The 48,506-nt window shown below is 66.7% G+C and carries 49 protein-coding genes and 1 tRNA gene; 30 read left to right on the forward strand and 20 right to left on the reverse strand.

The features are described 5' to 3' along the window. Positions 1-146 precede the first annotated feature (146 nt). Positions 147-1,751: a hypothetical protein gene (locus tag O0K41_RS11390; protein ID WP_088436954.1), complete on the forward strand. Its 1,605-nt coding sequence runs from the start codon at positions 147-149 to the stop codon at positions 1,749-1,751. 79 nt (positions 1,752-1,830) lie between these two features. Here O0K41_RS11390 and O0K41_RS11395 read toward each other — a convergent pair whose 3' ends face one another. Next, complete coding sequence (locus O0K41_RS11395) at positions 1,831-2,541, reverse strand: glutathione S-transferase (RefSeq protein WP_049451221.1); 711 nt, start codon at positions 2,539-2,541, stop codon at positions 1,831-1,833. Between the two features lie 170 nt (positions 2,542-2,711). On the opposite strand from O0K41_RS11395, the gene O0K41_RS11400 reads away from it, so the two are divergent. Continuing rightward, on the forward strand, positions 2,712-3,533 hold the full coding sequence (locus tag O0K41_RS11400; RefSeq protein WP_164223289.1) for a DUF3014 domain-containing protein: 822 nt from the start codon (positions 2,712-2,714) through the stop codon (positions 3,531-3,533). A 181-nt stretch (positions 3,534-3,714) separates the two neighbouring features. Next, complete coding sequence (gene clpB / locus O0K41_RS11405; RefSeq protein WP_012481080.1) at positions 3,715-6,300, forward strand: ATP-dependent chaperone ClpB; 2,586 nt, start codon at positions 3,715-3,717, stop codon at positions 6,298-6,300. 72 nt (positions 6,301-6,372) lie between these two features. Here the strand turns inward: clpB and O0K41_RS11410 are convergent, their stop codons facing one another. The 3 genes from O0K41_RS11410 to O0K41_RS11420 form a co-directional block, all read right to left on the reverse strand. Further along, on the reverse strand, positions 6,373-7,173 hold the full coding sequence (locus O0K41_RS11410; RefSeq protein WP_005410774.1) for a MipA/OmpV family protein: 801 nt from the start codon (positions 7,171-7,173) through the stop codon (positions 6,373-6,375). A 140-nt stretch (positions 7,174-7,313) separates the two neighbouring features. Beyond that, positions 7,314-8,603 (reverse strand): ATP-binding protein, encoded by a 1,290-nt coding sequence (locus O0K41_RS11415; RefSeq protein ID WP_049451217.1) that lies wholly within the window; start codon positions 8,601-8,603, stop codon positions 7,314-7,316. Next, the gene (locus O0K41_RS11420) at positions 8,600-9,337 is read right to left on the reverse strand and encodes a response regulator transcription factor (protein ID WP_005414287.1); all 738 of its coding nucleotides are present in this window, start codon (positions 9,335-9,337) and stop codon (positions 8,600-8,602) included. Before O0K41_RS11420 ends, O0K41_RS11415 begins: the two co-directional genes overlap by 4 nt. 182 nt (positions 9,338-9,519) lie before the next feature. On the opposite strand from O0K41_RS11420, the gene O0K41_RS11425 reads away from it, so the two are divergent. Then, positions 9,520-10,809: an aminotransferase class V-fold PLP-dependent enzyme gene (locus O0K41_RS11425; protein WP_308304507.1), complete on the forward strand. Its 1,290-nt coding sequence runs from the start codon at positions 9,520-9,522 to the stop codon at positions 10,807-10,809. A 526-nt stretch (positions 10,810-11,335) separates the two neighbouring features. Here O0K41_RS11425 and ybaL read toward each other — a convergent pair. Next, positions 11,336-13,033 carry a YbaL family putative K(+) efflux transporter gene (ybaL, locus tag O0K41_RS11430; RefSeq protein WP_149501297.1) on the reverse strand — a complete coding sequence of 566 codons (1,698 nt, stop codon included), beginning with the start codon at positions 13,031-13,033 and terminating at the stop codon, positions 11,336-11,338. A 382-nt stretch (positions 13,034-13,415) separates the two neighbouring features. On the opposite strand from ybaL, the gene O0K41_RS11435 reads away from it, so the two are divergent. The 3 genes from O0K41_RS11435 (at position 13,416) to O0K41_RS11445 (ending at position 15,480) form a co-directional block, all read left to right on the forward strand. Beyond that, positions 13,416-13,994 carry a hypothetical protein gene (locus O0K41_RS11435; RefSeq protein WP_237398625.1) on the forward strand — a complete coding sequence of 193 codons (579 nt, stop codon included), beginning with the start codon at positions 13,416-13,418 and terminating at the stop codon, positions 13,992-13,994. Then, entirely contained in the window at positions 13,975-14,472 is a 498-nt protein-coding gene (locus O0K41_RS11440) for a hypothetical protein (protein ID WP_164223115.1), read from the forward strand. Before O0K41_RS11435 ends, O0K41_RS11440 begins: the two co-directional genes overlap by 20 nt. A 156-nt stretch (positions 14,473-14,628) precedes the next feature. Continuing rightward, positions 14,629-15,480, forward strand: coding sequence for a hypothetical protein (locus O0K41_RS11445; RefSeq protein ID WP_239503596.1), 852 nt, complete (start codon positions 14,629-14,631; stop codon positions 15,478-15,480). Positions 15,481-15,576: 96 nt separating this feature from the next. On the opposite strand, the gene O0K41_RS11450 is transcribed toward O0K41_RS11445, so the two are convergent. After that, positions 15,577-17,964 carry a TonB-dependent receptor gene (locus O0K41_RS11450; protein WP_005410769.1) on the reverse strand — a complete coding sequence of 796 codons (2,388 nt, stop codon included), beginning with the start codon at positions 17,962-17,964 and terminating at the stop codon, positions 15,577-15,579. 335 nt (positions 17,965-18,299) lie between these two features. On the opposite strand from O0K41_RS11450, the gene O0K41_RS11455 reads away from it, so the two are divergent. Beyond that, positions 18,300-20,165, forward strand: coding sequence for an ABC-F family ATP-binding cassette domain-containing protein (locus tag O0K41_RS11455; protein ID WP_005414284.1), 1,866 nt, complete (start codon positions 18,300-18,302; stop codon positions 20,163-20,165). 78 nt (positions 20,166-20,243) lie between these two features. Here O0K41_RS11455 and ampR read toward each other — a convergent pair whose 3' ends face one another. Further along, complete coding sequence (ampR, locus tag O0K41_RS11460) at positions 20,244-21,110, reverse strand: LysR family transcriptional regulator AmpR (protein WP_005410767.1); 867 nt, start codon at positions 21,108-21,110, stop codon at positions 20,244-20,246. Between the two features lie 175 nt (positions 21,111-21,285). Here ampR and blaL2 point away from each other — a divergent pair, with 175 nt between their 5' ends. The 3 genes from blaL2 to O0K41_RS11475 all read left to right on the forward strand — a co-directional run bounded on the left by blaL2 (position 21,286) and on the right by O0K41_RS11475 (position 24,192). Further along, the gene (gene blaL2 / locus O0K41_RS11465; RefSeq protein ID WP_005414283.1) at positions 21,286-22,197 is read left to right on the forward strand and encodes a L2 family extended-spectrum class A beta-lactamase; all 912 of its coding nucleotides are present in this window, start codon (positions 21,286-21,288) and stop codon (positions 22,195-22,197) included. A gap of 85 nt (positions 22,198-22,282) precedes the next feature. Beyond that, on the forward strand, positions 22,283-23,497 hold the full coding sequence (locus tag O0K41_RS11470; RefSeq protein WP_005410765.1) for a cation:proton antiporter: 1,215 nt from the start codon (positions 22,283-22,285) through the stop codon (positions 23,495-23,497). A gap of 53 nt (positions 23,498-23,550) precedes the next feature. Beyond that, the gene (locus O0K41_RS11475) at positions 23,551-24,192 is read left to right on the forward strand and encodes a hypothetical protein (RefSeq protein WP_049459363.1); all 642 of its coding nucleotides are present in this window, start codon (positions 23,551-23,553) and stop codon (positions 24,190-24,192) included. A 49-nt stretch (positions 24,193-24,241) separates the two neighbouring features. Here O0K41_RS11475 and O0K41_RS11480 read toward each other — a convergent pair whose 3' ends face one another. Further along, on the reverse strand, positions 24,242-24,979 hold the full coding sequence (locus O0K41_RS11480) for a DUF3011 domain-containing protein (RefSeq protein ID WP_164223121.1): 738 nt from the start codon (positions 24,977-24,979) through the stop codon (positions 24,242-24,244). A 158-nt stretch (positions 24,980-25,137) separates the two neighbouring features. Here O0K41_RS11480 and aspS point away from each other — a divergent pair, with 158 nt between their 5' ends. The 18 genes from aspS (at position 25,138) to queC (ending at position 41,324) form a co-directional block, all read left to right on the forward strand. Beyond that, the gene (aspS, locus tag O0K41_RS11485) at positions 25,138-26,889 is read left to right on the forward strand and encodes an aspartate--tRNA ligase (protein WP_164223123.1); all 1,752 of its coding nucleotides are present in this window, start codon (positions 25,138-25,140) and stop codon (positions 26,887-26,889) included. 16 nt (positions 26,890-26,905) lie between these two features. Continuing rightward, complete coding sequence (locus tag O0K41_RS11490) at positions 26,906-27,223, forward strand: hypothetical protein (protein ID WP_005410761.1); 318 nt, start codon at positions 26,906-26,908, stop codon at positions 27,221-27,223. Between the two features lie 31 nt (positions 27,224-27,254). Beyond that, positions 27,255-27,776: a GNAT family N-acetyltransferase gene (locus O0K41_RS11495; protein ID WP_005410760.1), complete on the forward strand. Its 522-nt coding sequence runs from the start codon at positions 27,255-27,257 to the stop codon at positions 27,774-27,776. A 75-nt stretch (positions 27,777-27,851) separates the two neighbouring features. Further along, complete coding sequence (locus tag O0K41_RS11500) at positions 27,852-28,484, forward strand: alpha/beta fold hydrolase (protein WP_049450102.1); 633 nt, start codon at positions 27,852-27,854, stop codon at positions 28,482-28,484. 186 nt (positions 28,485-28,670) lie between these two features. Further along, complete coding sequence (locus O0K41_RS11505; protein ID WP_164223126.1) at positions 28,671-29,402, forward strand: YebC/PmpR family DNA-binding transcriptional regulator; 732 nt, start codon at positions 28,671-28,673, stop codon at positions 29,400-29,402. Positions 29,403-29,507: 105 nt separating this feature from the next. Continuing rightward, on the forward strand, positions 29,508-30,029 hold the full coding sequence (ruvC, locus tag O0K41_RS11510; RefSeq protein WP_005410757.1) for a crossover junction endodeoxyribonuclease RuvC: 522 nt from the start codon (positions 29,508-29,510) through the stop codon (positions 30,027-30,029). A 13-nt stretch (positions 30,030-30,042) separates the two neighbouring features. Beyond that, positions 30,043-30,636: a Holliday junction branch migration protein RuvA gene (gene ruvA, locus O0K41_RS11515; RefSeq protein ID WP_005410756.1), complete on the forward strand. Its 594-nt coding sequence runs from the start codon at positions 30,043-30,045 to the stop codon at positions 30,634-30,636. A 49-nt stretch (positions 30,637-30,685) separates the two neighbouring features. Next, positions 30,686-32,605: a potassium transporter Kup gene (locus O0K41_RS11520; RefSeq protein ID WP_005410755.1), complete on the forward strand. Its 1,920-nt coding sequence runs from the start codon at positions 30,686-30,688 to the stop codon at positions 32,603-32,605. 376 nt (positions 32,606-32,981) lie between these two features. Beyond that, the gene (ruvB, locus tag O0K41_RS11525; protein ID WP_005410754.1) at positions 32,982-34,022 is read left to right on the forward strand and encodes a Holliday junction branch migration DNA helicase RuvB; all 1,041 of its coding nucleotides are present in this window, start codon (positions 32,982-32,984) and stop codon (positions 34,020-34,022) included. Then, positions 34,012-34,443 (forward strand): tol-pal system-associated acyl-CoA thioesterase, encoded by a 432-nt coding sequence (ybgC, locus tag O0K41_RS11530; RefSeq protein WP_005410753.1) that lies wholly within the window; start codon positions 34,012-34,014, stop codon positions 34,441-34,443. The genes ruvB and ybgC overlap by 11 nt, the downstream gene beginning before the upstream one ends. Before the next feature lie 10 nt (positions 34,444-34,453). Then, entirely contained in the window at positions 34,454-35,233 is a 780-nt protein-coding gene (gene tolQ, locus O0K41_RS11535; RefSeq protein WP_005410752.1) for a protein TolQ, read from the forward strand. A gap of 24 nt (positions 35,234-35,257) precedes the next feature. Further along, entirely contained in the window at positions 35,258-35,686 is a 429-nt protein-coding gene (gene tolR / locus O0K41_RS11540; protein ID WP_005410751.1) for a protein TolR, read from the forward strand. Continuing rightward, positions 35,676-36,731, forward strand: a complete 1,056-nt coding sequence (tolA, locus tag O0K41_RS11545) for a cell envelope integrity protein TolA (protein WP_049449192.1) — start codon at positions 35,676-35,678, stop codon at positions 36,729-36,731. Before tolR ends, tolA begins: the two co-directional genes overlap by 11 nt. 283 nt (positions 36,732-37,014) lie before the next feature. After that, positions 37,015-38,334, forward strand: a complete 1,320-nt coding sequence (gene tolB / locus O0K41_RS11550) for a Tol-Pal system beta propeller repeat protein TolB (protein WP_049449191.1) — start codon at positions 37,015-37,017, stop codon at positions 38,332-38,334. 64 nt (positions 38,335-38,398) lie between these two features. Further along, positions 38,399-38,917 (forward strand): peptidoglycan-associated lipoprotein Pal, encoded by a 519-nt coding sequence (pal, locus tag O0K41_RS11555; RefSeq protein WP_005410748.1) that lies wholly within the window; start codon positions 38,399-38,401, stop codon positions 38,915-38,917. A 3-nt stretch (positions 38,918-38,920) separates the two neighbouring features. Next, on the forward strand, positions 38,921-39,739 hold the full coding sequence (ybgF, locus tag O0K41_RS11560; protein WP_005414274.1) for a tol-pal system protein YbgF: 819 nt from the start codon (positions 38,921-38,923) through the stop codon (positions 39,737-39,739). Positions 39,740-39,878: 139 nt separating this feature from the next. After that, entirely contained in the window at positions 39,879-40,580 is a 702-nt protein-coding gene (gene queE, locus O0K41_RS11565; RefSeq protein ID WP_049449190.1) for a 7-carboxy-7-deazaguanine synthase QueE, read from the forward strand. A 78-nt stretch (positions 40,581-40,658) separates the two neighbouring features. Beyond that, positions 40,659-41,324 carry a 7-cyano-7-deazaguanine synthase QueC gene (gene queC / locus O0K41_RS11570; protein ID WP_005410745.1) on the forward strand — a complete coding sequence of 222 codons (666 nt, stop codon included), beginning with the start codon at positions 40,659-40,661 and terminating at the stop codon, positions 41,322-41,324. A gap of 183 nt (positions 41,325-41,507) precedes the next feature. Here the strand turns inward: queC and O0K41_RS11575 are convergent, their stop codons facing one another. Next, positions 41,508-42,464, reverse strand: a complete 957-nt coding sequence (locus O0K41_RS11575; protein ID WP_164222514.1) for a DUF2268 domain-containing putative Zn-dependent protease — start codon at positions 42,462-42,464, stop codon at positions 41,508-41,510. A gap of 178 nt (positions 42,465-42,642) precedes the next feature. Here O0K41_RS11575 and O0K41_RS11580 point away from each other — a divergent pair. Further along, a tRNA-Lys gene (locus O0K41_RS11580) sits at positions 42,643-42,718 on the forward strand. Positions 42,719-42,791: 73 nt separating this feature from the next. Here the strand turns inward: O0K41_RS11580 and O0K41_RS11585 are convergent. The 11 genes from O0K41_RS11585 to O0K41_RS11635 all read right to left on the reverse strand — a co-directional run bounded on the left by O0K41_RS11585 (position 42,792) and on the right by O0K41_RS11635 (position 48,437). Further along, positions 42,792-43,844 carry a tyrosine-type recombinase/integrase gene (locus tag O0K41_RS11585; protein WP_164222522.1) on the reverse strand — a complete coding sequence of 351 codons (1,053 nt, stop codon included), beginning with the start codon at positions 43,842-43,844 and terminating at the stop codon, positions 42,792-42,794. 219 nt (positions 43,845-44,063) lie between these two features. After that, positions 44,064-44,354 (reverse strand): hypothetical protein, encoded by a 291-nt coding sequence (locus O0K41_RS11590; RefSeq protein ID WP_164222512.1) that lies wholly within the window; start codon positions 44,352-44,354, stop codon positions 44,064-44,066. Continuing rightward, positions 44,351-44,932 (reverse strand): hypothetical protein, encoded by a 582-nt coding sequence (locus tag O0K41_RS11595; RefSeq protein ID WP_164222510.1) that lies wholly within the window; start codon positions 44,930-44,932, stop codon positions 44,351-44,353. Before O0K41_RS11595 ends, O0K41_RS11590 begins: the two co-directional genes overlap by 4 nt. 11 nt (positions 44,933-44,943) lie before the next feature. Then, on the reverse strand, positions 44,944-45,156 hold the full coding sequence (locus O0K41_RS11600; protein ID WP_100437563.1) for a hypothetical protein: 213 nt from the start codon (positions 45,154-45,156) through the stop codon (positions 44,944-44,946). Then, positions 45,153-45,437: a hypothetical protein gene (locus O0K41_RS11605; protein WP_100438680.1), complete on the reverse strand. Its 285-nt coding sequence runs from the start codon at positions 45,435-45,437 to the stop codon at positions 45,153-45,155. The genes O0K41_RS11600 and O0K41_RS11605 overlap by 4 nt, the downstream gene beginning before the upstream one ends. Next, positions 45,427-46,089 (reverse strand): hypothetical protein, encoded by a 663-nt coding sequence (locus O0K41_RS11610; RefSeq protein ID WP_204310900.1) that lies wholly within the window; start codon positions 46,087-46,089, stop codon positions 45,427-45,429. The genes O0K41_RS11605 and O0K41_RS11610 overlap by 11 nt, the downstream gene beginning before the upstream one ends. Positions 46,090-46,118: 29 nt before the next feature. After that, positions 46,119-46,481 carry a hypothetical protein gene (locus O0K41_RS11615; protein ID WP_164222509.1) on the reverse strand — a complete coding sequence of 121 codons (363 nt, stop codon included), beginning with the start codon at positions 46,479-46,481 and terminating at the stop codon, positions 46,119-46,121. Then, on the reverse strand, positions 46,474-47,517 hold the full coding sequence (locus O0K41_RS11620; RefSeq protein WP_164222440.1) for a hypothetical protein: 1,044 nt from the start codon (positions 47,515-47,517) through the stop codon (positions 46,474-46,476). The genes O0K41_RS11615 and O0K41_RS11620 overlap by 8 nt, the downstream gene beginning before the upstream one ends. Further along, positions 47,514-47,726, reverse strand: coding sequence for a hypothetical protein (locus O0K41_RS11625; RefSeq protein ID WP_164222507.1), 213 nt, complete (start codon positions 47,724-47,726; stop codon positions 47,514-47,516). Before O0K41_RS11625 ends, O0K41_RS11620 begins: the two co-directional genes overlap by 4 nt. Positions 47,727-47,729: 3 nt before the next feature. Beyond that, on the reverse strand, positions 47,730-48,113 hold the full coding sequence (locus O0K41_RS11630) for a hypothetical protein (RefSeq protein WP_164222505.1): 384 nt from the start codon (positions 48,111-48,113) through the stop codon (positions 47,730-47,732). An 81-nt stretch (positions 48,114-48,194) separates the two neighbouring features. Next, on the reverse strand, positions 48,195-48,437 hold the full coding sequence (locus O0K41_RS11635) for a hypothetical protein (protein ID WP_164222503.1): 243 nt from the start codon (positions 48,435-48,437) through the stop codon (positions 48,195-48,197). Positions 48,438-48,506: the final 69 nt, after the last annotated feature.

A 48,506-nucleotide genomic window follows, 5' to 3' on the forward strand; every position in this document is an offset into this window, starting at 1 on the left:
GCCCACCCCCTGAGGTCCGCCGTCCGCGACCAACCCAGCCACGAGGGGCTCCGCCGTTGGCTGGAACCCATCATTCCACGACGGAATTGGCGCGCTGGCCCCGCTGGGCCTACCATCGGCGGTCCCCACCCCCCACCGCCCCTTCCATGTCCGCTCCCGCTTCCGCCGCACCGCGTCGCTGGTTCGTCGCCGGCGACTTCAACGGCTTCTTCGGCCTGGTCGTCGATAACCTCTCCATCCTCGGCTTCATCGCCATGGCCCTGGTCGGGATCTTCCAGTTCCCCGCCGACGTGGTGTTCGGCCGCATGTTCCCCGGCACCGCCTTCGGCGTGCTGGTCGGCAACCTGCTGTACACCCTGATGGCGCGCCGGCTGGCCGCGCGTACCGGCCGCGACGATGTCACCGCCATGCCGCTCGGCCTGGATGCACCGACCAGCATCGGCATGGCGCTGCTGGTGCTCGGCCCGGCCTTCATCGCGTTCAAGCAGCAGGGCATGGACCCGCACGCTGCGGGCATCGCCACCTGGCAGCTGGGCATGGCCGCGCTGGTCATCATGGGCGTGCTCAAGTTCGTGTTGTCGTTCTTCGGCGAAGCGGTCACCCGCGCGCTGCCGCGTGCCGCGCTGCTGGGTTCCATTGCCGGCATCGCGCTGGTGCTGATGGGCCTGCTGCCGCTGCTGGAAACGCTGCGCTCGCCGCTGGTCGGCTTCACCACGCTCGGTTTGCTGCTGTACGTGCTGATCGCCAAGGGAAAGCTGCCGGTGCGTGGCCCGGGCGTGCTGCTGGCCTTCGTGTTCGGCACCGTGCTGTACTACGGCCTCGGCCTGGCCGGGCTGGGCGCACCCGGCTTCCATGTACCGGAGTGGGTGCCGCCGCAGGTGGTGCTGCCGCTGCCGACACTGGGCTTCCTCGACGGCCTGCCCACCGCGATGACCTACCTGCCGCTGCTGCTGCCGTTCGGCCTGCTGATGGTGGTCGGTGGCATCAACGTCTCTGAAAGCGCGCGCGCAGCCGGCGACGACTACCGCACCCGCGACATCCTGCTGGTGGAAGCGGTGGCCACGCTGGTGGCCGGCGTCTGTGGCGGCGTGGCGCAGACCACGCCCTACATCGGCCAGCCGGCCTACAAGCACATGGGTGCGCGCAGCGGCTACACGCTACTGACCGGCCTGTTCGTCGGCATCGGCGGCATGCTCGGCATCATCTCCGGGCTGGTGCAGTGGCTGCCGCTGGCGGTGCTGGCACCGATCATCGTGTACGTGGCCATCGACATCACCACCCAGGCCTTCCAGGCCACGCCGCGTCACCACACCGGTGCGATGGTGTTCGGTTTCCTGCCGTCGGTGGCGTACCTGCTGGCGATCAAGGCACCCGGCTGGATCGCGCCGGACCAGCTGCCGCAGCTGCTGACCAAGCTCGACGGCCATGGCCTGCCCGAGCTGGCGGTGATCTTCACCCTCGGCAACGGCTTCATCATCACCTCGATGCTGTGGATTTCGGCGGTGGCGGCGATGGTCGATGGCCGCCTGCGCCGTGCCTGCGGCTTCCTGCTGGTGGCTGCGGTGCTGACCCTGTTCGGCCTGATCCACTCGGTGGATCCGCGTGGTGGCATCTACCTGCCGTGGGAGCTGGACGGCCTGGCGCGCATCATCAGCTGGCAGTTCGCTGGTGCCTACGTGGCACTGGCGTTGCTGCTGGGGTTGCTTTCGCTGCAGAAGCAGCCGGTGCAGCCGCTGGGTGAAAACAACTGACCCAACGGTAGTGCCGGCCGCTGGCCGGCATCCTCATGGGCTTCGGTCGGATCGTGCAGCTGCCGGCCAGCGGCCGGCACTACCGCTCTCCATCCAGTTCCGGGTAGTGGCGGAAGATGCCGTTGGTGTTGAACGGCAACCGCCGCTCCGAAGCCAGATAGGCGGCGATGTTCGGCCGCTTTGCCACCCGCTCCTGCAGCGCACGCAGCAGGGGCAGGGTGGGGCCGAGCGCCTGCATGCGGCGCGGGAACATGTAGTCCAGCCCGCTCAGCAGCTGGAACAGCGACAGATCTACATAGGAATGCTCGCGCAGTGCGTGGCGGCCACCATTGGCGGCCAGCACCTGCTCGAAGTAGCCGAGGAACTTCGGCAGCCGTTCGCCACGCAGGGAGGCGGCCCGTGCCTTGGCTTCGGTCTTCTGCTGCTCGTAGTACTTCGATGCAGCAATTGGATGGTGGGTGTCGTGCACCTCGGCTACCAGATCAGCGATGGTCAGCTGCAACTGCAGCGCCTGCACCCGCCGCGAGGCCGCATGCGGCACCAGGTCCAGCGTCGGGCCGAGGAAATCCAGGATCGCGGCGACCTGTGCAATGACCTGGCGGCCCGCCTTCAGGAATGGCGGCGCGAAGGGCTGCGCACCTTCACTGCTGCCATCGAGAAACGGCTGCATCACCGCATCGCCGTGCACCCGCGCCATGTCGATGTAGTCGGCACCGGCATCCTCCAGCGCCAGCCGCACGAACTCGCCACGGCCCTGGATGCCGGTCCAGTAATACAGCGCGTACTGCATGGCAGTGCCTCCACAGAACAAGGCTCACAGCCTCGCGCGCTGCATGCAAAGCAAGTGTGAGCACGGCCTTGCTGCAGGCCTCAACCCGAACGGCAGCGGAACAGGCGGGGAACCGGCTGCAATCGGTGGGGTCACACCTTCACCATGCGTGTGAAACGAGGTGCTGCATCATGCAGAGTGGAAAGGCGGTATGGCCCTGGGTGTTGGGCGTGGTGGTAATCGGTGGCGCGGGAGGTTGGCTGTTCCGCGATCAGCTGAAGCGCCTGGCAGACGGTGTTTCGGTGCCGGTGCAATCAACCCCCGCCAGTACCAGCGCGCCGCCACAACCGCAGGCGGCCGCGGAACCCGCGCCAGCACCGCCCGCGATCAAGCATCCGCTGGATACCGAGGCCGCCGCCGATCCGGCGCTGCCCAAGCTGGCTGACAGCGATACGGCCGCCTGGGGTGCATTGAGCCAGTTGTTCCAGGGCGAGGGGCCATTGACCCTGCTGCTGCGTGATCACCTGATCCAGCGCCTGGTTACCCAGCTCGACAACGTGGACAAGCCCAGCGTGCCGCCGACTGCGCTGGCCGCGCGGCCGCTGCCGGGCAACCTGCAGGTCGAGCCGGGCGAGGGTGGCGAACGCATCGCCGCCAGCAACGCGGCGCGCTATGCGCCCTACGTGCAGGCCTTCACCGCGCTGGACCCGGCGGCAACGGCTACCGCCTACAAGCGCTTCTATCCGCTGATCCAGCAGGCCTATGTGGACCTGGGCCGGCCCGACGGGTACTTCAACGACCGCCTGGTCGCGGTGATCGACCACCTGCTGGACACCCCGGAACTGGCGCAGCCCCCGGCGGTGCAGCGCGATGAACGCGGCCGCTACCGCTTTGTCGATCCCACCCTGCAGTCGCGCTCGATCGGGCAGAAGGCGCTGCTGCGGATGGATGCCGCCCAGGCGCGGGCGGTCAAGCAGCAGCTGCGGGCGATCCGCAGCGCGATCACCCGCTGAGCCCGTTCACCGCGTAGAACTGATCGGGATCAACGCGCCGACCACACCGGTTCCGGCATGCTGGCCGAAGCCTGACTGGCCTCGGGGTGCAGTCGCAGCCACCCTTGAAACCGGGTGGGGCAACCGCATCTTTCCAGCATCGCCGGCGCGGGCCGGCCCTGATGACCGATGAGGATTCGCAATGCGGATGGACAAGCTCACCTCGCGTTTCCAGCAGGCGCTGGCAGACGCACAGTCGCTGGCCGTGGGCCGCGACAACAGCATCATCGAACCGGTTCACCTGTTCAGCGCGCTGCTGGACCAGCAGGGCGGCAGCACGCGTCCGCTGCTGGCCCAGGCCGGGGTGAACGTGCCGGTGCTGCGCGAGCGCCTGACCGAGGCGCTGGATGCGCTGCCGAAGGTGTCCGGCCAGGCTGGCAACGTCTCGATGGGCAACGACCTGGGGCGCCTGCTGAACCAGACCGACAAGCTGGCCCAGCAGCACGGGGATGCCTTCATTGCCAGCGAGTGGTTCGTGCTGGCGGCGCTGGACGACGGCGGCACGCTGGGCATGGCGCTGCGCGCCGCCGGTGCCGACAAGACCCGCCTGCAGGCGGCGATCGACAAGCTGCGCGGCGGCGAGAACGTGCAGTCGGAGAATGCCGAGGAACAGCGCCAGGCGCTGGAGAAATACACCATCGACCTGACCGCGCGTGCCGAGAGCGGCAAGCTCGACCCGGTGATCGGCCGTGACGAGGAAATCCGCCGCACCATCCAGGTGCTGCAGCGCCGGACCAAGAACAACCCGGTGCTGATCGGCGAACCCGGCGTGGGCAAGACCGCGATCGTGGAAGGGCTGGCCCAGCGCATCATCAACGACGAAGTGCCCGAAGGCCTGCGCGGCAAGCGCGTGCTGTCGCTGGACATGGGCGCGCTGATTGCCGGGGCCAAGTTCCGCGGCGAATTCGAGGAGCGCCTGAAGGGCGTGCTCAACGACCTGGCCAAGAACGAAGGCCAGATCATCCTGTTCATCGACGAACTGCACACCATGGTCGGCGCCGGCAAGGCCGATGGCGCGATGGATGCCGGCAACATGCTGAAGCCAGCGCTGGCACGCGGCGAGCTGCACTGCATCGGCGCCACCACGCTGGACGAATACCGCAAGTACATCGAGAAGGATGCTGCGCTGGAGCGTCGCTTCCAGAAGGTGTTCGTGGGCGAGCCGTCGGTGGAGGACACCATCGCGATCCTGCGCGGCCTGAAGGAAAAGTACGCCGTGCACCACGGCGTGGAGATCACCGATCCGGCCATCGTCGCGGCTGCGACGTTGTCCAACCGCTACATCACCGACCGCCAGCTGCCGGACAAGGCCATCGACCTGATGGACGAAGCCGCCTCGCGACTGCGCATGGAGATCGACTCCAAGCCGGAAGAGCTGGACCGCCTTGAGCGCCGGGTGATCCAGCTGAAGATCCAGCGCGAGATGCTGAAGAAGGAGAAGGACGAAGCCTCGCGGCAGCGCCTGGCCGACCTGGAGAACGACATCGACGGGCTGGAGCGCGAGTTCTCCGACCTCAATGAAATCTGGAAGTCGGAGAAGGCCGCGCTGCAGGGCGCGACCAAGATCAAGGAACAGGTCGAGCAGGCCAAGCTGGAGCTGGAGGCCGCGCAGCGCCGCCAGGATTTCGCCAAGATGAGCGAGATCCAGTACGGGCTGCTGCCGCAGCTGGAAAAGCAGCTGGCCGCGGCCCAGGAGGCCGAGCACAAGGACTTCAAGCTGGTGCAGGACCGCGTGACCGACGAGGAGATTGCCGAAGTCGTATCGCGCTGGACCGGCATCCCGGTCAACAAGATGCTCGAAGGCGAGCGCGACAAGCTGTTGCGCATGGAAGAGGTGCTGCACAACCGCGTGGTCGGCCAGGAAGAAGCGATCAAGGTCGTCTCCGATGCCGTGCGCCGTTCGCGTGCGGGCCTGTCCGATCCGAATCGCCCGGCCGGCTCGTTCCTGTTCCTCGGCCCGACCGGCGTCGGCAAGACCGAGCTGTGCAAGTCGCTGGCCGAATTCCTGTTCGACAGTGCCGACGCGATGATCCGCATCGACATGAGCGAATTCATGGAGAAGCACAGCGTCGCCCGCCTGATCGGCGCGCCTCCGGGCTACGTCGGCTACGAGGAAGGTGGCTACCTGACCGAGGCCGTGCGTCGCCGTCCGTACTCGCTGATACTGCTGGACGAAGTGGAGAAGGCGCATCCGGATGTGTTCAACATCCTGCTGCAGGTGCTGGACGATGGCCGCCTGACCGATGGACAGGGCCGTACCGTGGACTTCCGCAACACCGTCATCGTGATGACCTCGAACCTGGGCTCGCACCAGATCCAGGACATGAGCGCCGACGACAGTCCGGAGGCCTACACGCAGATGAAGGCGGCGGTGATGGGCGTGGTACAGGCGCACTTCCGTCCGGAGTTCATCAACCGCCTGGACGACATCGTGGTGTTCCACCCGCTGGACAAGCAGCAGATCAAGCAGATCGCGCGCATCCAGATGCGTGGGCTTGAGAAGCGGCTGGCCGAGCGCGGGTTGAAGCTGGCGGTCTCCGATGCGGCGTTCGACCTGCTCGGCAACGTCGGCTTCGATCCGGTCTATGGCGCGCGCCCGTTGAAGCGTGCAATCCAGTCGCAGCTGGAGAATCCGCTGGCACAGCAGATCCTGTCGGGTGCTTTCGTCAACGGCGATACCATCGAAGTCGGAAACGACGGCGGCCGCCTGGTATTCGCCAAAGCGTGATTCACACGGGGCGCTGCCTGGCCGCAGCGCCCCGTTTCCTGCGAAGTGGGCCGGGCCATGCCCGGCGCTCACTCAGAAGCGGTGCGTATAGCCGCTCATCAAGCCGAACTGGTTCGCCTTCTGCACGATCGGGCTGTCGGCGGCATCACCGAGCAGGCGCGTGCCTTCGGCCGAGATGTACCAGTTGCCGTTGCGGCCCACGCGGTGGCTCCACTTCAGGCCGACACCGGCACTGACCAGGCCGGCCTTTGGCTTGTGCTCGGCAAAGCCGGTGCGCGCCGCCTGTTCCGGGCTGACGCCGTACCAGGTCTGCATGTAGCCGCGGTTGCCGTAGTCGGTGGACACGCTGCCGCTGACCACGCCGCCGGCCAGGTCGAACAGCGGCATGCTCAGGTTCAGATGGATCTGCTGGGTGGCCAGGCCGTTCTCTGCCTTGTCCTCGTCCTTGCGGGTGAACTGCCAGGAGCCGCTCAGCACGGCTTCGCCCAGCGTATAACCAGCCGAGACGCCGACCAGGGGACGGGCATCGATATCACCCATGCCGCGCAGGAAGTCGGAACCGCCGAGCAGCGAGTCCTTTTCCTTGCGGATGCCGCTGGCGCCGACATACGCGCGCACGCGGGTGTGCTCGCCGATGGAGGTGCCCCAGCCAATGCCACTGGTGCCCAGAAACCATCCACCCGGCGAGGTGACATCAAAGGACAACGACGGCGTCGCACGATACTCCTCGCTGCCGCTGTAGCGCGGCGCCACGCCACCGCCGGCAGCGACCTCGAAGGTCCAGTGGTCATCCTTGGCGTGGGCGATCGGTGCGGCGAACAGCGGCAACAGGGCCAAGCAGAGCAGGGCGGGGGAACGGCGAAGCTGGGACATGGAAACTCTCGACAATGGGAGGAAGGCAGCACGCGCATCCGGCGAGTGCTGCAGGGTCGCTAGCGTGGCGATACGCCGGCGACCGATCCGTCCGCAGTTGTGCGGGAGTTGTAATCAACTGTAATCGCGCCCAGGGGCGTTCAGCTGGCAGCCAGCGGCCAGTGCATTTCCATGCGCGCGCCGCCCAACGTGGCGCGGCTGATGCGAAGCTCGCCGCCGTGGCGGACGGCAATGCGGCTGACGATGGCCAGGCCCAGGCCGAAGCCCCCCGTATCGCGGCTGCGGCTGTCATCCAGGCGGGTGAACGGGCGCATCACCTTCTCGCGATCGGCTTCGGCAATGCCGGGACCGTCGTCATCCACACGCAGGCAGGCGCGGCCGCTGACACCGACCAGCGAGACTTCCACCTGCGAACGCGCATGGCGCAGCGCATTGCCCACCAGATTGCTGAGTGCCAGCTGCAGCAGGCGCGGCTCGGCATCCACCCGTGGCAACGCGCTGGGCTGCACGCGCAGTATCACGCCGGCACGTTCGGCATCGCGGCGCGCATCGGCCAGGCAGGCCTGCAGCCAGTCGTTGGCTTCGATGCGCTGCATCGGCTCGCCCTCGCTGGGATGCTCCAGCCGTTCGTAAGCCAGCAGTTCGCTGACCAGCCGGTTGAGTTCGGCCAGATCGCCGTGCAGGCCCCGCGCCAGCCGTTCGCGGCGTTCGCGGTCATCGCTGTCCTGCATCAGGTCCAGGCCGAAGGCCACGCGCGCGATCGGCGTGCGCAGCTCGTGCGAGATCGCATGGGTCAGGTCGCGTTGGCGCTGCACCAGTTCGGCCACGCGTGCCGCCATGCGGTTGGAGTGGTCGACGATGACCCGGATCTGCGAGCGTGGCGAGACCTGGGCACGTGCCTGCAGATCGCCCGAACCGATGCGGTCGGCATGCCGGCGCAGCGCTTCCAGGTCGCGCCAGAGCAGGCGCACCCACGCGTACAGGCTGGCGCCCACCAGCAGCAGGATGCTGAGGTAGGCGGCGATGGTCATGTACGTCGTCATCTGCACCGCGCCAGGCAGGCGCAGGTGCAGCCAGCGGCCATCGCTGCCCTCGATGGGCAGCAGGACCTGCTGGTATTGATCGCGCACGATGAAACCATCGGCCTTCACGGCCACCTGTTCCTGCGCGTCGAGTGCGGGAGGTTTGTCGAGCAGGGTCAGGGCGATGCCGTAGTGTGGTTGCCACTGCTGCAGGCGCTCACGCTGCTGGTCGGCATCCAGGCCGGCCAGGCCACTGCGCAGGGCGTACACCTGACCACGCACCTGCTGGACGAAGATGCGATCCTGCACGGGCGTGTAGATGCCGTCCAGGATGTGGTTGAGGAAGAACACCGACACCAGGAAGCAGGCACCCGTGATAAACCACAACCACAGGAACAGCCGCTTCATGCCGTCCAGGCCGACGGATTGAACTGGTAGCCACGGCCCCACACGGTCTTGATCCGCCGCGGTTCGCGCGCATCATCGCCGAGCTTGCGGCGCAGCTTGCCGATGCTGACATCGACACTGCGGTCCAGGCCGTCAAAGCCGATGCCGCGCACCGCCTGCAGGATCTGGTCGCGCGACAGGATCTGCCCCGGCTGGCTGGCCAGCAGCCACAGGATCTCGAATTCCGTGGTGCCCAGCTCGACCGGCTGACCGTGCAGGTGCACTTCGCGCTGCATGCGGTCGATCAGCAGTTCGCCATGCATCAGACGGCTGGGTGTGCCGGTGTTGCTGCTGCCATGGCGGCGGCGCAGCAGGGCGCGCAGGCGGGCGAGCAGCAGGCGCGGCTCGATCGGTTTGTGCACATAGTCATCGGCGCCCGATTCCAGGCCCAGCACCTGCTCGATGTCGTCTTCGCAGGCGGTCAGCATCAGGATCGGCACGTCGGAGAAGCTGCGGATCTGCCGGCACACGTCGATGCCGCCGAGGCCGGGCAGCATCAGGTCCAGTACCACCAGCTCGGGCGCATGCTGGCGGCAGGCCGCGCCGGCAAGGTCACCGCGCGCCACATGCTGCACGGCGAAACCATGTTCGTGGAGATAGTCGCTGACCAGTTCGGCCAGGCGACGGTCGTCCTCCACCAACAAGACCTGGGTCGGGGTACCGTTGGCGGTGGGTGTCCAGGGGGATGGCTGCATGCGCGTGGGGCCTCCGTGCCCGGGCAGGAGCGCCCGGCGGCGAAGCCTATCAACGCCCCGTGACCGCTGCCTGAATCGCGGCCAACCTGATAACCCCCGGTATGGACGTCATCGCCAGCAGCTTTCAGCGGCGGGCGACGGCTGGCCTATGGTGGCGGTTTCCCCGGATGGAGCCTGGCGCAATGAGCGACCCGCAGTGGCAACTGGAAACCCTGGCCGTGCACGGCGGCTACCGTCCCGACCCGACTACCCGCGCGGTGGCGGTGCCGATCTACCAGACGGTGGCGTATGCCTTCGATGACACCCAGCACGGTGCCGACCTGTTCGACCTGAAGGTACCGGGCAATATCTATACGCGCATCATGAACCCCACCACCGACGTGCTGGAGCAGCGCCTGACCGCGCTGGAAGGCGGCATCGGCGCGCTGGCGCTGGCCTCGGGGCAGGCCGCGATCACCTATGCCATCCAGACCATTGCAGAGGCCGGCGACAACATCGTTGCCTCCAGCGCGCTGTACGGCGGCAGCCTCAACCTGCTGGCGCACACCCTGCCGCAATACGGCATCCAGGCGCGCTTCGCCGACCCGGCCGATCCTTCTGCGTTCGCCGCGCTGATCGACGAGCGCACCAAGGCGGTGTTCGTCGAATCGATCGGCAACCCGCGCGGCAACGTCACCGACATCGCTGCGATTGCGGAGGTCGCGCATGCCGCTGGCGTGCCGCTGATCGTCGACAACACTGTGGCCACGCCGTTCCTGCTGCGCCCATTCGAGCACGGCGCCGACATCGTGGTGCATTCGCTGACCAAGTATCTGGGCGGCCACGGCACCAGCCTCGGCGGCGCGATCATCGATTCCGGCCGCTTCGACTGGACCGCACAGCCCCAACGCTTCGCGCGGCTCAACCAGCCCGACCCCAGCTACCACGGCGTGGTCTATACCGAAGCCCTGGGGCCAGCGGCCTACATCGGCCGCGCGCGGGTGGTGCCGCTGCGCAATACCGGCGCGGCGCTGTCGCCGTTCAATGCGTTCCTGATCCTGCAGGGCATCGAGACCCTGGCCCTGCGCATGGAACGCATCAACGCCAACGCACTGGCCGTCGCGCAGTTCCTGAAGTCGCACGCTAAGGTGGCGTGGGTGCGCTATGCCGGGCTGGCCGACGATCCCGAGCACGCCGCCGCGCAGCGCTATCTGGGTGGGCACGGCTCGGGCGTGCTGACCTTCGGCCTGCCGGGCGGGCGTGAGGCAGGCGCACGTTTCCTTGACGCGCTGAAATTGTTCACCCGCCTGGTCAACCTGGGCGATGCGAAGTCACTGGCCACCCATCCCGCCTCGACCACCCACCGCCAGTTGGATGCGGCGGAGCTGGCCAAGGCCGGCGTCAGTGAGGACACCGTGCGGCTGTCGATCGGCATTGAACATATCGGCGACCTGCGTGCCGACCTGGAACAGGCCCTGGCCGGCGCCAGATAGCCACACGCTTAGTCGTCATCGCCACAGGCGATCACCACCGGTGCCGCGATGCGCTACGGTGGAACTGCCTCTCCAAGGCGTGGCAACGTGGCGATCCAGATCCCCGGTCGATGCGGGTCGACCGGGGATTTTTTTGTTTCCGAGGTCAGATCCGTTTTCCTGTGGAAAATGGATCTGACCCCATGCACCGCCGTGTCGACCAAGGTCGACACCTACCAGAGCAGAACGCCGTTCCGGCAGATCGCAGGGATCTGTCGAAGGCGGGGTGGGTCCGGTGGCGGGAGTGTCCGCGGCATGGGCCCGAGGCATGCCTCGGGCGGGTTGGGCAGGACGCCCAACCCTGGTCTTGCCGTTTGTGCAAGGACTGCACACACGAGCAAGCCGCGGCCAAGCCCCCATGGAAGGGTTTACGGCGTCTCCCGCCACCGGACCCACCCCGCCATCCCACGGAATGCCTGCTTTTGCCGTTGCAGTTGAAGTTGCTCCAGCAGGTGCAGGGCTGCAAGCCCTGCCGCACGCACACCCCTCACACCACCGGAATACTGTGCTGGCCCAACCCGCGATACGGCGGCGTGGCCATCACCATCTCCGCCAGCGAATACGCCAGCTCACGTTCGGCCATCACTGTGCCATCCGCACCGTGTTCCAGCAGATGCTTCACCTCGGCGTCGCTGTGCGCACGCGCCAGCAGGGTCAGGTCCGGGTTGATCGCCCGCAGCTTGGCCAGCGCCTCACCGGCTTCCAGCGGCTGCGGAATCGCCAGCACCGCGATCTTCGCGCGTTCCGGATGGGCCTCGGCCAGCACCCGGTCGGCAGCGGCACTGCCGCGGATCGCCGCCAGGCCCTTGGCGTGCGCCTGCTCGACGTGTTCCTTGTTGTCATCGATCACCAGCACCGGCACGCCACGGTCGCGCAGCACCTGCGCCAGTTCGCTGCCGACCCGGCCATAGCCGATCACGATGGCGTGGTCATGCAGGTCGCGCGACGGGCCGATCGCTTCGGCCGGCTCGGGTACCTGCGGAGACTGCTCCTGCTTGGCCTGCCAACGGTCGAGCAGGCCGAACACCAGCGGGTTGAGCATGATCGACACCAGTGCCCCGGCCAGCACCAGCGACTGGCCTTCCTTCGGCAGGATCTGCAGCGCCACGCCGAGGCCAGCGATGATGAAGGCGAACTCGCCGATCTGCGCCAGGCTGGCCGAGATGGTCAGCGCGGTGCTGGTCGGGTGGCCGAACGCACGCACGATGAAGAACGCGGCGGCCGACTTGCCGAACATGATGATCAGCACCGTGGCCAGCACCTGCCACGGGTGCTGCACGATGATGTTGGGGTCGAACAGCATGCCGACCGACACAAAGAACAACACCGCGAACGCATCGCGCAGCGGCAGCGAATCATGCGCGGCCTTGTGGCTCAGTTCTGATTCGTTGAGCAGCATGCCGGCGAAGAACGCGCCCAGCGCGAACGAGACGCCGAACAGCATCGCCGAGCCGAACGCCACGCCCAGCGCGATCGCCAGCACGGACAGGGTGAACAGCTCACGCGAACCGGTACCGGCGATGCGTTCCAGGATCCACGGGATGACCCGGCGCCCGACCACCAGCATCACCGCCACGAACAGGCCCAGCTGCACGAAGGTCCAGCCGATGTCGGCCAGCACGCTGCCCAGCGAGTGCGATTCCTTGGCCGCGTCGGGGCCGAACACGCCGGCCATCACCGGCATCATCACCAGTGCCAGCACGCAGGCCAGGTCTTCGACGATCAGCCAGCCGACCGCGATCTTGCCGCGCATCGTCTCCAGCAGGCGGCGTTCTTCCATCGCCCGCAGCAGCACCACGGTGCTGGCGGTGGCCAGCGAGAAACCGAAGATGACGCCATGGATGGCCGGCCAGCCCATCAGCGAGGCCACGCCCCAGCCGAGCAGGGTCGCCACTGCGATCTGCCCGATGGCACCGGGAATGGCGATCGCCTTGACCGCCATCAGGTCCTTCAGCGAGAAGTGCAGGCCGACACCGAACATCAGCAGCATCACGCCCAGTTCGGCCAGCTGGTTGGCCAGCGCCTGGTCGGCGACGAAGCCGGGGGTGAACGGACCTACGCAGATGCCAGCAACCAGGTAACCGACCAGGGGAGACAAGCGGAGCTTGTTGGCCAGCGCGCCGAAGATGAAGGCGAGCCCCAGGCCAACGGCAACGATGTTGATCAGGTCGGTGTCATGGTGCATCGGCACTCGCAGGAAATCGGGGGAATGCCCCGATTTTCACCGATGCGGCCAGATACGGCAAACCCGGCCAGCGTATCGGATCGTTGCGTGGGCGGAGCCATCAGTGGCCGGCGTCCGGCCTAGCGTGTGCGGCGCGATCGAGGGTGGCGCTGTCGGGATCGGACCTGTTTTGGGGTGACCCGTTCCTCTGGACCGTGAACCGGAGCCAGGCCGACGCCACCCGAGAAAGGCACGGGAAGGGGGATGGGTTCGATGGGCAGGACGCCTGAGGTCTGGCCGAAGTTCTCCCGAGCCCCGCACGCGTCACCATGTGCTCATTGCCCCTTCTGCTTGCCAACCAGGCGGGGCCTGCTCTCTTCAGACTGCACGGGTGGATGACCGCATGAAGCTTCCCGACATTGACGTAGTGATTCAGGCGGTAGGCCAGGACACGAGTTCTGCTTCCATTTCCCGGTTGCTCCTTGAACTGGAAATCGGCGAGGTCGACTTCCGTCGCTATCCGTTCAACTTGGCCGGAAGGCGAATATGGACCGACAGCGAGGGTTCGCTGCAGTTGGAATTCAAGGACATCGGCCTGCTGAAGGACATTCCATATCACGATCTGGACGATGGCCCATGGGTGCTGACCGACGCGATCTTCTGGGGAGTCAGGAAAAACAAGCGGGCCTACGCTGGATCTTTACCCCACGGACTGAGCTTTTCCATGCTGCGTCCACATATCAGGGACCGACTTGGCGCTTTGGGTGCAGGGAACGCTGTCGAGATGGGCTTTTCTGGAGAAGTGGATATCTGGTGGGTCAGCGGTCTGGAGCTTGCGGTGGATTTTTCTGGTCCCGGAGATTCGATTCGCTGCATATCCGTTGGCATTCCGGTGGACCGTCCTGATCGCCGGGCGTACGCGCGGCGTGTGTGCTTCTCGCCCGTATGGACAAGGGACCTTGATGAATCATCCAGCCATTGAAGAGTTCATCGCTGCGATCGGCAGCGATTCAGAATCGCAGGAGCTCGAAACCATATTTTCGAGGATAGGAATCCAGCTTCAGAATCTGGATGATTTCCGCATGGGTGTCAGTGGTCACCGGATCTGGGCAGATGACGCTGCTGGACTGCAGCTTGAATTCAAGGATGCCGGTCTGGTCTCAGAGACCGCCTATCACGACATCGATGATGGCCCCTGGATGCTCACCGACGTCATCTTCTGGGGCTGGCGAAATGACACCGGCACCCAGTATGAAGGGCCGGTGCCTTTCGGCCTGAACTTCCTGATGTCCAGGGACCAGATCAGGTCGGACGTATCTGCCGAACTGGGGCCGCCAATGGTGTTTGGTCTGTCTGGTAATGTCGACGCATGGATGCTCGGAAAGCTGGAGCTGGCTGTCGACTACGACGGTGAAAGGGGAGTCCGTTGCGTCAGCCTGGGGCTTCCATCAGAGGAATGAATGGACCTACAGGCGATAACGGCCCTGTTTGGCAGAAGCGCCACTGACCCAGCCGTCTCAACGATGCTGCAATCGCTTGGCGTCAGGCGAAGGCCAGAGCTGGCCCGTCCTGCAAAATGCCCTTACGAGGCGATTCTGCGTGTGAGCGCGCGGGGCATGCTGTTCTCTTTCAGCGAGCGCAACTACTGGAACGGGCGATCCGTTGCTTCGCACGGCAAGAGCGGTGAGCTGATCTTCACCAACGTTGCGGTGACAGCCGGCATTCCGGATGTCATGCGCAGGTACGAAGGCGATCTGCCGTTTGGCCTGCAATGGGAGGACGACAGGACGACCGCTCGCGAAAGGCTAGCCACGGCGGGCTTTGGGGATAGCTTGCACGCCGGCAGGCGTGACGCGTGGTGGTTGCCTGACTACCGCATTCGTCTGACGTATCAGGCTGGATGCATCAAGCAGGCAGGAGCGTGTGGGATCTTTGATATCGGCTTGGGAATTCCCATGCGTCCGTTGGCTTGCGCACCGGCAACGCGCGAGTACCCTTCAGCGGAGCAGGTGCTCGCTGTCCTCGGCAGATCGACCGAGGACGCTGATTTCCAGGCCGTGTTCCGGGAGTTTGGTCTTGCGAGTCTGATGGCGGAGTCGAGCAGGGAGGTCGTCGATAGATCCGGCGAGCATGGCTTCATCCTGTACTTCGACAGCAAACGGGGCACGCCCGGTGGCCATCCGGTATGCACGGGTATCAGTTTCGTCCGCGATCGATTGGGAAACTCAAGAGCCTGGGCTGGGTCGCTGCCATTCGGTCTTCAGTTCGATGATCCGCCGTCCATTCTCGAAGAGCGCATTGGCCAAAGAGCCGGTCGTTGGCACGATGAACAGACATTTGGCAGCGCGAGCTGGATGCTTCCTGGTCTTCAAGTGAACGTGAATTTTGACAGTCTGGATAACTGTCTCGAGTCTGTCCGTGTGATCGCAGAAGGTCATCGCACGTCCAAGTGCCAGCCGCACGGCTGATCTTGCTCGCAGCACATAGCAAAACACCCGCCGGATCATTCCGGCGGGTGTGAGAGATGCGTCGATGGTATGCCGGCCAGCGGCCGGCTCTACCCCTTACCAGGTGTACTTGATCCGCCCGTACACATACGCGCCGTTGAAGCCGAACGGCGAGTAGTTGCTGTACGGCAGCATGCCGAAGGTCGAGTTCTGCAGGTCTTCGGTGCGGTCCGGGTACTTGTCCAGCAGGTTGTCGGCGCCCACGGTCAGGGTCCAGTTGCTGCTCGGCTTGTAGCTGGCCGAGGCATCCACCACCCAGGCGTCGCCGTAGGTCTGGTCACGCAGCGCGGTGGCCGAGTTGCGCACGGTGAATTTGCCGTAGCGGGTGGCGGCCAGGCCCAGTTCCCAGTGGTCCGAGCGCCAGGTGCCGCTCAGGATCGCCTTGTCGCGCGGGTAGCTGTCCTCGATGCGGCCAATTTCATCGCGACCGATCAGCGACTGGGTCAGGCCCAGCGTGCCGAACACCGCCGGGGTGCCGCCAACGCGGCGCACTTCGGTGTCGTTATAGCTGTACGCAGCGGTCAGCTCCAGGCTGCTGGCGTTGAACGGCACCGTGTAGCTGGACACGAAGTCGACGCCACGGGTGCGCGTATCCAGGCCGTTGGTGAAGTAGGAGAACGCGGTCACCTGCGGCAGGCCCAGTGTGCCCAGCAGCGCGCTGGTGGCCGCGTTGGTGGTGATGCTGGACGACAATGCGATGCGGTCATCAATGTCGATCTGGTAGGCGTCGACGGTGATATACAGGCGGTCGACCGGCTGCAGCACCAGGCCCAGGCTGTAGGAGGTGGAAGTTTCGGCCTTCAGCGGCGAGGCGCCCAGCGCCTGCGCGGCCGGGCTGGTGGTCGGGAAGGTGCCACGCTCGACGAATACGCCATTGAGGAACTGGCTGGTGACCGCCTGGTAGCCCTGCTGCGCCAGCGACGGTGCACGGAAGCCACTGGAGGCGGTGGCCCGCAGCGCGACCTTGTCGGTGAATGCATAGCGCGCCGAAAGCTTGCCGGAGAAGCGGTCGCCGAAGTCCGAGTAGTCCTCGTAGCGGCCGGTGATGCCGGCCGAGAACTTCTCGGTCAGGTCCGCTTCCAGGCCAGCATAGACCGCGTAGTTGTGGCGGTCCGCATGCACTTCATTGGTCGGGGTGAAGCCCGCGAAGCCCTGCGCGCCGCTGCCGGTGTACGAGTTCAGCTCGCCCGGGTTCTGGTCCCACTTTTCCTTGCGGTACTCACCACCGAAGGACAGCGTGACCGGGTAGGCCAGGCCCCAGTCCAGCGACTTGGTCAGGTCGGCATTGAAGATGTCCTGCTGGTATTTCAGCGTGCCGTCGTAGAACGAGCGCGGGCTGGTTGCGCCGAGGCTGTAGTTGATGCTGTTGCGGGTGTGGAAGTCGAGGGTGTTCTCACCGTGGTTCAGGCTCAGGTCCCAGGTCCAGCCGTTGTCGGTGTTGCCCTTGACCCCGGCCACCAGCGAGCGGTCCTTCGAATACTGGTTGATCTCCGGCACGAAGCCGTCGGGGTAGGTCTGCGCCAGCAGCGCGCTCTGCCCGCTGTGGTTGCGCGAACGGTAGAACGCGAACGAGGTGATGTCGCGGTTGCTGAGCAGCGCGCTGGCGTAGCCGGTCACGTGGTCGCTGAAGTCGAAGCTGGCGTTGGCCGACGCGGCGGTGGCATCCACGCGCGGGTCGCCGACGATGAAGGTCTTCTGGCCGATGCTGGGGAAGTTGCCGGTGTTCGGCGTGGCGCCGCGGTACGGGCCGGCGCGGTTGCTCTCGTCCTGCTGGCTGATCTGGCCAGCCACGTGCACGCGACCACGGCCGTTGCCGAACTCGATGCCGGTATCGCCGGAGAGCTGGTACTTGTTGCCGTCACCGGCCGAGTACTGGCCGTAGTCCACGGCCAGGCTGCCGCCACGGCCGCTGCCCTTGAGCACGATGTTGATGACGCCTGCAATGGCGTCCGAGCCGTACTGTGCCGACGCACCGTCGCGCAGCACTTCCACGCGCTCGATGGCGGCGATCGGGATCGCATTGATGTCCACCGCCGACGAGCCACGGCCGATGCTGCCGTTGACGTTGATCATCGCCGAGGTGTGGCGGCGCTTGCCGTTGACCAGCACCAGCACCTGGTCCGGCGACAGGCCGCGCAGCTGCGCCGGGCGCACGCCACTGGTGCCGTCGGTCAAGGCCGGGCGCGGGAAGTTCAGCGAGGGCAGGGCGCGCGACAGTGCGGTGGCCAGTTCACTGGTGCCGGTGGACTGCAGCACTTCAGGGGTGATGATGTCGATCGGCGACTGCGATTCGGCGACGGTGCGGTCGGCCACGCGGGTGCCGGTGACGATCACCGTGTCCAGGGTGTTGGCGGCGGTGCCGGCCTGCTGGGCAGCGGCAACGAACGGAGAGCCACCGAGTGCGACAGCGACGGCGGCGGCGATCAGGCTGGTCTTGCGGGTCATCGGGATGGGGCTCCGGTTGGCGGGGGTGGCACCGGAATCGACATCACGGGGGTGAGGCGGACGGCGGTTGTTGCGGTGCGCAAGGCAGGAATTAACGGGATATTCAGTGCCTGTCAAATGGTTGCAACAGGAAAAAACGTTGCAGCAGCAACCATTTAGCGGCAGAGGGCAGCGGCGGGAGGTGGGGCCCGGGGGCTGCGCGGGGCCGACGAGGGAGAGAGTTGGCCTGCCGCCGCGCATCCCGGGGCGCGTCAAGTATTCGTTAACGCTAGAATTACGTCGCAGGAACAGTGCTCACCAGCACATTCCATCCGGTTATATGGACCCCTCCCCCGATGATCTCCCTTCGTAATTTCGCCTTGCGCCGCGGCGAGCGGCTGCTGTTGTCCAATGTCGACCTGACCCTGCACGCCGGTTACCGGGTGGGCGTGGTCGGCCGCAACGGTGCTGGCAAGTCCAGCCTGTTCGCGGCGGTGAAGGGCGAGCTGGAGGCCGACAAGGGTGACGTCGACCTGCCCGGCAAGGTCCGTATCGCCAGCGTGGCCCAGGAAACCCCGTCGCTGCCGGACCCGGCGCTGAGCTTTGTGCTGGGCGGGGATACCGATGTGGCTGCGGTGCTGGCTGAAGAGGCTGAAGCAACCGCGCGCGAAGATTGGGAGGCGGTGGCCAACGCGCACACGAAGATGGCCGAGATGGGGGCCTACGACGCCGAAGCGCGCGCCGGCAAGCTGCTGCACGGCCTCGGTTTCCCGGCCGAGACCCACCACCGCGCGGTGTCCTCGTTCTCCGGCGGCTGGCGCGTACGCCTGAACCTGGCCCGCGCGCTGATGATGCCCAGCGACCTGCTGCTGCTGGACGAACCGACCAACCACCTGGACCTGGACGCGGTGTACTGGCTGGAGCAGTGGCTGCTGAAGTACCCCGGCACCCTGCTGTTGATCTCGCATGACCGCGAGTTCCTCGACAACGTGGCCACCCACACCCTGCACCTGCACGGCGGCGGCGCCAAGCTCTACCCGGGCGGTTATACCGATTTCGAGCGCCAGCGCGCCGAACAGCTGCGCCAGCAGCAGATCGCGCACGAGAAGGAACAGGCCGAGCGCGCCCACCTGCAGAGCTTCATCGACCGCTTCAAGGCACAGGCCAGCAAGGCCGCGCAGGCACAGAGCCGCATGAAGCGCCTGGCCAAGCTGGCCGGCACCGAAGCAGTGCGCGCCGAGCGCGAGTTCCGCATCGAGTTCGCGCCGCCGGCCAAGCTGCCGTTCTCACTGATCCGCCTGAACCATGTCGAGGCCGGCTACGGCAAGGACGCAGTGATCCTGCACAACGTCGGCTTCGGTCTGGAAGCGGGCCAGCGCATTGGCCTGCTCGGCCCGAACGGTGCCGGCAAGACCACCCTGGTGAAGACCCTGGTGGGCGAGCTGGCGCCGATCGTCGGCGAGCGCATGGCGCACCCGGACCTGAAGATCGGCTACTTCGCCCAGCACACGGTGGAGTCGCTGCACGAAGGCCAGTCGCCGATGGAGCACTTCCGCGAGATCGCCCCGGACGCACCGAACCAGTCGTTCCGCGACTTCCTCGGCAAGTGGAACTTCCCGGGTGACCGCGCGTTCGAGCCGGTCGATGGCTTCTCCGGTGGCGAGCGCGCACGCCTGGCGCTGGCGCTGATCGCCTGGCAGCAGCCGAACGTGCTGCTGCTGGACGAACCGACCAACCACCTTGACCTGGAAATGCGCGAAGCGCTGGCCGAAGCACTGGCCACCTTCGAAGGCGCGATCGTGATGGTCTCGCACGACCGCCATCTGATCGGCCTGGTCTGCGATACCTACTGGCGCGTGGCCGATGGCGTGGTCGAGCCGTTCGATGGCGACCTGGATGCCTACGCCGCGTGGCTGCGTACCCGCCCGCAGGCGCAGGGCACCAAGGCGCGCATGGAACAGGTGGAAGAGCCGGTGGTGGTCAAGACCGCCCCGGTGGCGCAGGTGGTGCAGAAGAAGCCGGTGAACCCGCACAAGCTGGCCGCCGCTGAAGCCAAGGTGGCCGAGCTGGAAGGTGCCCTGGCCGAGCTGGACCGCCAGCTGGCCGACCCGGCCAACTACGCCGATGCCACGCGCATGGCCGTGCTTGGCCGCGATCGCGAAACCGCCGCCGCGCAGCTGGAAAAGGCCGAAGCCGCCTGGATGGAACTGCTCGAGTCCTGACCGGTAGTGCCGGCCGCTGGCCGGCAGCGCGATGCGCCTACAACGATCAAGGGGTTGCCGGCCAGCGGCCGGCACTGCCTACCCGCCCTGTGCCTGCAGCCATTCGCGGAAGCGCCTGGCCGGCTCACGTTCGGCACGCGATCGCAACCGCGTCAGCCAGTAGCGCCCCAGCTCCAGCGTGGTGCTGAACGGCTGCAGCAGGCGGCCCTCGGCCAGTTCCTGCTCGAACATGCGCAGCGGCAGCAAGGCCACACCGGCGCCACCGGCGGCCGCCATCGCGACCGTCAACGAGGAATCGAATACCGGCCCGCGCGCTTCCACGCCGCTGACCCCGGCCGCCTGCAGCCAGCGCGGCCATTCGTCGCTGCGGTAGGAACGAAGCAGCGGCAGCGTGCCCAGGTCGCGTGGCTGTTTCAGGCGCCGCGCCAGCGCCGGTGCGCACAGCGGTGCAAACGGCGCGTCGAGGATCGCCGTGCACGCCTGGCCCTGCCAGTCGCCATCACCAAAGCGGATCGCCAGGTCCAGCCCTTCTCCGGCCAGGTCGATGCGGTTGTTGTGGGTCTGCAGGCGCAGCTCGATGTCCGGGTGCGCTGCCTCGAACGCGGCCAGCCGTGGCAGCAGCCAGCCGGTGGCGAAGGTGCCGACCACGCCCAGGGTCAGCACTTCACGCGCAGGTCCGCCGGTGTAACGCGCGATGCTGGCGGAGATGCGTTCGAACGATTCGTTGAGCACCGGATACAGGGCCGCGCCTTCATCGGTGAGCGCCACGCCGCGCGGGAGGCGATGGAACAGGCGGATGCCGAGCCGGTCCTCCAGTCCACGGATCTGGTGGCTCAGTGCGGCCTGGCTGACACACAGCTCCAGCGCGGCACGGGTGAAGTTCTGGTGGCGGGCGGCGGCCTCGAAGGCGCGCAGCGCGTTCAGTGGCAGGGTAGGGTGCAGCATCGTCGAGTCGTGAGCTGGAGTGATGGATGATCCTAACGCTTCAACGAAACATTTCAGAAAATTAAGGGGTTGAATGCGTAAAACATTAATTGAACTAATGTCTCTCGCAGATTTTTTGCGCTGGTCGCCCCCGATCAAGGCTTCAATAATCGAGCGGTCCCCCAGGAGAACCCGCATGCTCGCCCGTCGCCGATTCCTGCAGTTCAGTGGTGCCGCCGTGGCTTCCTCGCTTGCCTTGCCGCTGCTGGCACGTGCAGCGGGCAAGGCCACCGCCAACGCACCCACCGATGCCGCCATCACCGCCGCCAGTGATTTCGCCGCGCTGGAGAAGGCCTGCGCCGGACGCCTCGGCGTGACCCTGCTGGACACTGCCAGCGGTCGCCGCATCAGTCATCGCCAGGACGAGCGCTTCCCGATGTGCAGCACCTTCAAGAGCATGCTGGCGGCCACCGTGCTCAGCCAGGCCGAACGCATGCCGGCATTGCTGGACAGGCGCGTGCCGGTGGGCGAGGCCGATCTGCTCTCGCATGCACCGGTCACCCGCCGCCACGCCGGCAAGGACATGACCGTGCGCGACCTGTGCCGTGCCACGATCATCACCAGCGACAACACCGCCGCCAACCTGCTGTTCGGCGTGGTCGGTGGCCCGCCCGCAGTGACCGCGTTCCTGCGCGCCAGCGGCGACACAGTGAGCCGCAGTGACCGCCTGGAGCCGGAGCTGAACAGCTTTGCCAAGGGCGACCCGCGCGACACCACCACGCCGGCGGCGATGGCCGCGACCCTGCAGCGCGTGGTGTTGGGCGAGGTACTGCAACCGGCTTCGCGGCAGCAGCTGGCCGACTGGCTGATCGACAACGAAACCGGCGACGCCTGCCTGCGCGCGGGCCTGGGCAAGCGCTGGCGCGTGGGTGACAAGACCGGCAGCAATGGTGAAGACGCGCGCAACGACATCGCCGTGCTATGGCCCGTAGCCGGGGGCGCCCCGTGGGTGTTGACGGCTTATCTGCAGGCAGGTGCGATCAGCTACGAGCAACGCGCTAGCGTGCTGGCACAGGTCGGGCGGATTGCCGACCGGTTGATCGGATGAGGTAACCGGGGTCATTCAAACGTGGCTTGCCGGATCGGTTCGGCGCGCGCATCCTGCGCGCGTTCGAACCACACGGAAGTCCCCCATGAGCCATGAACTGATCTACCTGCTGCTGATCTTCGCGCTGCTGGTGATCCCGCGCGCGCTGCAGCGTTTCAGCCTGCCCGCGCCGCTGACCTGCCTGCTGTTCGGCATCATCGGCATGCTCTGGCTGGGCGACCAGGCCCATGATGCGGTGATCGGCCTGCTGGCCACGCTGGGCATTTCCTCGCTGTTCCTGTTCGCCGGCCTGGAAGTGGACCTGCAGGCGCTGCGCCGTGGCATGTGGCCGCTGCTGGCGCACCTGGTGATCCGTACCGGCACGCTGTTCGGCGTGGGCTGGCTGGCCTGGCGCTATGCGGGGCTGCCGTGGCAGGCCGCCGGGCTGCTGGCGCTGGCGCTGCTGACGCCGTCCACGGGCTTCATCATGGACTCGCTGTCGCGGCTGGGCCTCAGCGAAGACGAGCGGTTCTGGGTGACCAGCAAGGCCATCGCCGGTGAACTGCTGGCGCTGGCGGCGTTGTTCATCGTGCTGCAGGCCGGTGACCCAGGGCACATGGCGTTGTCCAGCCTGGCACTGCTGGCGATGATGATCGGCCTGCCGCTGCTGTTCATCGCGCTGGGCCGCTGGGTGGCACCGCACGCGCCGGGCTCGGAATTCTCGCTGCTGGTGATGGTCGGCATGGTGGCGGCCTACATCACCTACCTGCTGGGCGTGTACTACCTGGTTGGCGCGTTCATCGCCGGCCTGGTCGCGCGCCTGCTGCACCAGCGCATGCCGCTGCTGGCCTCGCACGAGAACCTGCACGCGCTGCGCCTGTTCGCCTCGTTCTTCGTGCCGTTCTACTTCTTCAACGCCGGCACCAAGGTGCCCGCCGAAGCGCTGAGCTTCGAGGCGCTGGGGCTGGGCATCGTGATCACCCTGGTGGTGCTGCCGCTGCGCATCGGCGTGGTCTGGCTGCAGCGCCGGGTGATGTTCGGCGAGAGCTTCCGCAGCAGCCTGCGGGTCTCGCTGGCGCTGGCACCGACGCTGATCTTCACCCTGGTGCTGGCGGCGATCATGCGTGAGCGCTTCCAGATTCCGGCGGTGCTGTTCGGTGCGCTGCTGCTGTACGCGGCGCTGACCACGCTGTTGCCGTCGCTGGTGTTCCGTACACCGTTTGACGTTGATCCGGTGGAGCAGGAGCCGGCCGGCGAGGGCGAGGCCGCACCGGTGGCGGCGACCGAAGCACTGCCGGCAGCACCGTCTGCCGAGCGCTGAGCGGGACTGGCGCGCGGTTTGCGCCCATCGTCCATGGCCGTTAGGGTTGGGGCATGAGACCGATTGCCGTTGCCACTACCGCCGCCCTCCTGCTCAGCCTCGCTGCGTGCACGCAGCGCTCCGATACGGTCGCCCACGATCTGGCGACCGCACCGGCCGATGCGTTCATGGCCGCCATCGCCGCACATTGCGGCCAGGCCTACGTCGGCAAGGTGGTGGAGGACACGCCTGCACCGACCGCCAAGGATCCGTTCGCCGGGCAGCGCCTGGTCATGCATGTGCGCGGCTGCGCCGACCCGGCGCACGAGCTGCGCATCCCGTTCCATGTCGGTGATGACCACTCGCGGACCTGGGTGCTGACCCGCACGCCGAACGGGCTGCGGCTGAAGCACGACCATCGCCACGAAGACGGCAGCCCCGACGCGATCACCCTGTACGGTGGCGACAGCACGCCGCCGGGCACCGCCGAGCGCCAGCAGTTTCCGGCCGATGCCGATTCGGTGGCGATGTTCCGCCGTGCCGACATGCTGGCTTCCACGCACAACACCTGGGCAATGGAGATCGATCCGGACCAGACGTTCGTCTACGAACTGACGCGCCCGGACGGCCGCCGCTTCCGCGTCCAGTTCGACCTGAGCAAGCCGGTCGAACTGCCACCGCCACCGTGGGGCGACGACACAGCACCCGCGCCGTGATCCCGGGGGCGGATCCCTCCTGCGGAGGGCTCTGACCCCGACCCTGCACTCACCGCGTGCCGAAGCGCGCCCGGCAGCCGTTGCTCACCCACACCTGGCCACGCGAGTAACCCCAGCTGCGGCCTTCCTGGCAGACGCTGCCCGACAGCTGCTGCTGCAGCACCGGCCGGCCCTGGCGCTCATCCCAGTCGCAGGTCTGCGAGCGGTTGTTGTTGCTGCTGCAGGTGACGGAATAGTTGCTGTTGCCACCGCCCCAGCCGCCACCGCCCCAGCCGCGGGCCTCGGCGAATTCGGCGCGGCAGCCATTGCTGACCCATACCGCGCCGTTGCGCACACCCCAGGTACGGCCCTCGTCGCAAGGGCTGCCGGACAACTGGCGGACCAAGCGGGCATTGCGCCAGCCGACCGGGCAGCTGCGCTCGCGGTTGTTCTGGCTTTCGCAGCGGATGGTCTCGCCGGGGCGACCGTTGTTGCCTCCCCAGCCACCGCCATTGCCGCCGCCCCAGCCACCACGGGCCTCGACGAACTCGGCGCGGCAACCGTTGGTGACCCAGATGCTGCCATTGCGGCTGCCCCAGGAGCGCCCTTCCTCGCAGGGGCTGCCAGACAACTGGCGGACCAGCTGCGCGCCGCGCCAGCCGGTGTTGCAGACCCGTTCGCGGTTGCTCTGGCTTTCGCAGCGGATCACCCCGTTCTGCGCAGAGGCGGACGGAGCGGGCAGGGAAAGGGTGCCCAGCGCACCCAGGCTGAGGGTCACGGCCAGGCTGGCCAGGGACAGCGGTTTCATGGCGGCATCCCATACGGTGGCAGGTGCCCGACTATAGGGAGGGGGATGATCAAGCCGGTGTGACTGGCCGGATTTGCCCCAGCCGGGGCCTCGGCCGCAGAATACGAGGCTTTCCGGCCCCCACCCGGTGCCGGCGTTCTCCAGCGGAGCTTCCCCCCATGCGTACCCACTTCTGCGGCCTGGTCGACGAGACCCTGATTGGCCAGACTGTCACCCTCGCCGGCTGGACCGACGTGGCCCGTAACCAGGGCGGCGTCTGCTTCATCGATCTCCGCGATCACGAAGGCATCGTGCAGGTGACGGTGGAGGTCGACAATGCCGAAGTGTTCGCGGTGGCCGCGTCGCTGGGCTACGAGGATGTGCTGCAGGTGGAAGGCGTCGTGCGTGCCCGCCACGCGGTGAACGACAAGATGCGCACCGGCAAGGTGGAAGTGATCGCCACCGCCATCACCGTGCTGAACAAGGCTGCGCCGCTGCCGTTCCACGCCCACGAGAACCCGGGCGAGGAAACCCGCCTGAAGTACCGCTACCTGGACCTGCGCCGCCCGGAAATGCAGCGCATGCAGCGCACCCGCATCAAGCTGGTGCAGGCGCTGCGCCGCCACCTGGACGAAAAGGGCTTCCAGGACATCGAAACCCCGATCCTGACCAAGGCCACCCCGGAAGGCGCACGCGACTTCCTGGTGCCGGCGCGCATGCACCCGGGCGAGTTCTACGCACTGCCTCAGAGCCCGCAGCTGTTCAAGCAGATCCTGATGGTGGCCGGCTTCGACCGCTACTACCAGATCGCGCGCTGCTTCCGCGACGAGGCCCTGCGTGCCGATCGCCAGCTGGAGTTCACCCAGCTGGACATGGAATTCGCCTTCGTCCGCGAGCGCGACGTGCAGGATTTCGTCGAGGACATGATCCGCGCCATCTTCAAGGAAGTGGTGGACGTGCAGCTGGACGCCAGCTTCCCGCGCATGACCTGGGCCGAGGCCATGCGCCGCTACGGCTCGGACAAGCCGGACCTGCGCATCGCGCTGGAGCTGGTGGACGTGGCCGAACTGGTCAGGGACAGCGAGTTCCCGGTGTTCACCGGCCCGGCCAATGATGCCGAGGGCCGCGTCGCTGCGCTGCGCATCCCGGGCGGTGCGTCGCTGTCGCGCAAGCAGATCGACGAATACGCCGCGCATGCCGCCAAGTACGGCGCCAAGGGCCTGGCCTACATCAAGATCGCCGACAACGGCGAAATCAGCTCGCCGATCGAGAAGTTCTTCAGCGAAGCGTCGTTCGCCGCGCTGGTCGCCCACGTCGGCGCCGGCAACGGCGACATCGTGTTCTTCGGTGCCGGCGGCTACAACAAGGTCTCCGACTTCATGGGCGCGCTGCGCCTGAAGGCCGGCAAGGACTTCGGCCTGGTCGCCGACGGCTGGGCACCGCTGTGGGTCACCGACTTCCCGATGTTCGAGTGGGACGAGGAAGAACAGCGCTACGTCGCCCTGCATCACCCCTTCACCGCACCGGCCGTGGACGACATCGCCGACCTGCGCGCCAATGCCCGTACCGCCGTTTCGCGCGGCTACGACATGGTGCTCAACGGCAATGAGATCGGCGGCGGTTCGATCCGTATCCACCGTCCGGACATGCAGAGCGCGGTGTTCGAGCTGCTGGGCATCGGTGCCGAAGAAGCCCGTGCCAAGTTCGGCTTCCTGCTCGACGCGCTGAACTACGGCGCGCCGCCGCACGGTGGCATCGCCTTCGGCATCGACCGCATCGCCGCGCTGATGGCCGGCACCGAGTCGATCCGCGACGTCATCCCGTTCCCGAAGACCACTGGTGCACAGGATCTGATGACCGACGCGCCGTCGCCGATCGTCGACGCGCAGCTGGCCGAAGTGCACATCCAGGTTCGCCCCAAGACCAACTGATCAGGAGATCCAGGCAATGACCGAGTTTGCGTTTTCGCTGGAGTGGGAAAAGCTGGGCAATGAAGGCTCCGAGGCCAACCTGGTCACCGAGCGTGCACGCGTGTTCGGCGGTTGGCTGGTCCGCGTCGGTACCAACCCGGCCGCGATGGCCCTGACCTTCGTCGCCGACGGCGAAGGCCGTTGGGATGGAGAAGACTTCGGCGTCGAGGATTACGAGGACGACGAAGAGGAAGAGTACGACGAGGACGAGGAAGGCGAAGAAGACGAGGACGAAGAGGAATACGAGGAAGAGGACGAGGAAGACGAAGAAGCGGAATCGTCGGAAAAGGCTTGACCCGCGCTTCGCCCTGACGTCAACTTCCTGCATGTATTCGATCCGCCGCGCCACCGTGGACGACGCGCCGACCCTGTCGGCGCTGGCCGCCCGCACGTTCACCGAAACCTTCGGCCATCTGTATCCGCCGCAGGACCTGCAGGCCTTCCTTGAGGAGGCCTACACGGTCGAGCGCCAGCGCGTGATCCTGGCCCACCCGGATTACGCGGTGTGGCTGCTGGAGCTGGACGGGGAGGCGGTCGGCCATGCCGCCGCCGGCCCCTGTGGCCTGCCGCACCCGGACGTGAAGCCCGGTGACGGCGAACTCAAGCGCCTGTACCTGATCAAGACGCAGCAAAGCTGCGGCTGGGGCAGCCGCCTGCTGGAAACCGCGCTGGCCTGGCTGGAACACGAGGGCCCGCGCACCCTGTGGTTGGGCGTGTGGTCGGAGAACTTCGGCGCACAGCGCTTCTACGCCCGCTACGGTTTCGAGAAGGCCGGCGAATACCTGTTCCCGGTGGGCGACACGAACGATCTCGAATTCATCCTGCGCCGCGCACCGCGCGCGGCCTGATGTTCACTGCCGCTTGCTGCGCGCGCGTGTTCAATCACCGTACGTTCCTGCCCCGCTGACCGCCAGGCTGTTTGCATGACTCCCCCCGTATTGCTGCTGCATGGCATCTGGAATGCCCGCGCCTGGGTCGGGCCGCTGGCCTGGCGCCTGCGCGCGCGCGGCTTCCAGGTGCACGCGTTTGGTTATTCCTCGGTGTTCGGTGGCCCGGACGTGGCCGTACCGCAGCTGCTGGAGCGGCTGGCCGACGCCGGCCCGCTGAGTTTGGTCGGCCACAGCCTGGGCGGGCTGCTGGCGCTGGAAGCGCTGCGGTGCAATCCGCAGCTGCCGGTGCAGCGCGTGGTCTGCCTGGGTTCACCGCTGCGCGGCAGTGGTACCGCGCGCTCGTTGTCCGATCATGGCTGGGGCCTGGCGCTGGGGCGCAGCAGCGAGCTGCTGCTGGACGGACTGCCGGACTGGCAGGGCAAGGCCGAGGTCGGTCTGATCGCCGGTTCGGTGCCGCACGGTCTGGGCAGCCTGCTGGGCGCGATGGACGACGCCTCCGATGGCACCGTGGCCCTGGCCGAAACCCGCCTGCCGGGCCTGACCGATCATTGCGTGGTGCGCACCAGCCACAGCGGCCTCGTGGTGTCGCCGGATGCCGCGCGGCAGACCGCGCATTTCCTGCGCCACGGCCAGTTTGACCACAGCCGCGACGCCGCCGCCGCGTAATCTGGTAGGGGCGACCGCCTTGGCTCGGTGGGTGCGAACCGTCCTGCCCTGGTGGGTGCGAACCGTTGGTTCGCACGCGCTTCGCCGGGCCATGCCCGACGGCATCTCTCCGCCCTAGACACGGTTGCCGCCCCCGATCAGGTAGAATCCGCGCCTTGATCCTGAAGCAGCCAGACGGTAGCACCCATGGGTAGAGGCCCCTCCATCGAAGCCCGCAAGAACGCGTCCGACGCGAAGCGCGGCAAGATTTTCACCAAGATCATCCGCGAGATCGGCGTTGCCGCGCGCGGCGGTGGAGGCGACCCCAACAACAACCCGCGCCTGCGCGTGGCGGTGGACAAGGGCCTGGCCGTGAACATGTCCAAGGACGTGATCGAGCGCGCCATCAAGAAGGCCACCGGTGAACTGGAAGGCGTCGACTACGAGGAAATCCGCTACGAAGGCTACGCCCCGGGTGGCGTGGCCGTGATCGTCGACTGCCTGACCGACAACCGCGTGCGCACCGTGGCCGATGTCCGCCATGTGTTCAGCAAGTGCGGCGGCAACATGGGCACCGAAGGCTCGGTGGCCTTCATGTTCAAGCGCCTGGGCGTGCTCAGCTTCGCCCCGGGTGCCGACGAGGAAGCCATCACCGAGGCGGCCATCGAGGCCGGCGCTGATGACATCGTGGTCTATCCGGACGATGGCTCGATCGATGTGGTCACCAGCCCTGACGCGTTCAGCGCAGTCAAGGACGCGATGGCTGCCGCTGGCCATGTCGCCGACCACGCCGAGATCACCTTCCGCGCCGACAACGACATCAAGGTCGAGGGCGAGGTCGCCCTGCAGGTCAAGAAGCTGCTGGACATGCTGGAAGACCTGGACGACGTGCAGGACGTGTATTCCAACGCCGAACTCGGCGCCGACGCCTACGCCTGAGCCGTCTTCGACGGCCTGGGCGCGGGCCGTTGAACGGTCACCGCGGACAGTCATGAGCCCATACGCCTGCCAGCGCATTCCGTTCCGCCCCGCCAGGAGTGCAGCATGACCCGCATCCTCGGCATCGACCCCGGTTCGCAGCGGACCGGGGTCGGCATCATTGATGTCGATGCCACCGGCCGCGTCAGCTACGTGCACCACCAGCCGCTGGTGCTGCTGGGCGCTGACGACTTCCCGCAGCGCATGAAGCTGCTGGTGCTGGGCCTGGCCGACCTGTGCCGCGAGTATGAGCCGCAGGAAGTGGCCATCGAACGCGTGTTCATGGCCCGCAACCCCGATTCGGCATTGAAGCTGGGCCAGGCCCGTGGCGCGGCGATCTCGGCGGTGGTGCTGCGCGACCTGCCGGTGCACGAATATGCTGCCAGCGAGATCAAGCTGGCGGTTGTCGGGCGCGGTGGCGCCGAAAAGCAACAGGTTCAACACATGGTCGGGCTCATGCTCAACCTGAAAATCAAGCTGCAGGCCGACGCGGCCGACGCGTTGGCGGTGGCGATCACCCATGCCCACGTAAGGGCGACGGCCAACCGCCTGGGGCTCAGTGCCCGCCAGGCATGGGGCCGCAAATGAGGAGCTGCACGCAATGATCGGTCGACTGCGCGGCATCGTTGCCTACAAGGCGCCGCCGTGGCTGGTGGTGGACGTGAACGGAGTGGGCTACGAACTGGAGGCGCCGATGAGCACCTTCTACGACCTGCCCGAGCTCGGCCGCGAGGTCACCCTGTATACCCACTACTCGCAGAAGGAAGACAGCGTCTCGCTGTACGGCTTCCTGCGCGAGGGCGAGCGGCGCCTGTTCCGCGACGTGCAGAAGGTCAGCGGCATCGGCGCGAAGATCGCGCTGGCCGTGCTGTCCGGCGTCACCGTCGAGGAGTTCGCGCGCATGGTCCAGGCCGGTGACATCACCGCGCTGACCCGCATTCCGGGCATCGGCAAGAAGACCGCCGAGCGCATGGTGCTGGAGCTGCGTGACCGCGCGGCCCAGTTCGGTGCCGGCGGCGCGCTGCCCACCGGCAGTGGCCCGGCCCCGGCCGACCCGCTGTCCGATGCCACCGTGGCGCTGCAGCAGCTGGGCTACAAGCCGGCTGAAGCCGCGCGCATGGCCCGGGACGCCTTCAATGAAGGCGACGAAGTGGCCACCGTGATCCGCAAGGCGCTGCAGTCGGCGCTGCGTTGATCCGCCTTCCTTTCCTTCAACAAACCGCCTGAGCTTCGCCAGGAGTCCCATGTCCAGCAGTCAAACCCCGCACGCAGCCGCCCCCGGCGGCCATGGCCACGCCCCCTCCGCTGGAGGACTGGCGCTGGTCATCGGTGCGATCGGCGTGGTCTTCGGCGATATCGGTACCAGCCCGCTGTACACCCTGAAGGAGGCGTTCTCGCCGCACTACGGGCTCAACAGCGACCACGATACCGTGCTGGGCGTGCTGTCGCTGGCGTTCTGGGCGCTGAACCTGGTGGTGACGCTGAAGTACGTCACCATCATCATGCGCGCCGACAATGATGGCGAGGGTGGCATCATGGCGCTGATGGCGTTGACCCAGCGCACGCTGCGCAATGGTTCGCGCTCGGCTTATGTGGTGGGCATCCTCGGCATCTTCGGCGCCTCGCTGTTCTTCGGCGACGGCGTGATCACCCCGGCCATGTCCGTGCTCAGTGCGGTCGAAGGCCTGGAGGTGGCCGCGCCCGGACTGCATGTCTTCATCGTGCCGGTCACCCTGGTGGTGCTGCTGGCAGTGTTCGCCGCGCAACGCTTCGGTACCGAGAAGATCGGCAAGGCGTTCGGCCCGATCATGGCAATCTGGTTCGTATCGCTGGCGGCGATCGGCATCTACAACATTGTCGATGCGCCCGAGGTGCTGAAGGCCTTCAACCCGTGGTGGGGCATCCGCTTCTTCATGGAGCACGGCTGGCACGGCATCTTCATTCTCGGTGCAGTGGTGCTGGCGGTGACCGGCGGCGAAGCGCTGTATGCGGACATGGGCCACTTCGGCCTGCGCCCGATCCGCCACGCCTGGTACTTCTTCGTGCTGCCGTGCCTGGTGCTGAACTACCTAGGGCAGGGCGCACTGGTGCTCAACCACCCCGAGGCCCTGAAGAACCCGTTCTTCGAGGCGGTGCCCTCGTGGGCGCTGTACCCGATGATCATCCTGGCCACCATGGCGGCGGTGATCGCCTCGCAGTCGGTCATCACCGGCGCGTTCTCGGTCTCGCGCCAGGCCATGCAGCTGGGCTACATCCCGCGCATGCGCATCAAGCACACCTCGCACGACACCATCGGCCAGATCTACATCCCGGGCATCAACTGGGGCATCGCGGTGATGGTGTTCGGCCTGGTGCTGGCGTTCCGCAGTTCGTCCAACCTGGCCGTGGCCTACGGCATCTCGGTGTCGGCCACGATGCTGATCGACACCCTGCTGCTGGCCGTGGTGGCACGTTCGCTGTGGCCGAAGTCGCGTGGCTGGCTGCTGCCGCTGTGCGTGGTGTTCTTCATCATCGACCTCGGCTTCGTCATCGCCAACGGCGCCAAGCTGCTGCAGGGCGCCTGGTTCCCGGTGGTGCTGGGCATCTTCCTGTTCACCATGATGCGCACCTGGCGGCGTGGCCGCGAGCTGCTGCGTGATGAGATCCGCAAGGACGGCATCCGCCTGGACACCTTCCTACCGGGCCTGATGCTGGCACCGCCGGTACGCGTACCGGGCACCGCGGTGTTCCTCACCGCCGACCCGACCGTGGCCCCGCACGCGCTGATGCACAACCTCAAGCACAACAAGGTGCTGCACGAGCGCAACGTGTTCCTGCACGTGGAAACCCTGCCCATTCCCTATGCGATGGAAGGGCAGCGGCTGAAGATCGAGTCGGTGGGCGACGAGTTCTACCGGGTCTATGTGCGCTTCGGTTTCATGGAAACCCCGGACGTGCCGCTGGCGCTGATGCGCTCGTGTGACCACGGTGGCATCTACTTCGACCCGATGGACACCACCTTCTTCGCCAGCCGCGAAACCATTGTGGCCACCGCCAACCGCGGCATGCCGATCTGGCGCGACAAGCTGTTCGCGCTGATGCACCGGAATGCCGCGCCCGCGACCGGCTTCTTCCGGATTCCGGGCAACCGCCTGGTCGAACTCGGCGCGCAGGTGGAGATCTGACCGCGCGGGGTCGGATCCCTTTTCCGCAGGAAAAGGGCTCTGACCCCGAGTTCGGTTCGTTCCATCCAGCGCCATCCACGCACGGTGTGGATCTACCGTGTCGACCAAGGTCGACACCCACCAAGAGCAGGCCATGCCATTCCGGCAGATTGCGCAGATCTGTCGAAGGCGGGGTGGGTCCGGTTGCGGGGGTGTGAGCGGCATGGATGCCGCGACCAAGCCCCCATGGATGGGTTTACGGCGTCCCCCTCAACCGGACCCACCCCGCCATCCCATGGCATGCCCGCTTCTGCTTCGGCCTTTGACGTTGCTCCGGCCTCTGCGGGTGCCGGGCGCAGCCCGGCCGAAACCCGCACTTTTGCCGCATAATCAGCACATGACCGACGACCGCATCATCGGCGCCGGCGCCACCCGCGAGGATGACGCCGCCGACGCCAGCATCCGCCCCAAGCGCCTTGCCGACTACCTCGGCCAGGTGCCGGTGCGCGAGCAGATGGAAATCTACATCCAGGCGGCCAAGGGGCGTGGCGACGCGCTCGACCACGTACTGATCTTCGGGCCGCCGGGCCTGGGCAAGACCACCCTCAGCCATGTCATTGCCAACGAACTGGGCGTGGCCCTGCGCGTGACCTCCGGCCCGGTGATCGAAAAGGCCGGCGACCTGGCTGCGCTGCTGACCAACCTGCAGCCGCACGACGTGCTGTTCATCGACGAGATCCATCGCCTGTCGCCGGTGGTCGAGGAAGTGCTGTACCCGGCGATGGAAGATTTCCAGATCGACATCATGATCGGCGAGGGCCCCGCCGCCCGCTCGATCAAGATCGACCTGCCGCCGTTCACCCTGATCGGCGCCACCACCCGCGCCGGCCTGCTGACCGCGCCGCTGCGCGACCGCTTCGGCATCGTCCAGCGCCTGGAGTTCTACAGCGTCGAGGAACTGACCCGTATCGTGCGCCGCTCCGCCAGCATCCTCGGCATCGACTGCACCGCCGATGGGGCAGGGGAGATCGCGCGCCGCGCGCGTGGTACCCCGCGTATCGCCAACCGCCTGCTGCGACGCGTGCGCGACTATGCGCAGGTCAAGGCCGGTGGCCACATCGACGAGCCCGTGGCCCAGGCCGCGATGAAGATGCTCAAGGTCGACCCGGAAGGCTTCGACGAGCTTGACCGGCGCCTGCTCAAGACCATGGTCGACTACTTCGATGGTGGCCCGGTCGGCATCGAATCGCTGGCCGCGGCGCTGTCCGAAGAGCGTGGCACGCTGGAAGACGTGGTCGAGCCGTACCTGATCCAGCAGGGCTTCCTGGTGCGTACCGCGCGTGGCCGCATGGCCACCCACAAGGCCTACCGGCACATGGGTCTGAAGCCGAAGAACCCGCCGCAGGACCTGTTCGCGGAGGTTCCCGATGTCGGTTGAGCCACTATTCAGTTGGCCGACACGCATTTACTGGGAAGATACCGACGCTGGCGGCGTGGTCTACCACGCCCGCTACGTGGCCTTCATGGAACGGGCCCGGACCGAATGGATGCGTGCGCTGGGCTACGGCCAGGAGCGCATGCGCGCCGAGCACGGGATGGTCTTCGCGGTGCGCTCGATGCAGATGGATTTCATCAGGCCGGCACGGCTGGATGACACCCTGCAGGTGAGCGCCCGCCTGGTCCAGCTGAAGAAGGCCAGCATGGTCTTCGACCAGCAGATCCTGCGCGACGGCGAATTGCTGCTGTCGGCCCAGGTCCGCATCGCCGCACTGGACGCGGCCAGTTTCCGCCCGCGTGGCATGGACGAGGCCGTCCTTGCCGTGCTGCAACCCCACCTCCACCCCGAATCCGAACACTGAGGAACAACGGATGATCGCAACGCTCCTGGCCCTGCAGGCCACGGTCACCGAGGCACTGCCGGCCGACGTCAGCAACGCCGCGACACAGACCCTTGCCCAGGCCACCACCGGCGGCGGCATCAACTACCTCGAACTGATGGCCAAGGCCAGCCTGCCGGTGAAGATCATCGTGCTGCTGCTGCTGGTCGGCTCGTTCGTCAGCTGGGTGATCATTTTCCGCAAGGCCCGCGTGTTCAAGCAGGCCACCCGCGAAGCCGACGAGTTCGAGAACCGCTTCTGGTCCGGCGCGGACCTGGGCAAGCTGTACAGCGCGGCCACCGACCGCAGCCGCAGCGTGACCGGCCTGGAAGCCATCTTCGAAGCAGGGTTCCGCGAATACACCCGCCTGCGTGACAAGCGCCGCCTGGATGGCCGCGCACAGCTGGAAGGCGCGCAGCGCGCGATGCGCACCACCTATACCCGCGAAGTGGACCAGCTCGAGCGCAACCTGGAACTGCTGGCCAACATCGGTTCGACCGCGCCGTACGTGGGCCTGGTCGGCACCGTGTTCGGCATCATGGTGACCATGCACGACATGATCAGCAGTGGTGCGCAGGCCGGCATCGCCGCCGTCGCGCCGGGCATCTCCGAGGCACTGTTCGCTACCGCCATCGGCCTGTTCGTGGCGATCCCGGCGGTGTGGGCCTACAACCGCTTCACCACGCGCGTTGAGCGCATGTCGGTGCGGTTCGAGACCTTTGCCGAAGAGTTCAGCTCCATCCTGCAGCGCCAGAGCGCTGGCGACGAGTAAGCGCCTGACCCGGGAGTCCAAGCCATGTCCGCTGCCATCGGTCGCCGCAAGCGCCGCAAGCTGAAATCGGAAATCAACGTCGTTCCCTACATCGACGTCATGCTGGTGCTGCTGATCATCTTCATGGTCACCGCGCCGCTGCTCACCCTGAGCTTCGACGTCGACCTGCCGCAGTCCAACGCCAAGGCGCTGGAGAGCAAGCAGGACCCGGTGATCGTCTCGGTGCGCCAGGACGGCCAGCTCAGCCTGAAGCTGCCCGATGCCAAGGAACCGACCGCCGTGTCGGCCGAGGAACTGGAAGGCCGCCTGGCCGGCATCGCCGCCCAGGACAAGGGCGTGCGCGTGATCGTCGCCGCCGACCGTGCCGTGGCCTATGAAAAGGTCATTGCCGCGATGGATGTGATCAAGCGCGCCAAGGTAGACAAGGTAGGCCTGGCCACCGATGCACGCTGACGCCCTGCCACCCCCGCATCAGCGCGAACCCGGCTGGGGCCTGCCCCTGGCATTGGCGTTGCTGGTGCACCTGCTGGTCGCGCTGGTCTTCATCGTGGCCTGGTTCTGGTCGCCCGAGCGCAACACCGACGCCGCCGCCGGCGATCCGTCGGTCGAGGCCAGCCTGGCGCTGTCTGCGTCGGAGGCCTCCGCTGCGCGCCAGGCCCTGCGCCAGTCGGAAAAGCTGGAAGACCTGCCGCCGCCGGTGGCCGAGCCCATCCCGGTGCCGGAAGACACCATTCCGCCGCCGCAGCCGATCCCGGAACCGCGCCCGCAGGACGCCCCCACGCCGCAGCAGCAACAGGCGCAGGAGCGTGTCGCGCAGCCGGATACCAAGGATCAGGAAGCGGTGAGTGCGCTGGCCATCTCCCAGGAGAAGGCCAAGCAGGAACAGGAAGCCAAGCGCCGCCAGGAACAGATCGACCTGACCGAACGCAAGCGCCAGGAAGAAGCCGAGCAGAAGCTGCGCCTGGCCAAGCAGCAGGAAGCGGACGAGAAGAAGAAGCAGGCCGAGCAGGAGCGCGCGGCCGCTGACAAGGCCGAGGCCGAGAAGCAGAAGAAGATCGCCGAGATCCGTGCCCGCCGCGAGCAGGCCGAGAAGGAAGCCAAGCTGGCCGAGCAGAAGCTGCGCCAGGTGGCCGCCGCGCGCAATGCCGCCGGCAGTGCCGCTGCCGGTTCCAGTGGTGCCTCGCAGCCGGCCGCCGGTGGCGGTGGCAACAGCGACGACCTTTCGGCCAAGTACGCAGCCGCCATCCAGGCCAAGGTGCTGTCGCAGTGGGTGCGCCCGGATACGGTGCCGTTGGGCCAGCGCTGCCAGATCACCATCACCCAGATTCCGGGTGGCACGGTGATGCAGGCCAAGGTCAGCCCGAACTGCCCGTACGACGAGGCCGGCAAGCGTTCGATCGAGGCCGCCGTGCTCAACGCGCAGCCGCTGCCCTACCGCGGCTTCGAGTCGGTGTTCGCACGCACGCTCAACTTCACCTTCACCGCCCAGGATCGCTGAGGCGGGCAGGGCAGGGTGGCTCTCCGCTGCCCGCGTCCACGGATGTCGCGCTTGCCTCTGGCAGGCCAGGTCTCGACCGGGCAGGCTTTGGGCTGCTGTCGGACACCGCCCCGCAGGGCGGCGTGACGGGGCAGACGGGCGCGATGTTAGCCACGACGTTAACGGTGCGTGAGAGGACGGGCTGGAACTGACCCGGAATTCACGTACCCTTGGTTCATGATTGCGAAGCGGTTCACTGCCGCTTTGTTATCCCTCGTTCCGGTTTCCCCCTATTGAGCGCTCCATGAAAAAGATGCCTCGCTGGCTTGCCGTGTTTGCGGCCCTGTTGCTGCCCTTTGCTGCCGTCGCGCAGCAGAAGGGGCTGGATATCGACATCATCGGCGGCAATGCTTCCGCGCTGCCGATCACCATCGTGCCGATGCCTTACCAGGGGTCGGCGGCTGCACCGCAGACCGACGTCGCCGGCGTGGTCCGTGCCGACCTGGAGCGTTCGGGCCAGTTCCGTACGCTGCCCGAAGCGCAGATCGTCGAGAAGCCGGTGCGCGGCGGCGACATCCAGTTCGCCACCTGGCGCGCGCTGAAGCAGAACTACATCGTGGTCGGCCGCGTGCTCGACGCCGGTGCCGGCGCCTACCGCGTCGAGTACGAACTGTTCGACGTACCCAAGGGCGAGCGCCTGCTGGGCCTGGCGATGACCGCCCGTGGCAACGCCATGCGCGACGTTGCCCACCAGATGGCCGACGCCATCTACGAAAAGATCACCGGTGTGCGCGGCGCCTTCTGGACCCGCATCGCCTACGTGACCGCCAGCGGCAAGGGCGACGCCATGCGCTACGCGCTGATGGTGGCCGACTCCGATGGCTTCAATCCGCAGACCATCGTGCGTTCGGCCGAGCCGCTGCTGTCGCCGTCGTGGAGCCCGGATGGCAGCAAGCTGGCCTACGTCAGCTTCGAGCGTGGCAATTCGGCCATCTACATCCAGAACATCGGTACCGGCGCGCGTGAGCTCGTCACCAGCTTCCGCGGCATCAACAGCGCCCCGGCGTTCTCGCCGGACGGCCGCAAGCTGGCCCTGACCCTGTCGCGTTCGGGCAACCCGGAAATCTACGTGATGGACCTGGGCAGCAAGCAGCTGACCCAGCTGACCAACCACTTCGCCATCGATACCGAGCCGACCTGGGCGCCGGACGGCAGCGCGGTGTACTTCACCTCCGACCGCGGCGGCCGTCCGCAGGTCTACAAGGTCGGCGCGGGCGGCGGCAGCGCCGAGCGCGTGACCTTCCAGGGCAACTACAATGCCAAGCCCTCGGTGTCCTACGACGGCAAGAAGATCGCCGTCGCCCAGGGCTCGGGCAACAGCTACAAGATCGCGGTGATGGACAGCTCGCTGGGTTCGCCGCGCTGGAGCACGCTGTCCCCGGGCTCGCTGGATGAATCGCCGAGCTTTGCGCCCAACGCGAGCATGGTGTTGTACGCCGCCCGCGAAGGTGGCCGTGGTGTGTTGTATGCCGTCTCGGCCGATGCGCGGGTTCGCCAGCGCCTGGTCCTGGCCGATGGTGATGTGCGCGAGCCGGCATGGTCCCCATACCGTACCCAGCGCTAAAAGAGTGTTAATATTTTCGTTGTCTTGAACCCCTCATCGGCCTAGGAGCCACAAAGGTATCGCCATGAACAAGTCCACCCGCGTTCTGCTTGTTTCCCTGCTGTCTGTGGCCGTCCTGGCCGGTTGCTCGAAGAAGGTGAAGGAAGAGCCGGCAGCCCCGGTCGACACCGGCACCTCGACCACCACCCCGACCGGTCCGTCGACCTCGGGCCTGTACGGCCCGGGCGACCTGGATACCGACGCTTGCCTGCGCCAGCGCGTTGTCTACTTCGACCTGGACAAGGAAGACGTGAAGCCGGAATTCCAGGCCATCATGGCGTGCCACGCCAAGTACCTGCGTGACCGTCCGTCCTCGCGCATCACCCTGCAGGGCCACACCGACGAGCGCGGTTCGCGCGCGTACAACCAGGCCCTGGGTGAGCGTCGTGGCAACGGCGTCAACTCGGCCCTGCAGGCCAACGGTGGCTCGGCTTCGCAGCTGACCGTCGTTTCCTACGGTGAAGAGCGTCCGGTCTGCACCGAGTCGAACGAGTCCTGCTGGTCGCAGAACCGTCGCGTCGAAATCGTCTACACCGCGCAGTAATCCATGCGCATTGGCATCAAACTGATGCTGGTCGTTGCGGCAGCCCTCGTGGCTGCCGCACCGGCGCATGCACAGCGACAGAGCCTGGCTGACCGTGTCGGCGCGCTCGAGCAGCAGATGTACAACAACAGTGCCAACCAGGACCTGTTGAACCAGATCAACCAGCTGCGGCAGCAGGTCACCAGCCTGCAGGCCTCGATCGAGCAGTTGCAGCACGACAACGCCCAGCTCAAGCAGTCCGCCCAGGACCAGTACCTGGATCTGGACAGCCGCCTGAACCGGTTGGAAGGGGGCAATGCCGCCCCGGCCCTGCCGCCCGTTCCGGCGAGCGCGCCGAAGGCCGCACCGGCCCCGGCAAAACCCGCAGCGGCGGCCACTTCCGAGCGGCCGCCTTCCGTCCATGGTGATGCCGGCAGCCTTGCCGCCACCGGCGACGAGCGCACCTCCTACAACGTCGCCTTCGATTCGCTGAAGGCCGGCAAGTACGATGATTCGGCGCAGCTGTTCCTGAGCTTCCTGCAGCTGTACCCGAACGGCGTCTACGCGCCGAACGCGCTGTACTGGCTGGGCGAGAGCTACTACGCCACCCGCAATTTCCCGATGGCCGAGACCCAGTTCCGTGAACTGCTCGCGCGCTATCCGACCCACGACAAGGCCGCTGGCGGCCTGCTCAAGGTTGGCCTCTCGCAGTATGGCGAGGGCAAGGTCGACCAGGCCCAGCAGACGCTGGAGAGCGTCGTGGCGCAGTACCCGGGCTCGGACGCCGCGCGCACCGCCCAGGATCGGCTGCAGTCCATCCGCCTCGGCAAGCAGATCCGTTGATCCGCTGACCGGGCGTACAATGCGTACCCTGGCGCCGGGCTGATTTCCGGCAGCCTCCTGTAGAGCCGAGCCCATGCTCGGCTGCTTTCGTTTCCGGCGCCGATAAATCGGTCGCCCGTCCCATGAAGAATTGTTTGCCATGACCGCCGTTACCCCGTCCAACGCCGTCGCTACCCCCAGCGACATCGTGCAGTCGCCGCTGCCGCGCCTGAAGATCACCGAGATCTTCACCTCGCTGCAGGGCGAAGCCGATACCGCCGGCTGGCCGACCGTGTTCGTGCGCCTGACCGGCTGCCCGCTGCGCTGCCAGTACTGCGATACGGCCTATGCCTTCCATGGCGGCACCTGGTGGGACATCGACGACATCGTGGCCGAGGTGCTGGCCCAGGGCGTGCGCCACGTCTGCGTGACCGGCGGCGAGCCGCTGGCGCAGAAGCGCTGCCTGGTGCTGCTGCAGAAGCTGTGCGACGCCGGCATGGACGTCTCGCTGGAAACCTCCGGCGCGCTGGACGTCAGCGCGGTGGACCCGCGTGTATCGCGCGTGGTCGACATCAAGACCCCGGGGTCGGCCGAAGTGGCGCGCAACCGCTGGGAAAACCTGCCGCTGCTGACCGCACGCGACCAGATCAAGTTCGTCATCTGCAGCCGCGGGGACTACGACTGGGCCAAGGCCCTGGTCGCCGAGCACGAGCTGGTGAAGCGCTGCACCGTGTTCTTCTCGCCCAGCAAGGGCGAGGTCACCGCGCGCCAGCTGGCCGACTGGATCGTCGAAGACCGCCTGCCGGTGCGCTTCCAGATGCAGTTGCATAAAATCCTGTGGAACGACGAGCCGGGCCGATGAGCCCGCGCGGCGTTCCCTGATGTAGCTCCGGCGCGGGACAGCGTGCTGGCTTTCCCCTCCCAACCGGATGTTTTACCCATGAAGAAGGCAGTCGTGCTTCTCTCCGGCGGCATGGATTCAGCCGCCGTCATCGCCATGGCCCAGGAACAGGGCTTTGCCGTGCATGCCCTGAGCGTGCGCTATGGCCAGCGCCATACCTCCGAACTGGATGCCGCCGCCCGCGTGGCCAAGGCCCAGGGCGTGGTCGCGCACAAGACCGTGGACGTGGACCTGCGCAGCATCGGTGGCTCGGCGCTCACCGATGACATCGACGTGCCCGAGGCCGGCGGTGCCGGCATTCCGGTCACCTACGTACCGGCGCGCAACACCATCATGCTGTCGCTGGCCCTCGGCTGGGCCGAAGTGCTCGGCGCCAACGACATTTTCTGCGGCGTCAACGCGGTGGATTATTCCGGCTATCCGGACTGCCGCCCCGAGTTCGTGGCCGCGTTCCAAGCGCTGGCCAACCTGGCCACCAAGTCGGGCGTGGAAGGTGCGGGCATCAAGGTACACGCGCCGCTGCAGTTCCTCAGCAAGGGCCAGATCGTCAGCGAAGGCGTGCGCCTGGGCGTGGACTTCGGCCTGACCGTGTCCTGTTACAACGCCGACGCCAACGGCGCCGCCTGCGGCCACTGTGACGCCTGCCGCCTGCGCGCGCAGGGCTTCGCCGAAGCCGGCGTGCCCGACCCGACGCTGTACGCCTGACCGCCCCTGGTAGTGCCGGCCGCTGGCCGGCTTCCCTGATGGGTGTGAATTCCCAGATGGTGGGTGCGAATCGCTCCCTCGGTGGGTGCGAACCGTTGGTTCGCACTGGCTGACTCGCCGGGCAGGTCTGACTCTGGTGGGTGCCAACCTTGGTTGGCACTGTCCGCCAGACACGGCCCGGCGCTACCGTTGCCGCAACCACCCCGATGCTTCAATAAACGCCCGCACCGCCCCCGCATCGGCATAGTCCAGCTCGATCATCCGCGCGATGCCGGCCCTCTCATCGGTCTGCTGGCGCATGTACTCCTGCGCGATGCGGTAGCCGGCGTAGTACCCCACATCACCCACCCCGAACGGATTACCGGCGCTGTTGTACAGCCAGTTGTCCAGATCCCCGCCGCACATTTCAGCGACGAAACGCGCGCGGATTTCCGCTTCGTGCGCGGGCCCGTAGCTGTACAGCGGCAACGCCGGCCGACGCCCGCTCAGCCGTTCGGCCACATACTCCGCCACGCCTTCGCGCACCGCGTACTGCGCCAGGCTGCCGGTAGTCTCGCGCTGCTGGGTATGCACGTACTCGTGCAGGTTGTTCTGCGCGTTGTTCGCCCCCGGACGGCTGTCGTAGAAGATCCGCAGGCGGCTGCGCATCGGCTCCGGCAGCTCGCTCACGTCCACGCGTTCATCGCCCAGCGCCATCTCCGCACCGATCAGTACCTTGTCACCCAGCGTGGTCCCGCCAGTACGCAGCACGCCCACGGCATAGGTGATGGTGGCCGGGCGCAGGGCGGGGTAGAGCGTGCGGAAGGCGGCCAGGTCCCGTTCCAGTGTGGCGCTGGCCTGCTGCGCGTTGGCGGTCAATGGGCGTACCGACGTCCAGAAGCGCGGCCACGCACGCATGGCCTCGGCGTATTCGCGGGCGGTGTAGTTACGGACCTGCATCAGCGCATGCAGGCCGGGGCTGCCTGGATCGATGTAGCGCTCCTGCACCAGTGCGACCTGGCGTTCAACGTCGGGCTCGGCGCGCACAGCGTCATAAGTGGCCCAGAAGCGGCCGATGTCGTCGGTGACGACCTGGGATGGGGCGGCCAGTGCCGCACAGGGCAGCAACAGGGCGGCAATGAGGCAGAAGGGCAGGCGCATCCGTGGCTCCGGGCAGGAATCACAGCTGGGATGCGCGTGAGGCCCAGAAGGTTTAAGCGGGCTCACCAGATCGGGTAGTGCCGGCCGCTGGCCGGCAACCTCGACGCACCAGGGTTTCACCCGGCCCGGCAAAGTAGGGTAGAATGCCCACCCCGCCGAAAGGCTGGGGCAGTGCAATGGGCCGTTAGCTCAGTCGGTAGAGCAGAAGACTTTTAATCTTTTGGTCGAAGGTTCGAATCCTTCACGGCCCACCATTGCTACATAAGGGTTTCAGAGCGATCCGGAGCCCTTTTTGTTTTTCCGCAATCGCCCATCTTTTCCGCAAAACTACTTCGTCGGGGTTACGCGGTCGCCCTTGCGCTTTCGTGTGTAGGTCTCGGTCATTACCACCGACGAGTGACCGAGCTGGCGCTGCGCCTGGCGAATATCTGCGGATGCATCGGCCTTGTCGGTGCCGGCCTTGGCTCGCAGATCGCGGAACTGGAAGGCCGACTTTTCGACGCCAGCGCGGGCGCGCGCTGCATCGAACCTGCTCCGTAGCTGCCCCTTGCTCAAGGGCTGGCCATGCTCATCCAGTAGCAGCGCGGTGTGCACGATGACGGCTCCCGTGTGCTTGCCGCGGCGCTTGAACGTCCTGGCGGCAAACCGCGCCAGAAGCGCTGCCAGCTCACCTTCGATGGCAATGCGCAGCTTGTGCTTGGTCTTGCTCTGGCTGATGTGCAGGAACCCATCGCGCACGTCACGCTGGTCCATGCTGAGCGCATCGGACGGCCGCTGGCCAGTCAGATAGGCCAGATCCAATGCATCACGCAGCGGTTGATCTGCTGCATCCCACACTGCCCGGTACACGTCGTCTTCCACGTACACATCGCGGCCCACTTCACCGTAACCTCGCACGCCCTTGCAAGGGTTCTCCGCGTCGGTGAAGCCCCATTCCCTACACTTGTTCCACATGTGGCTCAGCAGAGCCTTTTCGCGGTTTGCGCTGACCGTGGCCACCGTTCCGTGCTTCGTTCGCCAGTCCATGTACTGGCGAACGTGCAGCGGCCTAATCTTGGCCAGCGGGGCAGGCGGATTGCAGAAGAATTCCTCCAGCTTGGCCAGCTCGGCCAGGTTGACCTTCGCCGTCGATGCCCGCTTCTTCGGGATGACCAGCTGCGCGTAACGCGTGGCTGCATCCTTGAAGGTCACGATCTCCGGCACCTGGGCCTCGGTCGCCACCAACTCCGCCCACTTCCGAACCGCCTCCGGGTAGCTTTTACCCAGCGGAGTTTCGCGCCTCGGCTTGCCGCCGTGGTCGAAGAAGTAATAGACGGTCTTCCCCCGCTTTCGCGGACGCAAGTGGGGTATCGAACCCGGATCCTTTGAGCGTCTTCCCATTACGCCGCCGACCTCAGTGCGTTGCTCGTCCAACCGCCCTCGACCTCTGGCGGCTTCTTCGCTGACCCATCAACGGCCGCCCACATCACGACCGGCCAGCCCGCAGCGTTGATCGTATGCGGGATGCCGTTGCGAGCGAGGTTCTGGATCTGCCTGCGCTTTGTGTGCGCCCCGGTCAGATCGGCCACATCGCCGTGTGCGCCAGGACGCATGATCTTGTCAGCCGCCGACACGGCGCACCTCCCGATGCGAGGCCAGGAGCGGCAGCTGCAGCACGTTCTCTGGCAGTTTCGGCTCCGCCCTGCGCGCGCTGCGCGCCGGACGGTTCAGTCGGCGCCACGCCTCGATGGCCTTGTCGGGATCGGCATGCTTGCTAGTCGACCTGCAGGCGCACTCGACCAGGTGGCCACCGCCGGCGGAGGCGCACCGCTTGTCGTGGATGTGGCGCGCGCGGTGGCCGGCGGCGCAGTTCGGCAACCCTTCCGGGTGGCTGATATGTTCCTGGGTCATGGCTTGTTGCACTCCTCGATGTGGGCCTGGAGCTTTTCCAGGAGGAAGGCGGCTTGCGCTGCACGGTGGCGGCGGTCGTAGGAGTTGAGGTTGGCCGGCGCGTCCCTGAGCCACTGCAGTGGCTGGACCAGCCAGGACGGGTCGAACGGGAGCAGGGTGCGCGGATCGACCTTCTTGTCCGGCGGGAAGCAATCCGGGCCTGCCCAGTCCTGGCTCATGCCGCAGCGCGTGCACTCGTTTCGCTGGAAGTCGTGGACCTTCTCGGGCTGGATTACGCGCGGTGTCTCGAAGAGTGCGCGGACAACGAGCCCACGTTGATGGGCGGCGTAGACGTGCCCTGCGTCGGCCTGCATCCAGCAGCCAGGCCGGTGATCGTCCTTGTTGCGGTACTCCCAGCGCACTGGCTGAGCGGTGTAGAGCGCTTTCAGCAGGGTGTCAGCCCAAGCGCGCACCTCCCGGCCGTCAACAGCGGTGGCTGGATCGACACGCCGCATGGCAGAGACAACTGCGGCGACAGGCGACGATGCCTTGGTGGCCTCGACAGCCGTGGCCGGGGAAATGGGCAGTGGTGCGGTCATGCTCTAATCCTTCAGTTCGTGGCCAGCGCAGCGCGCAGCTGCGGCCAGGCTGCTTTGTAATCGGCGATGAAATCGGCAGGAAAGCTGGACCGCCAGCCGCATCGGCAGCGGAACTGCTCGCCGTCCCAGGTGGTGCGGGGCATGCCAGCGGTGCAGTGAACTTCGCCGCAGTACGGGGTGTATCCCTGACGTGTCAGCAGGTTGTTGCGGACGATGCTGGTCATGCGAACAGGTCCAGTTGGGCCGGCGCGGCTGGCGGTGGTGCTGGTTCATCACGCAGCAGGTCGGCCATGCGGAACGTCACCGCCCATGCGTCCGTGTGGCGGATCAGGTACTGGTTTTCCTGGCACACTGAGATCTTCCCGGCGGAGATCAGGTAGCCGGCGTGCGCCGGTCCCGTGAACCCCTCGTACTCGATGCGCAGGATTTGCTCCCGTCGCCAGCCGGCGCGGAGCTTGCGATCGAGGATCGAGCGGGCAAAGGCTCGGAGCTGATCAGGGCTCATCGCGGCTTTCCTTGGGTGGAATCGGCCCGGTGTGGCGGTAGTCACGGAGCGGGTCGGTAATGAATCGGCCGCGCTCTTGGCGCTGCACGGTGTAGTCGGGGAAAGCCTCGGCGGGCAGGTGGGCGTGGGCTTCGTCCATCAGCGCGACGAAGCGCTCCTGCCACTCCAGTGGCATGGACTGAAGCGTTCGCCGAGGAACGACCAGGTATGCGGCACGGGTCAGGCCGAAGGCATTCCACACGGGGCCATCGGAGTAGGCGGACTGGATCGGCTCGGCTCGGTCCATTGCAGCAGTGAGCAACTGGTCAGCCGCCACACTCGATGCTGACGACGTGCCGCATTCAGCTGTACAGTGCACCACGTCCTCTACCGCGCCCGGCCCATGACCACTCGTGGCTTTCATCGAACCCTGCGCGGTTTCCACGATGGCTACCATTTCGTGCTGACCATCACGAGCAGCGTGGATCAGGTTTTCTCGTACACAGCCGAAGTCGACGGCATCGCTGTCGAGTTGCGATCCGAGGGCGTGATCAGGAGCAAGGGCGACGCTATGCAGCTCGGCATGGCTGCGGTTGAGCGCCACGTGGCGGGCCTTACCACTAAGCGCTGAAGGCGCGCTGGTAGAAGCCGTGGTGAGCAGCTGGTCAGCCATGGGCGTCGCCGAGTCGGTGCTAATCGCTTTCATCGCCAGCCCCTCAGATATTCGCCGAACGTCACGCCACCGTCGTAGCGCAGGAACTGCTGGTAGCGCTGCTGCGACCTGGTCAGTTTCGGCAGCGGTGGCGTGCGTTCCTGCACTGCGGCTCGGCCGGCCTGGGTGACGTTGAACAGGTCGCTGCCGCCGGTGATCGCGTTCCCCGCGCGCTGGACCATGAACCCGCGCGCGACCAGCGCCATGCAGTGCTGGTGGTCGGCGCCGCCTGGGCCGGTGACGAAGTGATTGCGGTAGCTGCGCTCCCAGCCGTGCTCGCCGACGCCCAGGGCGTGGCGGAGGATGTGCAGCTCGGCTTCCGGCAAATCGCCGGCGGTCGTCTGGTCAGCCATTGCCCACCGCCTTGCTGTCGATCAGGGCCAGCAGTTCGCGCAGCTTGCTCCCGATTTCCACGTGAGTGGCAAAGTCGGCCGAACGAGCGGCGTATGCAACCGCCTCGCGGAACAGCCCCAGGTCCACTGCCTGCGCGGGCTGGGCGGCGTTTGCTTCCAGCGCGTCCAACTGCCATTGCGGGATCAGCCATTGCGGGATGAATTCGGCCACGCCGGCAGCGTGGGATTCAGCGCTATGCGGCCAGGGCACCACTTTGGCCTCAATACTGATACCGAGGCGCTCAGCTTGGTCCTTGAACTGCTCGTTGTGCCACGCAGCAGCTTTCTCGGCATGTGCCTTGCTCGGAGCCGGGTGCACGTCATCCATTCCGAGAACATGCAGGCACCACAGCGGTTCCGATCCAGCGAGTTGGAAGGCCACCGGCTCCCCCACCGGCTGGCGGGCGGCGAGGGCGGACAGAACCTCAGCAGCCTTCTTGCAGTCTCGTGCCCGATCTGCCCATTCCGACAGGTGCGGCATGTAGGTGCTGAGGCGGTGCGCGACCTCGCCAATGCTGGCGGCAAGGGCGCTCAGGTCCGCAGCATCTCCCTGACCACCAGGGGAGGGCTGGGCGGAGAGGGCGGCTTGCCATGCGCACCACAAGCCGCGCGTGAAGTCGCTCACGTAGTCGCCAGCTTCATCGCGCTCGACCGGCGCAACGAACCATCGCGCCCACGCCTGAAATTCAAGCCGATCCAGCTCGGCCTGATCCCCCAGCCTCACCCTCCCACCGGGCCGCACGTCCGCCAGGGTGGGGCGAGAACCGTCACCGCGCCATTCGGTGATGGCATTCCAGAAGGCGCGCGCTGCATCGTCCAGATTCGCGCCCTCCGCGATCACAACCTCGCCGCTGGGCTTGATTCGAACCACCTCGGGTTCCCCAAACACCACGTCGGGGGTGTTGCTGGTGAAGCGGACACCGCTGATCAGGCCGTGCTGGTTCACGAGCAGCCGCGCCTTGGTCTGCGGAAGATGGGTCGTGTCGTTGTTGCTCATGCCTGCAAGTCCTTGCTGTTGGTGGAGCGCGCGCCGCGCGCCCTGGCTTCAAGTTGTTCGGCCACGCCGAGGTAGTAGGCGTGCCGTTCCAGACGGATCGATTCGGGGAACTGGAAGTGCTTCAGCGACTCTTCCGCCTGCACGGTCCAGGCGGCTGCCTCGCGCGCTGGGTCGTCATCGAAAATGTCCATCTGGACCGGCTTGGCCATGGATCAGTGCTTGTCGACGGCGCGGTGACGGCTGTAGCCCATGCCTTCGATGGGGATCCCGCACCAGGTGAGGGTGGCGCCGGGGATCGGCTCGGGCTTCGCTTCGCGCCACGGCTGCTTCGAGCCAGCCTTGCGCGCCCGCATCCATGCCGCCTTGGCTTCATCGCGATGCGGCTTCTGCATGCGCGCGAGGATCCGGCGCACGCAGGGCTTCAGGTCGGAAGCCTGCAGAACGATGCGCGGTGGCTGCTGGCCCTTTGCGGTGGCGTAGCCTTCGACGAACCCGGCTACCTGCTCGCGGATCTGCTCGATGCGCGGCAGCTCTCCGTTTTCCTTCTTGGCAAACTTGGGCTCGTGCTGGAAATCGACAACGACTGAATCGGTCATGGCGGATCTCGATGTTGAATGGGTTACCGGCGAGTGGAAGTCCGGCCGGCGCGGAGCCTGGACACCCAGGCGGGCGGTTGCTCAGTGGGTGTCGTCAGCGGCCAGCGGCGCGCGCCGCCGCTCGGCGGTGCGTCGCTGCATTTCGGCCTTGAAGGCTGGCCAGGTGGTCTGGAGGTCTTCCCAGCCGCGCCATGCGAAGAACACGGCGCCGATGGCGCAGGCGAGGGCGACGGCGTCGACCTGGTTGTGCAGTGCCCAAGGGAGCAGTGCGAGGAGCAGGCCGACGACGACGGCGCAGAAGAAGGGCAGGGCCAGGTGGCGCATTACTCGGGCTCCTGTTCGGTAGTGGGGTCGGGGGGGGGGGGGGGCGGGGGGGGGGGGGGGGGGGGGGGG

Source organism: Stenotrophomonas sp. Sm2128 (genome assembly GCF_030985535.1).
In the GTDB taxonomy this organism is placed as follows: Bacteria; Pseudomonadota; Gammaproteobacteria; order Xanthomonadales; family Xanthomonadaceae; genus Stenotrophomonas; species Stenotrophomonas maltophilia.

What these genes read in the sequence shown, in the direction of transcription:
- O0K41_RS11605 (WP_100438680.1), bottom strand. Translation starts at nt 45,437, where the DNA reads ATGAGCCCTGATCAGCTCCGAGCCTTTGCCCGCTCGATCCTCGATCGC.
- O0K41_RS11620 (WP_164222440.1), bottom strand. Translation starts at nt 47,517, where the DNA reads ATGAGCAACAACGACACGACCCATCTTCCGCAGACCAAGGCGCGGCTG.
- queE (WP_049449190.1), top strand. Translation starts at nt 39,879, where the DNA reads ATGACCGCCGTTACCCCGTCCAACGCCGTCGCTACCCCCAGCGACATC.
- ampR (WP_005410767.1), bottom strand. Translation starts at nt 21,110, where the DNA reads ATGCTGCACCCTACCCTGCCACTGAACGCGCTGCGCGCCTTCGAGGCC.
- O0K41_RS11635 (WP_164222503.1), bottom strand. Translation starts at nt 48,437, where the DNA reads ATGCGCCACCTGGCCCTGCCCTTCTTCTGCGCCGTCGTCGTCGGCCTG.
- O0K41_RS11575 (WP_164222514.1), bottom strand. Translation starts at nt 42,464, where the DNA reads ATGCGCCTGCCCTTCTGCCTCATTGCCGCCCTGTTGCTGCCCTGTGCG.
- O0K41_RS11475 (WP_049459363.1), top strand. Translation starts at nt 23,551, where the DNA reads ATGAGACCGATTGCCGTTGCCACTACCGCCGCCCTCCTGCTCAGCCTC.
- O0K41_RS11400 (WP_164223289.1), top strand. Translation starts at nt 2,712, where the DNA reads ATGCAGAGTGGAAAGGCGGTATGGCCCTGGGTGTTGGGCGTGGTGGTA.
- ruvA (WP_005410756.1), top strand. Translation starts at nt 30,043, where the DNA reads ATGATCGGTCGACTGCGCGGCATCGTTGCCTACAAGGCGCCGCCGTGG.
- ruvC (WP_005410757.1), top strand. Translation starts at nt 29,508, where the DNA reads ATGACCCGCATCCTCGGCATCGACCCCGGTTCGCAGCGGACCGGGGTC.
- O0K41_RS11390 (WP_088436954.1), top strand. Translation starts at nt 147, where the DNA reads ATGTCCGCTCCCGCTTCCGCCGCACCGCGTCGCTGGTTCGTCGCCGGC.
- O0K41_RS11500 (WP_049450102.1), top strand. Translation starts at nt 27,852, where the DNA reads ATGACTCCCCCCGTATTGCTGCTGCATGGCATCTGGAATGCCCGCGCC.
- O0K41_RS11585 (WP_164222522.1), bottom strand. Translation starts at nt 43,844, where the DNA reads ATGGGAAGACGCTCAAAGGATCCGGGTTCGATACCCCACTTGCGTCCG.
- O0K41_RS11625 (WP_164222507.1), bottom strand. Translation starts at nt 47,726, where the DNA reads ATGGCCAAGCCGGTCCAGATGGACATTTTCGATGACGACCCAGCGCGC.
- tolB (WP_049449191.1), top strand. Translation starts at nt 37,015, where the DNA reads ATGAAAAAGATGCCTCGCTGGCTTGCCGTGTTTGCGGCCCTGTTGCTG.
- O0K41_RS11410 (WP_005410774.1), bottom strand. Translation starts at nt 7,173, where the DNA reads ATGTCCCAGCTTCGCCGTTCCCCCGCCCTGCTCTGCTTGGCCCTGTTG.
- O0K41_RS11630 (WP_164222505.1), bottom strand. Translation starts at nt 48,113, where the DNA reads ATGACCGATTCAGTCGTTGTCGATTTCCAGCACGAGCCCAAGTTTGCC.
- O0K41_RS11445 (WP_239503596.1), top strand. Translation starts at nt 14,629, where the DNA reads ATGCTGTTCTCTTTCAGCGAGCGCAACTACTGGAACGGGCGATCCGTT.
- ybgC (WP_005410753.1), top strand. Translation starts at nt 34,012, where the DNA reads ATGTCGGTTGAGCCACTATTCAGTTGGCCGACACGCATTTACTGGGAA.
- O0K41_RS11590 (WP_164222512.1), bottom strand. Translation starts at nt 44,354, where the DNA reads ATGACCCAGGAACATATCAGCCACCCGGAAGGGTTGCCGAACTGCGCC.
- tolA (WP_049449192.1), top strand. Translation starts at nt 35,676, where the DNA reads ATGCACGCTGACGCCCTGCCACCCCCGCATCAGCGCGAACCCGGCTGG.
- O0K41_RS11520 (WP_005410755.1), top strand. Translation starts at nt 30,686, where the DNA reads ATGTCCAGCAGTCAAACCCCGCACGCAGCCGCCCCCGGCGGCCATGGC.
- O0K41_RS11435 (WP_237398625.1), top strand. Translation starts at nt 13,416, where the DNA reads ATGAAGCTTCCCGACATTGACGTAGTGATTCAGGCGGTAGGCCAGGAC.
- O0K41_RS11395 (WP_049451221.1), bottom strand. Translation starts at nt 2,541, where the DNA reads ATGCAGTACGCGCTGTATTACTGGACCGGCATCCAGGGCCGTGGCGAG.
- blaL2 (WP_005414283.1), top strand. Translation starts at nt 21,286, where the DNA reads ATGCTCGCCCGTCGCCGATTCCTGCAGTTCAGTGGTGCCGCCGTGGCT.
- O0K41_RS11425 (WP_308304507.1), top strand. Translation starts at nt 9,520, where the DNA reads ATGAGCGACCCGCAGTGGCAACTGGAAACCCTGGCCGTGCACGGCGGC.
- O0K41_RS11595 (WP_164222510.1), bottom strand. Translation starts at nt 44,932, where the DNA reads ATGACCGCACCACTGCCCATTTCCCCGGCCACGGCTGTCGAGGCCACC.
- ybaL (WP_149501297.1), bottom strand. Translation starts at nt 13,033, where the DNA reads ATGCACCATGACACCGACCTGATCAACATCGTTGCCGTTGGCCTGGGG.
- O0K41_RS11480 (WP_164223121.1), bottom strand. Translation starts at nt 24,979, where the DNA reads ATGAAACCGCTGTCCCTGGCCAGCCTGGCCGTGACCCTCAGCCTGGGT.
- O0K41_RS11440 (WP_164223115.1), top strand. Translation starts at nt 13,975, where the DNA reads ATGAATCATCCAGCCATTGAAGAGTTCATCGCTGCGATCGGCAGCGAT.
- O0K41_RS11495 (WP_005410760.1), top strand. Translation starts at nt 27,255, where the DNA reads ATGTATTCGATCCGCCGCGCCACCGTGGACGACGCGCCGACCCTGTCG.
- O0K41_RS11610 (WP_204310900.1), bottom strand. Translation starts at nt 46,089, where the DNA reads ATGGCTGACCAGCTGCTCACCACGGCTTCTACCAGCGCGCCTTCAGCG.
- O0K41_RS11615 (WP_164222509.1), bottom strand. Translation starts at nt 46,481, where the DNA reads ATGGCTGACCAGACGACCGCCGGCGATTTGCCGGAAGCCGAGCTGCAC.
- queC (WP_005410745.1), top strand. Translation starts at nt 40,659, where the DNA reads ATGAAGAAGGCAGTCGTGCTTCTCTCCGGCGGCATGGATTCAGCCGCC.
- tolR (WP_005410751.1), top strand. Translation starts at nt 35,258, where the DNA reads ATGTCCGCTGCCATCGGTCGCCGCAAGCGCCGCAAGCTGAAATCGGAA.
- O0K41_RS11490 (WP_005410761.1), top strand. Translation starts at nt 26,906, where the DNA reads ATGACCGAGTTTGCGTTTTCGCTGGAGTGGGAAAAGCTGGGCAATGAA.
- O0K41_RS11600 (WP_100437563.1), bottom strand. Translation starts at nt 45,156, where the DNA reads ATGACCAGCATCGTCCGCAACAACCTGCTGACACGTCAGGGATACACC.
- O0K41_RS11415 (WP_049451217.1), bottom strand. Translation starts at nt 8,603, where the DNA reads ATGAAGCGGCTGTTCCTGTGGTTGTGGTTTATCACGGGTGCCTGCTTC.
- O0K41_RS11420 (WP_005414287.1), bottom strand. Translation starts at nt 9,337, where the DNA reads ATGCAGCCATCCCCCTGGACACCCACCGCCAACGGTACCCCGACCCAG.
- O0K41_RS11450 (WP_005410769.1), bottom strand. Translation starts at nt 17,964, where the DNA reads ATGACCCGCAAGACCAGCCTGATCGCCGCCGCCGTCGCTGTCGCACTC.
- ruvB (WP_005410754.1), top strand. Translation starts at nt 32,982, where the DNA reads ATGACCGACGACCGCATCATCGGCGCCGGCGCCACCCGCGAGGATGAC.
- O0K41_RS11455 (WP_005414284.1), top strand. Translation starts at nt 18,300, where the DNA reads ATGATCTCCCTTCGTAATTTCGCCTTGCGCCGCGGCGAGCGGCTGCTG.
- tolQ (WP_005410752.1), top strand. Translation starts at nt 34,454, where the DNA reads ATGATCGCAACGCTCCTGGCCCTGCAGGCCACGGTCACCGAGGCACTG.
- O0K41_RS11505 (WP_164223126.1), top strand. Translation starts at nt 28,671, where the DNA reads ATGGGTAGAGGCCCCTCCATCGAAGCCCGCAAGAACGCGTCCGACGCG.
- O0K41_RS11470 (WP_005410765.1), top strand. Translation starts at nt 22,283, where the DNA reads ATGAGCCATGAACTGATCTACCTGCTGCTGATCTTCGCGCTGCTGGTG.
- aspS (WP_164223123.1), top strand. Translation starts at nt 25,138, where the DNA reads ATGCGTACCCACTTCTGCGGCCTGGTCGACGAGACCCTGATTGGCCAG.
- ybgF (WP_005414274.1), top strand. Translation starts at nt 38,921, where the DNA reads ATGCGCATTGGCATCAAACTGATGCTGGTCGTTGCGGCAGCCCTCGTG.
- pal (WP_005410748.1), top strand. Translation starts at nt 38,399, where the DNA reads ATGAACAAGTCCACCCGCGTTCTGCTTGTTTCCCTGCTGTCTGTGGCC.
- clpB (WP_012481080.1), top strand. Translation starts at nt 3,715, where the DNA reads ATGCGGATGGACAAGCTCACCTCGCGTTTCCAGCAGGCGCTGGCAGAC.